The following is a 57,286-nucleotide window of genomic DNA, read 5'->3' on the forward strand; positions in this document are numbered from 1 at the left end:
AACCCGCAATCGCTTGCGGGTTTCGAGTATGGACAGCTACAACATCAACGCTTGCGCGGCGGCGGCAAGTCCGTGCATACGCCTTCGTACACTTCGGCGGCCATACCGATCGACTCGCCCAGGGTCGGGTGAGGATGGATGGTCTTGCCGATGTCGGTGCCGTCGCAGCCCATTTCGATGGCCAGCGCGATTTCGCCGATCATGTCGCCCGCATGCGTGCCGACGATGGTGCCGCCGATGATGCGGTGGGTTTCCGCGTCGAACAGCAGCTTGGTGAAGCCTTCGGCGCGGCCATTGGCCACGGCGCGGCCCGAGGCGGCCCACGGGAAGTGGCCCTTCTCGACCTTGATGCCCTTGGCTTTCGCTTCGTCTTCCGTGATGCCGGCCCATGCCACTTCCGGGTCCGTGTAGGCGACCGACGGGATCACCTTGACGTCGAAGTGCGACTTCTGGCCGGCAGCCGCTTCCGCGGCCACGTGGGCTTCATGCACAGCCTTGTGCGCCAGCATCGGCTGGCCCACCAGGTCGCCGATGGCGAAGATGTTCGGCACGTTGGTGCGCATCTGGCTGTCGACGTTGATGAAGCCGCGGTCCGTCACTTGCACGCCGGCCTTGTCGGCCGCCAGCTTCTTGCCGTTCGGGCTGCGGCCCACGGCGACGAGCACCAGGTCGTAGACTTGCGGCGCCGGTGCCGTGGCGCCCGCTTCGGCCGCCTCGAACGTGACCTTGATGCCTTCCGGCAGCGCCTCGACAGCCACCGTCTTGGTCTTGGTCATGATGTTGTCGAAGCGCTTCTCATTGAACTTCTGCCACACCTTGACGGCGTCGCGGTCCGCGCCCTGCATCAGGCCATCCATCATTTCGACCACGTCGATGCGCGCGCCGAAGGTCGAATAGACGGTCGCCATTTCCAGGCCGATGATGCCGCCGCCGATGACCAGCATGCGTTTCGGGATCTGGCGCAATTCCAGCGCGCCCGTCGAATCGACGATGCGCGGGTCTTCCGGCACGAAGGGCAGCTTCACCACGGACGAACCGGCCGCGATGATGGCTTGCTTGAACTGCACGACTTTTTTCGAACCGTCGCCTGCCGTCACTTCGATGTGGTTCGCGGAGAGGAACTGGCCCACGCCCGTGACGACTTGCGTCTTGCGCGCCTTGGCCATGCCGGCCAGACCGCCCGTCATGTTCGAGATCACGCCTTCCTTGTACTTGCGTACCTGGTCGATGTCGATGGTCGGCTTGGCGAACGTCACGCCCGTGTTGGACATGTGCGCCGTTTCGTCGATCACGGACGCCACGTGCAGCAGCGCCTTCGACGGGATGCAGCCCACGTTCAGGCACACGCCGCCCAGGGTGGCGTAGCGCTCGACGATGACGGTGCTCAGCCCCAGGTCGGCCGCGCGGAACGCTGCCGAATAGCCGCCAGGACCGCCGCCCAATACCATCATGTCGACGTCGATGTCGACCTGGCCGCTGTAATTGCCGGCCGGGATGGCGGCGACAGGTGCTGGGGCAGCAGCGGCTGCCGGAGCGGCTGCCGCCGGCGCAGGAGCGGCCGCCGGTGCAGTTGCTGGAGCAGCGGCCGCGCCTTCAGCCGCTTCCACCACCAGCAGCGCGCTGCCTTCGGCGATCTTGTCGCCGACCTTGACCTTGACTTCCTTGACGACGCCGGCGTGGGTCGATGGAATCTCCATGCTGGCCTTGTCCGATTCGACCGTGATCAGGGACTGGTCCACCTTGATGGTGTCGCCCACCTTGACCATCAGTTCGATGACTTCGACTTCCTTGAAATCGCCGATATTCGGTACTTTTACCTCTACTGTGCTCATCAATCGCTCCTTACAGCAGAATTTTGCGCATGTCGGCCAGGACTTCGCCGAGGTACACGGAGAATCGCGCGCCCATCGCGCCATCGACCACGCGGTGGTCGTAGGACAGCGAAGTGCCCATCATCAGGCGTGGCTGGAAGGCCTTGCCATCCCATACCGGCTTGATCGAAGCTTTCGACAGGCCCAGGATCGCCACTTCCGGCGCATTGACGATAGGCGTGAAGTGCGTGCCGCCGATGCCGCCCAGGGACGAAATCGTGAAGCTGGCGCCCTGCATGTCGGCCGGTTTCAGCTTGCCTTCGCGCGCCTGCAGCGACAGTTCCGTCATTTCGCGGGCGATCTGCGAGACCGACTTCTGGTCCGCGCCCTTGATCACGGGTACCACCAGGCCGTTCGGCGTGTCGGCAGCGAAGCCGATGTTGTAGTACTGCTTGAGGATCAGGTTCTCGCCCTTGGCGTCGAGCGAGGCGTTAAACGCGGGGAATTTCTTCAGCGCGGCGACGGAGGCCTTGATGACAAATGCCAGCATGGTCAGCTTGGCCGCATCCTTGTTCTTCGCATTGGCCGCGTTGGTATCGACGCGGAATGCTTCCAGGTCGGTCACGTCCGCTTCGTCGAACTGCGTGACGTGCGGGATCATGACCCAGTTGCGGTGCAGGTTCGGGCCCGAGATTTTCTTGATGCGCGACAGCGGCAGCAATTCGGTCGTGCCGAATTTGCTGAAGTCCAGCGACGGCCATGGCAGCAGATCCAGGCCCACGCCGGAACCGGCCTTGGCGACCGGTGCGTTCGGCGCGGCGACCGCGCCCGACATCACGCCCTTGACGAAGTTCTGCACGTCTTCCTGGGTGATGCGGCCCTTCGGACCGGAACCGCCCACGCGGGCCAGGTCCACGCCCAGTTCGCGCGCGAACTTGCGGATCGATGGCGACGCGTGCGCCAGCTTGCCGTTGACGGCAGGCGCGGCGGCTGGCGCGGCAGGAGCGGCAGCGGCGACCGGCGCCGAAGCGACGGCGGCGGCAGGTGCGGCGGCAGCTTGCGCGGCCGGTGCAGGCGCGGCGGCAGGAGCGGCAGCGCCACCGGTCGTTTCCACCACCAGCACCAGACTACCCTTGGCGACCTTGTCGCCGACCTTGACCTTCAATTCCTTGACGATACCGGCATGGCTCGATGGGATTTCCATGCTGGCCTTGTCCGATTCGACCGTCAGCAGCGACTGGTCGACCTTGATCGTGTCGCCGACCTTGACCATCAGTTCGATGACTTCGACTTCCTTGAAGTCGCCGATATCGGGCACGGTCACGTCGACCAGGGCCGGCGCGCCGGCAGGGGCGGCAGGTGCGGGCGCGGCCGCAGGAGCGGCAGCGGGGGCGGCTTCAGCGGCAGGTGCCGGGGCGGCAGCGGCGGCTGGCGCCGGCGCCGAGGCGTCGTCCGCCACTTCCAGCAGCAGGACCAGCGAACCTTCAGCGATCTTGTCGCCCACGTTGACTTTCAATTCCTTGACGACACCGGCGTGGCTCGATGGGATTTCCATGCTGGCCTTGTCCGATTCGACGGTGATGAGGGACTGGTCGACCTTGACCGTGTCGCCTGGCTTGACCATCAGTTCAATGATCTCGACTTCCTTGAAATCGCCGATATCCGGGACTTTGACTTCCACAATGCTCATAGCTTGCTCCGTTATTTTATTTGTCAGATGGACCCGCACACACGCCAGGGCGGCGCTTTCGCACCGCCCTGGCATCATCGGGTCCGCACAACGATTACTGGGTCACCGGATTCGGTTTGTTCGCGTCGATGCCGTACTTGGCGATCGCCTGCTCCACCACCGACACGTCGATCTTGCCTTCGTCAGCCAGCGATTTGAGCGCGGCCACGGTGACATAATAACGGTTCACTTCGAAGAACTCGCGCAGCTTGGCGCGGCTGTCCGAGCGGCCAAAGCCATCGGTACCGAGCACTTTGTAGGTGCGGCCCTTCGGCATGAAGGCGCGGATCTGTTCTGCAAATGCGCGCATGTAGTCGGTCGTGGCGACGATCGGGCCGTCCGTGTCCTGCATCAGCGACGTCACGTACGGCACGCGCTGCTGTTTCGACGGGTTGACCATGTTCCAGCGTTCGGCGTCCTGGCCATCGCGGGCCACCAGGGTCAGCGACGGCGCCGACCATACGTCCGCAGCCACGCCCCAGTCGTTTTCCAGCAATTCGGCGGCAAAGATCGATTCGCGCAGGATGGTGCCGCAACCGATCAGCTGTACGCGCAGCTTGGCGTCAGCCTTGCCTTCCTGCAGCTTGTACATGCCTTTCAGGATGCCTTCTTCCTGGCCTGGCTTGATGCCTGGCTGGGCGTAGTTCTCGTTCATGATCGTGATGTAGTAGAACACATCTTCCTGGTTGGCGATCATGCGGCGCAGGCCGTCCTGGATGATGACGGCGACTTCATGGCTGAAGGTCGGGTCGTACGGCATGCAGGTCGGGATGGTCGCGGCGAAGATATGGCTGTGGCCATCTTCGTGCTGCAAACCTTCGCCGTTCAGGGTCGTGCGGCCAGCCGTGCCGCCCATCAGGAAGCCGCGGGCGCGCATGTCCGCCGAAGCCCATACCTGGTCGCCGATGCGCTGGAAGCCGAACATCGAGTAGAAGGTGTAGAACGGGATCATGATGCGGTCGTTGGTCGAGTACGACGTCGCCGCGGCGATCCACGAGCTCATGCCGCCCGCTTCGTTGATGCCCTCTTGCAGGATCTGGCCGGCCTTGTCTTCGCGGTAGTACATGACCTGGTCCTTGTCGACCGGCTCGTACAACTGGCCTTTCGGGTTGTAGATGCCGATCTGGCGGAACAGGCCTTCCATGCCGAAGGTACGCGACTCATCGACCAGGATAGGCACGACGCGCTGGCCCAGGTTCGGGTCTTTCAGCAGGGTCGAAATGACGCGCACGAAGGCTTGCGTGGTCGAGATTTCGCGGCCTTCCGGCGTCGCTTCCAGCACGTTCTTGAACGCGTCGAGGCCAGGCACGGGCAGGGTTTCTTCCGCCTTTTGGCGGCGCTGCGGCAGGTAGCCGCCCAGGGCCTTGCGGCGCTCGTGCAGGTAGACCATTTCCGGCGCGTCGTCGGCAGGCTTGAAGAACGGGATGTCGGCCAGCTTGTCGTCGGGGATAGGCAGCGAGAAGCGGTCGCGCATTTCGCGGATGGCTTCGTCGTCGAGTTTTTTCGTCTGGTGCGCCGTGTTGCGCGCTTCGCCGGACTTGCCCATGCCGTAGCCCTTGATGGTCTTCACCAGCAGGACGGTCGGCTGGCCCTTGTGTTCCTGGGCGATCTTGAAGGCCGCGTAGATCTTGTGCGGATCGTGGCCGCCACGGGTCAGGCGCCAGATGTCGTCGTCCGTCATGTTGGCAACCATTTCCAGCAGCTTCGGATGCTTGCCGAAGAAGTGCTTGCGCACGTAGGCGCCATCCTTGGCCTTGTAGTTCTGGTACTCGCCGTCGACGGTTTCCATCATCACGCGCTGCAGGATGCCTTCCTTGTCTTGCGCCAGCAGGGCGTCCCAGCCCGGGCCCCAGATGACCTTGACGACGTTCCAGCCCGCGCCACGGAATTCGCCTTCCAGTTCCTGGATGATCTTGGTGTTGCCGCGTACCGGGCCGTCCAGGCGCTGCAGGTTGCAGTTGACCACGATGACCAGGTTGTCGAGCATGTCGCGCGCGGCCAGGCCGATCGCGCCCAGGGATTCCGGCTCGTCCATCTCGCCATCGCCGCAGAAGGCCCAGATTTTACGGTTGTCGGTCTTGGCGATGCCGCGTGCGTGCAGGTATTTCAGGAAACGCGCCTGGTAGATCGCCATGTGCGGGCCCAGGCCCATCGACACGGTCGGGAACTGCCAGAAGTCAGGCATCAGCTTTGGATGCGGGTACGAGGACAGGCCCTTGCCGTCGACTTCCTTGCGGAAGTTCAGCATTTGCTCTTCCGTCAAGCGGCCTTCGAGGAAGGCGCGCGCGTAGACGCCGGGCGAGGAGTGGCCCTGGATGTACAGCAGGTCGCCGCCGTGGTCGGCCGTCGGCGCGTGCCAGAAGTGGTTGAAACCGATACCCAGCATGTTCGCCAGCGAAGCGAACGAGGACAAGTGGCCGCCCAGGTCGCCGTCGGCGCGGTTGGCCTTGACGACCATGGCCATGGCGTTCCAGCGCATCCACGAGCGCAGGCGCTCTTCGTATTCCAGGTTGCCGGGGCAGTGTGCTTCTTGCTTGGTGGGGATGGTATTGACGTAGGCGGTGGTGCTGGAGAACGGGATCTGGGCGCCGCGGCGGCGGGCCAGGTCAACCATGCGCTCCATCAGGTAATGCGCGCGTTCCGGACCTTCATTTTCCAGCACCGCTTCGAGCGCGTCCAGCCACTCCTTGGTTTCCTGCATATCCGGGTCGGTGCCGATCTGTGTCGTTACCTGGTTCAGTTGAGCTGACATCTGTTGAGTCTCCTTTGTGAACGCCCCACCCCGATTTTCCGGATCGCTGTCGGACGGTATTTCGCTGATTATTTACTATTAAGTCGGTTTAGTGTGGGGATTCTAACAGCGTATTTAGTATTTTTCAAATTACGATATAGCATTTCATATCATGAAATCGCCCTATGAAATTTATGCTGCACTGCCGCAAATTCTGTCCGGAAATTAGGGTGAGCAGAGTGGCAAAAGGAATGAGCACCCCGGTCGCCCGCACAGGCTCCCCGGGCCAAGCGGGCCTGAAAAATGTCGGGGGCAAGGCGCGGCGACACAGACAGTACGCCAGTACGGCAAGGAGCTGCAACGCCGCCATCGGCATTTTCTCAGGCCCGCGTCTCCGGCCCGCTTTTATGCCGGGCCAAGCGGGCCTGAAAAACGTCGAGGGCAAGGCGCGGCGACGCAGACAGTACGCCAGTACGGCAAGGAGCTGCAACGCCGCCATCGGCATTTTCTCAGGCCCGCGTCTCCGGCCCGCTGCTGCTACGCCTTTGCATAGCCAAAACCGCCCCTTTGCGCCGCCCGGCTTTATAATCTGTCTTTTCCTTCCCACACAGCCTCCCTACCATGCCAGCACAACTGATCGACGGAATCGCCCTCTCCCAAAAACTGCGCAGCGAGATCGCCACGCGCGCCGCCGCCCTCACGGCCAAGGGCACCCAGCCCGGCCTGGCCGTGATCCTCGTCGGCGAAGACCCGGCCAGCCAGGTGTACGTCCGCAACAAGGTCAAGGCGTGCGGCGACGTGGGTTTTCACTCGGTGCTGGAAAAATATGAAGCGGACCTGTCCGAAGCGGACTTGCTGGCACGCATCGCCAGCCTGAACGCGGATCCCGCCATCCACGGCATCCTCGTGCAGATGCCCTTGCCCAAGCACATCAACCCGCACAAGGTCATCGAAGCGATCGCCACGACGAAAGACGTGGACGGCTATTCCGTGCTGAGCGCCGGCGAACTGATGACGGGCTTGCCCGGCTTCCGTCCTTGCACGCCGTACGGCTGCATGAAACTGATCGAAAGCACGGGCGCCGACTTGCGCGGCAAGCACGCCGTCGTCATCGGCCGCAGCAACACGGTCGGCAAGCCGATGGCCCTGCTGCTCTTGCAAGCGAACGCTACCGTCACCATCTGCCATAGTGCGACCCCGGACCTGGGCCTGTACACGCGCCAGGCGGACGTGGTCGTGGCCGCCGTCGGCCGCCGCAACACCCTGACGGCCGACATGGTCAAGCCAGGCGCCATCGTCATCGACGTGGGCATGAACCGCGACGATGACGGCAAGCTGTGCGGCGACGTGGATTTTGCCGGAGTGAAAGAAATCGCCTCCCACATCACCCCAGTACCGGGCGGCGTGGGTCCGATGACGATCACGATGCTGCTGATGAATACAGTGGAAGCCGCCGAGCGCGTGTAAAACACCGGGGGCGGCATGACCGCCTTATTAATATGGAACTGACGATGAACACCAATCCCCTGCTTGATTTTTCCGGCCTGCCACGCTTCGACGCGATTACGCACGAGCATGTCACGCCCGCCATCGATACCCTCCTGGAACAGGCACGCGCCACGGTGGCGCGGCTGGAAGCGCCCATGGAAGAAGTGAGCTGGGACAACTTCGTCGCGCCCCAGGACCAGATCGCCGAAACCCTGGGCCGCGCCTGGAGCATCGTCAACCATTTAAATAGCGTGGTCGATACGCCGGAACTGCGCGCCGCCTACAATGCCAACCTGCCGAAAGTGACGGAATTCTGGACCGAGCTGGGCCAGAACGAAATTCTCTTCGGCAAATACAAGCAATTGCAGGCCAGCGCCGCTTTCGCCAGCCTGTCGCCGGCGCGCCGGCGCATCGTCGAGAATGCCGTGCGCGACTTCCGCCTGGGCGGCGCCGAGTTGCCCGAGGACAAGAAAGAGCGCTTTGGCGCCATCCAGGAAGAACATGCGGCCGTCGGTACGCGTTTTTCCGAAAACGTGCTCGACGCCACCAATGACTATAAATTGCTGGTCGACAATGAAGCCGATCTCGCCGGCCTGCCCGACGACGTGAAGGCCGCCGCGCGCGCCGCCGCCGAAAAGGCGGGCAAGCAAGGCTATGAATTCTCGCTGCACTTCCCGTCCTATTACCCGATCCTGCAATTTGCCGACAAGCGCGCGCTGCGCGAAACCATCTACCGCGCCAACGCCACCAAGGCGTCGGACCAGGGCGAGGTCTTCAGCAAGAAAGAGGACTGGGACAACACGCAAAACATCGTCACCTTGTTGCGGCTGCGCAACGAAGAGGCACAACTGCTCGGCTACGCCAATTTCGCCGAAGTGTCGCTGGTGTCCAAGATGGCCACCTCGCCCGCGCAAGTCGTCACCTTCCTGGAAGACCTGGCCAAGCGCGCGCGCCCGTTCGCCGAGAAGGACCTGGCTGAACTGAAGCAATTCGCCCGCGAAGAGCTGGGCCTGGACGAACTGCAGGCATGGGACGTGCCGTACGCCTCCGAAAAACTGCAGGAACGCCGCTACGCGTTCTCAGCCCAGGAAGTCAAACAATATTTCCCTGAACACAAGGTGATCGACGGCCTGTTCCGCCAGATCCAGAACCTGTTCGCGGTCGAGATCAAGCCTGATACAGCGCCCGTCTGGCACCCGGACGTGCGCTTTTACCGCATCGAGCGCGACGGCCAGCTGGTCGGCCAGTTCTACCTGGACCTGTATGCGCGCGCGGGCAAGAGCGACGGCGCCTGGATGGACGATGCGCGCGGCCGCCGTGCCGATGCACAGCACGTGCAAACGCCGATCGCCTACCTGACCTGCAATTTCACGCAGCCGGCCGTGGTCGACGGCAAGGCACAGCCTGCCCTGTTCACCCACGATGAAGTGATCACCCTGTTCCACGAGTTCGGCCACGGCCTGCACCATATGCTGACCGTCGTCGACGAGCTGGGCGTGTCGGGCATCGCCGGCGTCGAATGGGATGCCGTGGAACTGCCGTCGCAATTCATGGAAAATTTCTGCTGGGAATGGGAAGTGCTCGAACACATGACGGCGCATGCCGTCACGGGCGAGCCGCTGCCGCGCGTGCTGTACGACAAGATGCTGGCGGCCAAGAATTTCCAGTCCGGCTTGCAAACCCTGCGCCAGGTGGAATTTTCCCTGCTCGACATGCATCTGCACTATGACTACGATGCCGGCACGGGCCAGACCGTGCAGCAGCTGATCGACGGCGTGCGCGCCAAGTTCGCGCTGCTCATCCCGCCCCCGTTCAACCGCTTCCAGAATGCCTTCGGGCATATCTTCTCCGGCGGCTACGCGGCTGGCTACTACAGCTACAAATGGGCCGAGGTGCTGTCCGCCGACGCCTATGCGGCCTTCGAGGAAGCCCGAGCGCTGGGACCGGCCGCCACCACGGCGGCGGGCAAGCGCTACCTGCAGGAAATCCTGTCCGTCGGCGGCTCGCGCCCCGCACTGGAATCGTTCACGGCCTTCCGCGGCCGCGAACCGAGCATCGACGCCCTGCTGCGCCACAGCGGCATGGCAGCGTGAAGGGCGACATGACGCGCGTCGACTTTCATACCAACGTGCCGGACAAGCTGGCCTACGCCTGCCGCCTGGCGCGCAAGGCGTATATGGCCGGCAACAAGGTCGTCGTGCTGGCGCAAGATGGCGCCCAGCTCGACGCCTTGAACAGCGCCATGTGGAGCATTTCCGCCACGGATTTCCTGCCGCACGTGCTGGCCGGCGACCCGCTGGCCCCGCAAACGCCCATCATCCTGACCGATGACGCGGCGGCCGAGCTGCCGCACCACGACATCCTCGTCAACCTGTCGCAGTTGCCGCCCGCCAATTACGCCGATTTCCAGCGCGTCTTCGAGATCGTTTCCATGGATGAACAGGATGCGCAGGCTGGCCGCCAGCGCTTCCTGCACTACCGCCAGCAGGACGTGCAGCCGACGCATTTCGTGGCGGGTAACTCAGTGGACAAACCATGAGCCAGCAACCATTCGACCAGGGCATCCCCCTGTTGACGGAGGTGCTGCTGGGGCCGGAGGTGCCGCAGGTGGTTCCCGTCGCACCTGCTGCGCCTGCTTTCGAGGAAGCGCCGGCGTTGCCGCCAGCGGTGGCGCAACCCGACTGGGACGCCATCGAACAGCGGCTGACGCAGCGCATCCTGCATCAGGTGCAGGGCAAGATCGACCATCTGCTGGAAGAGCGCATCGCCCACGTCCTGCAGACGGCCCTGCAAAACGCCCTGATCGGCATGCGCGGCGCCCTGCGCGAAGACTTGCAGCAATCGCTGGAGCAGATCGTCGCGCATGCGGTGAGCCATGAACTGGGACATCTGCATCCACCCGCTCAGCCCTGAGCATGCTGCGCAATGTCGGGTTACGCGCTGCGCGCTAACCCGACCTACCCCGACCTGCCCGACCTACCCTATTCTTTCCTCCAACGCCATTCTTTGGTGCGCTCGCGCCTGCGAAATCGGTGCATCGCGCCTCACTTTGGTGATTGTTGCGACAAAATGTAAAAAGCCCGAAATGCGGCTTTGCGCCGCCTGTTTTTTGTTGTACCTTTCTTCACACGTACCGCCATTCGAAGCGGTTTTCACGAGACGCCGCCGTATCTTTATCCATTGGAGAATGTTTATGCTGCTCAAGACCAAAGTCCTTCCTCTCGCCCTCGCCCTCGCCTTTGCCGGCCATGCGGGCGCGCAGGAAATCATCAAGATCGGCCACGTCGCCCCGGTCTCTGGCGCCAGCTCCCACCTGGGCAAGGATAACGAGAACGCGGCCAAGATGGCGATCGAGGATTTGAATGCCAAAGGCTTCAAGATCGACGGTAAAGCCGTCAAATTCGTGCTGGTGCCCGAAGATGACGCGGCCGATCCCAAGCAGGGCACGGCCGTGGCGCAAAAGCTGGTCGACGCCAAGGTCAACGGCGTCGTCGGCCACCTGAACTCGGGCACGACGATTCCCGCCTCGCGCATCTACTTCAATGCCGGCATCCCGCAGATTTCGCCGGCCGCCACTAACCCGACCTACACCCAGCAGAAATTCAACACGGCCTTCCGGGTCGTGGCCAATGACAACAAGCTGGGGGGCACTTTGGGCGCGTATGCCGTGGGCAAGCTGCAGGCGAAGAAAATCGCCGTCATCGATGACCGCACGGCCTACGGCCAGGGCGTGGCGGAACAGTTCGTCAAGGGCGCCAAGAAGGCGGCACCAGGCGTGCAAATCGTCGGCAAGGAATTTACCAATGCCAACGCGACGGACTTCAATGCGATTTTGACCAGCATCAAGTCGAAAAATCCCGACCTGATCTTCTTTGGCGGCATGGATTCCGTGGGCGGCCCCATGCTGCGCCAGATGAAGGCGCTGGGCATCAAGGCCAAGTTCATGGGCGGCGACGGCCTGTGCACGGAACCGCTGGGCAAGCTGGCGGGCGACGCCGTGGGCGAAGACATGGTCACCTGCGCGGAAGCGGGTGGCGTGACGGGCGCGCAGCAAAAAGGCATGGACGATTTCCGCGCCCGCTACAAGCAGAAATACAATATGGAAGTGCAGCTGTACGCGCCATATGTCTACGATGCCGTGATGACCATGGCCACCGCCATGCAGGATGCGAAGTCGTCGAAACCGTCCGTCTACCTGCCCTTCCTGGCCAAGGTGCACTACCAGGGCGTGACGGGGCCGATCTCGTTCGACGCCAACGGCGACATCAAGGATGGCGCGCTGACTTTATTTACATATCGCGATGGCAAGAAAACCAAGATGGAAGTCGTCAAGTAAGCGGCTGCTCAGCCACGTAATCGCGTAAACCTTCGGCCAGCGCGTCGAAGGTGGCGCGGCAGCGCAGGCTGCCGCGCAAGTCTTCATGCATGGTGACCCAGGTTTCCATCGGCAGCGAAAACGCTTGCGGCAGCACGCGCCGCAGGGCCGGATCGCGCGCCGCCAGCCCTGCCTGGCACACGCCGATGCCGGCACCCGCCCGTATCAGGGCCAGTTGCGCCAGGTCGCTGTCGCTGCGCCAGGCAAAGTTTTCCCGCGAAAATCCCTGAAAGGCCGCGCCCGCGTTGCGCACGAAGGGGCTCGCCTCATCGTAGCCGATGACGGCGTGTTGCGCCAGATCCAGCAATCCCGCCGGCATGCCATGGCGCGCCAGGTAATCGGCGTGCGCATGCAGGCCCAGTTCGATCTCGCCCACCTTGCGCGCCACCAGCTGCTCCTGGCGCGGACGCAGCATGCGCACGGCGATGTCCGCCTCGCGGCGCAACAAATCCTGCACCTTGTTGCTTAATACCAATTCAATTGTCAGGCCCGGATGGCGCGCGCGCAGGCGGACCAGGATGGGCGGCAGCACTTCCACGCCCACGACTTCGCTGGCCGCGATGCGCACGACGCCGGCCACGCCCTGCCCCTGGCTGCTGGCCGCGCGTTCCATCAGGGCCGCCGTGTGCTCCATGGTTTCCGCATGGGGACGCAGCGCCAGGGCCACTTCCGTGGGCAGCAAGCCCAGCTGGGAACGCGTGAACAGGGTCGCGCCCAGCGCCTGTTCCAGCGCGGCGATATGCCGGCCGGCGGTGGGCTGCGTGATGCCCAGCGCGCGGGCGGCGGCGGACAGGGAGCCGTGCTTCAGCACGGCCAGCAAGGAGCGGTAGTATTCCCAGGCGATCGGAGTAGTCATACATAAATGTATAGCCTATGCTCGATGTTCGTCAATTCCCAACCAGCCTTGCGGGGCAGATACTGGCACCATCAACCACACGGAGGTCATGATGGAGAACACGAAAACAGTATTGGTACTGGGCGCGACAGGCGGCATCGGCGGCGAGATGGTGCGCCAGCTGCTGGCGGCGGGCTGGCAGGTACGCGCCCTGAAGCGGGGAGAAACGCCATCGCCACGCGGCGACGGCATTGAGTGGCTTCGCGGCGATGCGCTGTCGCGCGCGGACGTGCTGGCGGCCGCCAAAGGCTGCGCCGTCATCGTGCACGCCGTCAACCCGCCCGGCTACCGCCACTGGGGCCGGCTGGTGCTGCCCATGCTCGACAACACGATCGCCGCGGCGATGGCCGAAGGCGCCACCATCGTGCTGCCCGGCACCGTCTACAACTTCGGCCCGGACGCCTTTCCCGTGCTGTCGGAAGACGCGCCGCAGCACCCGCAGACGCGCAAGGGCGCCATCCGCGTGGAACTGGAAGCACGGCTGGAACGGGCCAGCACGCAAGGCGCGCGCGTGCTGATCGTGCGCGCGGGCGACTTCTTCGGTCCCCGCGCCGGCAATAACTGGTTTTCGCAGGGGCTCGTGAAACCGGGGCAGCCCGTGCGCAGCGTGCTGTATCCGGGCGCGCCCGGCGTGGGCCACCAGTGGTCCTACCTGCCAGACGTGGCGCGCACGATGCTGCAATTGCTGGCCCTGCGCGCCACCTTGCCCCCGTTTGCGCGCTTTCACATGGCGGGCCACTGGGACCACGACGGCCGGCAAATGACGGGCGCGATCGCCCGCGTGGTGGAACAGGCGGCAGGAACCGCGCCCGCCATCCGGCGTTTTCCGTGGTGGCTGGTGGCGCTGGCGTCGCCTTTCGTGGCGACCCTGCGCGAAATGCGCGAGATGCGCTATCTGTGGCAAACGCCCCTGTCCATGGACAATGCGCGGCTGCTGGCTGTGCTGGGGCAGGAGCCGCATACGCCGCTCGACGAGGCCGTGCGGGCGACCTTGGCGGGCATGGGAAACCTGCATAAGGCAGCGGGCAAAAAAAACGCGCCGGGATTGCCGGCGCGCTAATTGCTGGTACTGCGGCACAGATTATTTCTGTGCCAGTACCCATTTAACCAGGGTGTGGGCTTCCGCATCGCTCACTTGCGGATTGGCTGGCATCGGGATCGCGCCCCAGGTGCCGGAACCGCCCTTCATGACTTTCGCCACGAGCTTGTTTTCCGCGTCTTTCTGACCGGCGTACTTGGCAGCCACGTCCTTGAACGCAGGGCCCACCAGTTTCGTGCTCACCGCGTGGCAAGCCATGCAGTTCTTTGCTTTCGCCAGGTCCGGATTGGCCAACGCTGCTTGCGATGCCAGAGCCGATACGGCCAATACACTCACCAACATAAAACGTTTCATTGTCTTTTCTCCAAAGTTACTTCCTGCGGCATTTTACTGTGTTTCCGCAGATGCACCACGAGCCCAGATCAAGCGTTTCAATGTAGTAACGCAATGTAGACGGGAGGCATGCCTATTCTGCCCCATCCGCGCGCCCATCGCCATGTTGTTTGTAAGGCGATGTAACGACGAACGGCCCCGCATCGTCAAACGGGGCCGGCCGTCGCACTTATGCAACAAATCAGCGTTTCTGCTTCTTCAACTGCGACAGATCGCGCACGGCGCCCCGGTCGGCCGACGTCGTCAGCGCGGCATACGCCTGCAGCGCCTGCGACACGTAGCGCTCGCGGTCGACGGGCAGCCAGGCCACGTCGCCCTTCGCTTCCATGGCGGCGCGGCGCGCGGCCAGCTCGGCATCCGTGATGCGCAGGTTGATGCGGCGCTCGGGGATGTCGATGTCGATGAAGTCGCCCTCTTCCACCAGGCCGATGGCGCCCCCTTCGGCCGCTTCCGGCGAGGCGTGGCCGATCACCAGACCCGAGGAGCCGCCCGAGAAGCGCCCGTCCGTGAACAGCGCGCACGCCTTGCCCAGGCCCTTCGACTTGATGTACGAGGTCGGGTACAGCATTTCCTGCATGCCGGGGCCGCCTTTCGGGCCTTCGTAGCGGATGATGACGACGTCGCCTTCATGCACGGTATCGGCCAAAATCGCTTCAACGGCGGAATCCTGGCTTTCGAACACGCGCGCCTTGCCCGAGAATTTCAGGATGCTTTCGTCGACGCCCGCCGTCTTGACGATGCAGCCCTTTTCCGCCAGGTTGCCGTACAAGACGGCCAGGCCGCCATCCTGCGAATACGCATGGGCCTTGTCGCGGATGCAGCCCGTGCTGCGGTCCGTATCGACGGCGGCGAAGCGCTCCGACTGCGAAAACGCCGTCTGCGTCGGCACGCCGCCCGGTGCGGCGCGGAACAGTTCGTGCACGGCCGGATCGTCGGTGCACATGATGTCGTTCTGCGCGATGGCGTCGGCCAGGGTCGGCGCGTGGATCGTCGGTAAAGTGGTGTTGAGCAGGCCGGCGCGCGCCAGTTCGCCGAGGATGCCCACGATGCCGCCCGCGCGGTGCACGTCTTCGATATGGTATTTGTCCGTCATCGGCGCCACCTTGCACAGGCAAGGCACCTTGCGCGAGATGCGGTCGATGTCGGCCATCGTGAATTCCACTTCCGCCTCGTGCGCGGCGGCCAGCAGGTGCAGCACGGTATTCGTCGAGCCGCCCATGGAGACGTCGAGCGCCATGGCGTTTTCAAACGCGGCCTTGGTGGCGATGGAGCGGGGCAGCACCGAATAATCATCCTGCTCGTAGTGGCGCTTGGCCAGTTCCACGATCAGACGGCCCGCGCGCAGGAACAGCTGCTGGCGGTCCGAGTGCGTGGCCAGAATCGTGCCGTTGCCGGGCAGGGCCAGGCCCAGCGCTTCGGTCAGGCAGTTCATCGAGTTGGCCGTAAACATGCCGGAGCAGGAACCGCAGGTGGGGCAGGCCGAACGTTCGATCTCGGCCACGTCGGCGTCGGAGACGGTGCTGTCGCCCGCCTTGATCATGGCGTCGACCAGGTCCAGCTTGATGATCTTCTGCGTGCCGTTGACGACCTTGACGACCTTGCCCGCTTCCATCGGCCCGCCGGAAATAAACACGACGGGGATGTTGATGCGCATGGCGGCCATCAGCATGCCCGGCGTGATCTTGTCGCAGTTCGAGATGCAGACCATGGCGTCGGCGCAATGGGCATTGACCATGTATTCGACGGAGTCGGCGATCAGGTCGCGCGAGGGCAGCGAATACAGCATGCCGCCGTGGCCCATGGCGATGCCGTCATCGACGGCGATGGTGTTGAATTCCTTGGCCACGCCGCCGGCCGCCTCGATCTCGCGCGCCACCATCTGTCCCAGGTCCTTCAGATGCACGTGACCGGGCACGAACTGGGTAAACGAGTTGACGACGGCGATGATCGGCTTGTCGAAGTCGCCATCCTTCATGCCGGTGGCGCGCCACAGGGCGCGGGCGCCAGCCATGTTGCGGCCGTGGGTGGTGGTGCGGGAGCGGTATTGCGGCATGATGGGGTCCTTCCAAGGATGATTGATGCCTGACTGCGCGGATTTCCAGCAAAACCCTGCATGCAGTGGGGGTACGTCAGATTGCCTTGCGCGCGCCCCACTGTCAAATATATGATGCACGTGTCTGTGAGTCGTTTTGCATATCACAGCAATCAATCCGCATGGAAACGCATATGAACCTCGAACTGCGCCAGCTGCGCTACTTTGTCACCGTCGCCGAGGAATTGCACTTTGGCCACGCCGCCGCGCGCCTGCACATGACGCAGCCGCCCCTGTCGCAAACCATCATGGCCCTGGAAGAATTGCTGGGCGCCCCCCTGTTCGTGCGCACGCGCCGCGAAGTGCAGCTGACGCCGGCCGGCACGGCCCTGCTGCCCGAGGCGCGCCGGCTGCTGGCGCAGGCGCAAGACTTGCCCGCCTTGGTGCGGCGCGCCGCGCAGGGCGAGGCGGGACGATTGAGCCTGGCGTTCGTCTCCTCGGCCGACTACAGCGTGCTGCCGCCCCTGCTGCGCGCCTACCGGACGGCCTATCCGCAGGTGCAGATCCAGTTGCAGGAAGCCACCTCGGACCTGCAGTTGGACGAACTGCTGGCCGGGCGCACGGATGCGGGCCTGTTGATCCCGCCCCTGCCCGAGAAGGCGAAGGGGGAGCTCGATTACCTGCCCGTGCTGGCCGAGCCGCTGGTGCTGGCCGCGCCGTCCGGCCTCGCCATCCTGAACACGCCGGGCCCCGTGCGCCTGCGCGACCTGCCGCCCCTGCCCCTGATCATTTTTCCGCGCGCGATCTCGCCCGCCCTGCACGACGCCATCCTCGGCGTCTTCCGCGCGGCCGGCGTGACGCCCATGATCGGCCAGGAAGCGATCCAGATGCAAACCATCGTCAGCCTCGTCTCGGCTGGCATGGGCATCGCGCTTGTGCCACAATCGGTATCGAATCTGATGCGCCCGGGCGTAGAATACAGGCCGCTGCAGGACGCCACGCCGCTGGTGGAAACGGGCCTGGCCTGGCGCCGCGACAATCCGTCCGCCGTGCTGCAGGGTTTCCTGGCGCTGCTGCGCAAGCAGATCCGCGCGGCCGCCGATTAGATTAAGTGGCCGCTAAGGCAAAAAACGGCCAGCGCCCCCATACTACGCAACCTTGGCTTTAAACAAAGAAAGAAAACCCATGCTGATACACCCGATGCCCGACCCGATAGCCATCCAGATCGGCCCGCTCGCCGTGCACTGGTACGGCCTGATGTATGTGCTCGCTTTCGCCCTGTTCATTATCCTGGGCCGCGTGCGCATCAAGCAGCCGCATATCGCCGTGCTGGGCTGGAAGAAGGAAGACCTCGACGACATGCTGTTCTACGGCATGCTGGGCGTGGTGATCGGCGGGCGCCTGGGCGAAGTGCTGTTCTACCGTCCCGAATACTTCCTGCACAATCCGCTCGAGATCTTCATGGTCTGGCATGGCGGCATGTCCTTCCATGGCGGCTTCCTCGGCGTCATCCTGGCCATGTACCTGTGGAGCCGCAAGGCGGGCCGCAACCTGTTCGACGTGCTCGACTTCATCGCGCCGCTGGTGCCGCTCGGCTATGCGGCCGGCCGCCTGGGCAACTTCATCAATGCCGAACTGCCGGGCCGCATCGCACCGGACACCCTGCCGTGGGCCATGCAGTGGCCGGGCATCCCGTATCCCGTGCACCCGTCGCCGATATACCAGATGCTGGTCGACGGCATTTTGGTGTTCATCATCCTGTGGCTGTATGCGCGCAAGCAGCGCCCGCGCATGGCCGTGGGCGCCATGTTCACCCTGTTGTACGGCTGCGCGCGCTTCTTCACGGAATACTTCCGCACGCCGGACTGGGAAGTCGTGTGGCTGGGCGTGCCGATCACCTCGGGCCAGATGCTGTCCCTGCCGATGATCGTCGGCGCCATCGCGCTGCTCGTGTGGGCATATAAAAGCCAGGTGATGGGCACGCCGCCCACCAAGGCCCGCCCGGCCAACACGTAACACTGCAGCTCCCCCCGATGGCGCGCCAGGCAGGCGCGCCATCCCCTCCTCCGGCAACACTTCCCTCGAAGCAACAAAATTTCCTTGTGGAATGGACTTGCTGTTGGCATCTGGGTATCATGTTTTCACGTGCAACAGGGGAGTGCCTTGCCATGCCGCCTGCCGGGCGAAAACTGACATGCTCGATGGCGCTGGGCGCCTGCTATGTGCTGGCACAGCTGGCCTTGACGGCCTGGGCGGGCACGCGCGCGCCCTGGGTGAGCTATACGTTCAGCATTGTCGCGCCCCTGCTGGCGCTAGCCGCCTGTTGCCGCTGCGCCTGCGTCAGTGCGGCGGGCGCAGCCAGGACAGGCTGGGCCTTGTTCGCCGTGGCCATGCTGTTCTGGAGCACGGGCATGATATTGTCGGCCTGGCAAGACCTGAGCGGCCAGGTGGCATCAGACGCCACGTATTTTTCCGATTTTGCCTATTTCATGTATGGCGCGCCCCTGCTGCTGGCCATGTCGTCCGTGACGCACGAGCATCCCTCGCGCACCCTGCAATGGCTGGACGCCGTGCAGGTGCTGCTGGCGGCCTACCTGGCCTATACGGCCATCTTTTCCGTGTCGCCATTCGACCAGCGTTCCATCGCGCCGATTCCCGCCAGCCTGCTGGTGCTGACCTACAACGTGGAAAACCTGGCCCTGGCCTGCTGCGCCTCGCTGCGTCTGCTGGCGCACCGCCGCGATGGCGAGCAGGGCCGCTTTTACCTGCTGCTGACGGTGTTTTTATGGTGCTACGGGGGCTGCGCGGCGGCCTATAACTATCTGACCTTGCACGGCGTGACGACAGCATGGAGCGAGGTGCTGCCGGGCCTGCCGTTCCTGCTGCTGGCGATGCTGGCCGCGCGAGTCCGGATGGACGGGGCCGAAGCGCCGCCAGGCCAGCCGCCGCCGCGGCTGACCCTGCTGATCGACAATTTCAGTCCCATCTTCTTTACGGCCGCCCTGCTGGGCCTGGGCTTTGCCGTCATGCGCACGCATTTCTACCTGGCGGCGGCGTCGCTGTTCGTCGCGCTGCTGGTCCACGCGCTGCGCTCGGCCACCTTGCAAAGCCGCTACATGCAAAGCGAACTGGCCTTGCGCGCGGCGCTGGACAAGCTGGAAAAGCTGTCGCTGACGGATGGCTTGACGGGCATCGCCAACCGGCGCAGCTTCGACCAGACCTTGCAGCTCGAGTGGCAGCGCGCCGCGCGCAACGGGCAGCCGCTGGCGCTGCTGATCATCGATATCGATTTCTTCAAAAGCCTCAACGATACCTTCGGCCACCCGTATGGCGACGCCTGCCTGGTCAGCATCGCGGCGGCCCTGCATTGCGCGCTGCCGCGCGCCAGCGACCTGGCGGCCCGCTTCGGCGGCGAGGAATTTGCCGCCATCCTGCCCGCCACCGACCGCGCGGGGGCGCTGGCGGTGGCGCACAAGATGCAGGCAGCGATCGCCGCGGCCGCCATCGCCCAGGCGCCGTCGCGCGGCGGCCTGGTGACGGCCAGCATCGGCCTGGCGCTGCATGACGGAAATCAAACGCCGGAGCAGCTGCTGGCCGCCGCTGACCAGGCCCTGTACCGCGCCAAGCAGAATGGCCGCGACCGGGTCGAGGAGCGGGCCTAGGCCTTCAGCTTGCCGGTAATGACCTTCCATTGCGCCGGCGTCACGGGCGTGATCGACAGCCGGCTGCCCTTCTTGAGCAGCAGCATGTCTTCCAGCTCCGGCATCTGGCGCATTTCGGACAGGGGCAGCAGCGCCGTCTTCTTCACGCCGCGCACGTCGACGCTGATCCAGCGCGGCTGCTCCGGCGTGGCCTTGGCATCGAAATACTTGCCGCCCTCTTCAAACTGGCTGTGATCGGGATACGCGCCGCTGGCCACTTCGGCCACGCCCGCCACGCCCGGCTGCGGGCAGCTGGAGTGATAAAACAGCACGCCGTCGCCCGGCCGCATGCCGTCGCGCATGAAGTTGCGCGCCTGGTAGTTGCGCACACCAAACCACGGCATGGTGTGCCCGGGCGCCGCCATCAGGTCGTCGATGCTCACTTCATCGGGTTCGGATTTCATCAGCCAGTATTGTTTCATGCAGACTCCGTGTGAAAGCGACAGACGTAAAAAAACGGTTGCGCAGGATGCGGCAACCGTTTTCGGTGGTGATGCAAATTGGGCCCCGCCTGTGCCGCTATGCCGGCATCCCGAACCAAACGGTTCAAGGTGGTCACGTTAGTTCAATTTCGGGTTCGTCGAACGAGCGACGCTCACTCCCATCAAACAAAATTCGCAACCGATGCGCATAAATGGTTCAAGGAATATATGGCAATCGCGAACACCGCAGGGTAGACCCAAGTTTACTCCTTTGATCGCGCATCGCAAAGACAAATCGTAGCGTGTCCGCTTAAAATCCAATTAATAACACTGAACAAAACCGTAGCGAGCGGCGATGAATTGTGGCCAAGAAGCGCAGCTGTGCTTGCACGGGGCCGCCGAGGCAGCGAGCATCGCAGGCCGCAAGTCGCGACGCGCGGTAGGTTTGGTTCGGTGTTTAAAAAAGGTTTTCCTGGGGCGTCAGTGCGCTGTCCAGTACCGTGTGCATGGCCGAGATCTTTTGCTTCACTTCCAGGATCGTCAGTTCCGACAGCGGACCTTGCGGCGATTTCACGGAAAGGAATTCCGCGGCCACGCCCAGGGCGGCCAGCACGGCGATGCGGTCGTTGCCCTTGACCTTGCCCGCGTCGCGGATGGCTTTCATTTTGCTATCGAGATAGATCGCCGCTTCGCGCAGCGCGCGCTCTTCGCCGTCGCGGCACACCATGCTGTAGGACTGGCCCATGATATTGACATCGACACGCGGCATTACGCTTCCTTCTCGTTCTCGGCAATATAGGCGCCCGCCTCCGAAGCGGCCTGCTCCAGGCCGGCTTGCACCAGTTCGGGAATTTTTTCCAGCAACGCCTCGACCCGCTCCTGCGCCTCGCGCATGCGTTGCACATACAGGGCGTTCTCGGCGGCCAGCGCGGCATTGTCCTTGCGCAATTGCGCGTTTTCACGGCGCAGCGCATGGGTCATTTCGGCCAGCAGGCCTATTTTGTCGGATAATTCGTTGAATTCGGAAATCATCCCGCCACTATAGGGCGGACGCTCCATGGGCGTCAATCGAATCACGCCGCTGTCACACATATTTACATCAATGCAGGTCAGTTGCCGTGAAATACACGCTTTTTCCGGTGCTTTTCGCCATCTGCACGCATCCGCCGGCGCCGCGATGGCAGCGTTTTACTCGTCGACGTAATCGGGTTCGATATCGAGACCGCCATAGCGGTTTTCGCAAGAGCGGCGCACCAGCGTCTGTTGTCCGCCCTTGCCGTCAAGCACCATCGTCAAGTCGCGGCAAGTACGGTGGTAGCTGCCAGGTTTGGCGTCCGTCCGCGAGGGCGTCAAGCGCACTGCCAGCGGCGCCGCATTACCCAAGCCTTTGTTGCTCCACTGGCGCGTCTTGCCATCCTCTTCATCTTTCAAGGTACGCACGGCGGCCGTCAGCAAGGCTTGTTTTTCCTTGGCATTCAGCTTGGCGATGGTCACGTCGGACAGGAAGGGCGGATACACGACGGGTGCCGGATCCTTGCCCTGCACATCCCAACGGCCGCTGTTCTGCGAACAGGTGCGGCGGCTCAGGTCCTGCGACTTGTCGCCCGCCGTGACGACGAATTTCAGGTCGCGGCAGATGTGCGCCTTCAGGCTGTGTTCCGTCATGCCGGAGTTGCTGAAGTTATACGTGACCTTCACCCGCACACCGCTGTCGCCGCCGTTGTCCCACACATGGGCTTGCTGGTCGTCGTCGTCCTTGTTGAGGTCATTGAACAGCTCGTTGAGCAGCATTTCCTTTTCCAGCGGCGTCAAGGTGGCCACGGTGATCTCGTCGAGCATGGTGGGTGTTTGCGCGGCGGCATTGCTCAGGCAGGCGAGGCCGACGAGGGCGGCACCGAGCAGGCGCCGGGCGGGACGGGAAAGAGTCGATGGCATGGTGTGCTTTCTGGTACAGGGGGAATATTGATATGCAATTGCAATCATCTTATCAAAGTCCATAGCAAAACTCTGTTTCCCGTGCGTACAGGAACGCCCTTCGCCTGACGGGCATGCTAGAGTCGCGCCTGTTGCTGACGCCCGGGAACGAGGCTTGCGTTTGCGCAAACCCTGCGTAGATGCAGGCTGCGCAGAACGTCTAAGCTTATCTTCCCGGAGAATAAGCCCTTGAATAAGCCCCCTACCGTCCCTATAATTAGCACTCGTTAGTAGAGAGTGCTAACAAACTCTTTCGTAGCAATCCTCAGGACATGATGGTGCATGCCGGGCAACAGCAGGGAACGCTACGCGGCGGGCGACGCCGCGATGCCACCCCTGCCTAGCGCCGGCATGCACCCGATGCCATGGGGTTTGCTTGACCGTTGCGGGCTGCTTTCAACGGCGGTCACTGACTGCACGCCTGGCGCTGTGCCAGGCATGTATTCATTTAGCAACACCTATCCATTGAACTTTAAGGAGTTTTGTATGAATCTGCGCCCATTGAACGATCGCGTCATCGTCAAACGCCTCGACCAGGAAACCAAGACTGCGTCCGGCCTCATCATTCCTGATGCAGCTGCTGAAAAACCGGATCAAGGCGAAGTCCTTGCCGTAGGCAATGGCAAGATTCTCGACGACGGCAAAGTCCGTCCTCTGGATGTCAAGGTAGGCGACCGCGTCCTGTTCGGCAAGTACGCCGGCCAAACCGTCAAAGTTGACGGCGATGAGCTGCTGGTCATGCGCGAAGAAGACATCATGGCGATCGTCGTCAAGTAATTGTTTCCACGTTGTAGACAGATACATCCCGAAACTCAGGAGAATTGAACATGGCAGCTAAAGAAGTAGTATTCGGCGACGCAGCGCGCGCCAAGATGGTCGAAGGCGTCAACATCCTCGCCAACGCAGTCAAAGTCACCTTGGGCCCGAAAGGCCGCAACGTCGTGCTGGAGCGCTCGTTCGGCGCCCCTACCGTCACCAAGGATGGTGTGTCGGTAGCGAAAGAAGTTGAACTCAAAGACAAGCTCATGAACATGGGCGCGCAAATGGTCAAGGAAGTTGCTTCCCGCACCAGCGACAACGCCGGCGACGGCACCACCACCGCGACCGTGCTGGCCCAAGCCATCGTGCGCGAAGGCATGAAGTTCGTTGCCGCCGGCATGAACCCGATGGACCTGAAGCGCGGTATCGACAAAGCTGTTGCAGCGACCGTCGAAGAACTGGCGAAAATCGCCCGTCCTTGCACCACGACCAAGGAAATCGCCCAAGTCGGTTCGATCTCGGCCAACTCGGATGCATCGATCGGCGAGCGTATCGCTGAAGCGATGGAAAAAGTCGGCAAAGAAGGCGTGATCACGGTTGAAGACGGCAAGTCGCTGAACGACGAGCTGGACATCGTTGAAGGCATGCAGTTCGACCGCGGCTACCTGTCGCCATACTTCATCAACAACCCAGAGAAGCAAGTTGCCGTCCTGGACAGCCCATTCGTCCTGCTGTGCGACAAGAAAATCTCGAACATCCGTGACCTGCTGCCGGTACTGGAACAAGTCGCCAAGGCTGGCCGTCCACTGCTGATCATCGCGGAAGACATCGAAGGCGAAGCGCTGGCCACCCTGGTGGTGAACAACATCCGCGGCATCCTGAAAACCTGCGCAGTGAAAGCACCTGGCTTCGGCGACCGCCGCAAAGCCATGCTGGAAGACATCGCTGTCCTGACGGGCGGCCAGGTGATCGCTGAAGAAGTCGGCCTGACCCTGGAAAAAGTGACCCTGGCCGAACTGGGCCAGGCGAAACGCATCGAAGTGGGCAAGGAAAACACCATCGTCATCGATGGCGCCGGCGAAGCCGCATCGATCGAAGCACGCGTGAAACAAGTGCGTGTACAGATCGAAGAAGCGAGCTCGGACTACGACCGTGAAAAACTGCAAGAGCGCGTCGCCAAACTGGCTGGCGGCGTTGCCGTGATCAAGGTTGGCGCAGCCACCGAAGTCGAAATGAAAGAGAAGAAAGCCCGCGTTGAAGATGCACTGCACGCCACGCGCGCTGCCGTGGAAGAAGGCATCGTGCCAGGCGGCGGCGTAGCCCTGCTGCGCGCACGCGCCAACATCACGGTCAAGGGCGACAATGCTGACCAGGACGCCGGTATCAAGATCGTCCTGCGCGCAATGGAAGAGCCGCTGCGCATGATCGTGCAAAACGCCGGCGAAGAAGCTTCGGTCGTCGTGGCAGCCGTACTGGCTGGCACGGGCAACTACGGCTACAACGCTGCCAACGGCACGTATGGCGACATGGTGGAAATGGGCGTTCTGGACCCAGCCAAAGTGACCCGTTCGGCGCTGCAAAACGCCGCTTCGATCGCTTCGCTGATGCTGACGACCGACTGCATGGTCTGCGAAATCGCTGACGACAAGGCAGCCGGCGGCATGGGCGGCGGCATGGGTGGTATGGGCGGCATGGGCGGCATGGACGGCATGATGTAATGTCCGGCGGCCTGTCGCGCAGGCGACGGCGCGACAGACCGCATACGCCGGGACAGGACAGGCAGACCAAAAGCTGCCAGCGCCTGCCCGGCAGCCCCGAGAGCCATCTTCTACGGAAGGTGGCTTTTTTTCGCCTGGCTTTTTAGAAATTTCAACGATTGCCCACCTGCACGTTTTGCTTTAGCATGGCCGCCATCGTCCCTCATTCTCACGCCACCATCATGCCGCCACGCGCCTCTTCTTCCAAAACCACCATCATCGCCGGCATCCTGGCCGGCTTGCTGGCCGCCGGGCTCGGCGCTTTCTACCTGCACCAGCAGGCCGCACCGCACGGCACCAATACCCCGGCCGCCAGCAGCCCGGCGCCGGAGCAGAGCGCGCGCGCCGTCGATGCGCTGATGGCATTGCCGGAGATCAAGGCCTGGTCGGCGCATATCGAAAAGGCGTCCGGCGGCCGCGCCCACGGCGCCGTGATGGAAACGTCGCCCGATGCGCGCCTCATCGATGGCAAGCCCTACTATGACCTGAACTTCGTGGAAAACACGCCGGACGCGGCGCACCGCTGGGAGAGTTTCGTCGTTTCCCAGGATGGCAAGCGCATCCTCGTCGACGACGTCGTCAGCGGTGAGCTGATCAGCCTGGAACAATGGCGCAAGGACAATGCGCCCATGCAGCGCATCGCCACCCAATAACTACCTGCGCGGGGCCCCCTGCGGCGCCGCGCCGCGCACGCGCGCCACCCACCACACCGTCCACAGCGACAAGCCCGCCGCCAGCCAGCCATTGATGCCATAGCCGCTGATGTGGCCGGCCGCATCCGCCTGCAGTGTCAGGCCGCCCAGCCAGGCGCCCAGGCCGCTGCCAAAACTTTGCAGGGCTGAATTGGCGCTGAGAAACGCGCCCCGCTTGTGCGGTTCCGGTATCGTCGTCAGCAGCGCCTGCAGCGGTACCATGCGGCCCGAGACGAGGGCCATAAAGAAGGGAAACGCCAGCATCAGCGCCAGCAGCGGCAGCTGGGGCAAGTGCGTCATGAACAGCAGCGGCGCGATCGACAGCAAGGACACCCAGCGGAACACCTGCTGCTTGCCGGCCCGGTCCGCCCAGCGGCCGATCAGGCGCGCCGTGAAGGTCGTGGCGCAGCCGCCCGCCAGGTAGACCCAGGTGACGTCGGCCGGCGCCAGCCCCATATTGCCCACCAGCACGGGCGAAATGAAGGGAATGACCAGCATGCCGGCCGTCATATTGACAATGGACAAGGAAAACGCTTGCAGGTGGCGCCGGTCCCGGAACAGCGCCAGCAGGTTCGGCAGCACCTGGCGCAGCGGCGTGGGAGCGGCGCCCATGTGCGCCGTCAGCGATGGCAGCACGCGCGCCGCGCCCAGCCAGACCAGCAGCGACAGCGCGACCAGCAGGAAAAACGGCGAAGCCCAGCCAAAGTGCGCGGCCAGCACCACGCCGATGGGCACGCCGCCCACGGCCGCCATGGCAAACGAAGTCATGACGACGCCCGTGGCCGCGCCGCGCCGCTCGGCGGGAATCACGTCGCCGATGATGGCCATGACGATGGCGCCCAGCACGCCGCCCGTCAGCCCGGCAAAGGCGCGCGACCACAGCAGCACATGGAAGTTCGGCGCCAGCGCGCAAGCGAGGTTCGACACGGTGAACAGGCAAAACATGGTCAACAGCAGCTTCTTGCGGTCGAAGCGGTCGATATACGTGGCCGCCAGCAAGCCGGACAGTCCCGCGCACCAGGCGTAGGCCGAGACGGCGCCCGAGACGGCAGCCGGGCCGATGTGGAAGGCCTGCATCAGCTGGGGCGCCAGCGGCATCATCACCATGAAATCCATGATGACGGTAAATTGCGTCAGCGCAAGTAGCCACAGCATCGCGCGCTCGCGCGCCGGCGTCAGAACCGCGCCAGCGGACATATCAGGGGAAGGGCTCGGTACAGGTTTCATGCGGCAGATCTTAAGGATGGCGGCGGTGGACGGCAAGGTTTACTTTCTGGTATCAAAGCCCGATACTCGCCCACATGCCCGCCATCACCATCCGCCCCCTCGCGCCAGACGACGCGCCCGCCTACCGCGCGCTGCGTCTGGCCGGCATCGCCGAACTGCCCGCCGCCTTCTGCACCACGTACGCGGCGGAAAGCGGCTTGCCGCTGGCACGGATAGCCGAGCGCTTGCACGCCACTCCATACCAAATAATATTTGGCGCTTTCGACAAGGAACAATTGATCGCCATGGCCGGCCTGCGCCGCGAACCGATCGCCGTCGTGCATGACAAGGCCAGCCTGTGGGGCGTGTATGTGGCGCCGCAGGCGCGCGGGCGCGGCGCGGGACGGCAGCTGGTGCAGGCCGCCATCGACCATGCCTGCGCCATTCCCGAACTGGGCCGCGTGCGCCTGGCCGTGGCGCAGGACAACCACGCGGCGTTGACCCTGTACCTGGGCTGCGGCTTTACCCTGGCGGACAGTCCCGCACCGGATGGCATGCTGCAAATGCAGCTGCTGCTGCCCCGCCCGGCCCGCGCAAGTGCCGAAAGTAATGTCTTTATGAAAATCAATACCTTACAAATCCCTGCGAAATAGCGGGCAGGCCGTTTTTTCTGTTGCAAGCAAACGCGGCAGGCCTTAGCATCGCGGCTTACAAAAAAAACTTGGGGGAGAGCCAATGTCATCGGCCGAGACACAAACCGCCACGGGCAAAATGCCGCGGCAAATACCGTACATCATCGCCAACGAAGGCTGCGAACGCTTCAGCTTTTACGGCATGCGCAACATCCTGACGCCATTCCTCATCAGCACCCTGCTGCTGATGATCCCGATCGACCAGCGCACGGGCGAAGCCAAGCACGTGTTCCATACCTTCGTCATCGGCGTGTATTTCTTCCCGCTGCTGGGCGGCTGGCTGGCCGACCGCTTCTTCGGCAAGTACAACACCATCTTCTGGCTCAGCCTCGTGTATTGCGCCGGCCATGCCTGCCTGGCCCTGTTTGAAAACAGCGTCAACGGCTTCTATTTCGGCCTGTTCCTGATCGCCTTCGGTTCCGGCGGCATCAAGCCCCTGGTCGCCTCGTTCGTCGGCGACCAGTTCGACCAGACCAACAAGCACAAGGCCAAGCTGGTCTTCGACCTGTTCTACTGGATCATCAACTTCGGTTCCTTCTTCGCCTCGCTGCTGATGCCGCTGTTCCTGAAGAAGTATGGTCCGTCGATCGCCTTCGGCATCCCCGGCCTGATGATGCTGGCCGCCACCATCGTCTTCTGGATGGGCGCCAAGAAATACGTGCACGTGCCGCCGGCGCCGCCGAATCCCGATTCGTTCACCCGCGTGGCCCGCACGGCCCTGCTGGCCCGTGTCGACGGCGGATCGCGTCCCGGCCTGTACGTGGCCTACGTCGGCGTGATCGGCGCCCTGTATGCGTTCTACAGCATTCCCGAATGGGGCTTCGTGATTTCCGCGTGTACCGCGCTGGTCCTGCTGCTGGCCTTCGGCAGCATCGGCACGGCCATGCAGCTGGAACGCGCGCGCGGCATCCACCCTGACGAAGCCGTCGAAGGCGTGCGCGCCGTGCTGCGCATCCTCGTCATCTTCGCCCTCGTCACGCCGTTCTTCTCGCTGTTCGACCAGAAGGCCTCGACGTGGATCGTGCAGGCAAACACCATGGAAAAACCGAGCTGGTTCCTGCCGGCGCAGATGCAGGCGCTGAACCCGATGCTGGTGATGCTGCTGATCCCGTTCAACAACCTGGTGCTGTACCCGATGCTCAACCGCTTCGGCCTGGAAGCGACGGCCCTGCGCCGCATGACGGCCGGTATCGGCTTTTCCTCGCTGGCGTGGATCGTCATCGGCTTGCTGCAGCTGGCGCTCGACAGCGGCAACGCCGTCTCCATCATGTGGCAGATCCTGCCGTACGCCCTGCTGACGTTCGGCGAAGTGCTGGTCTCGGCCACGGGCCTGGAGTTTGCCTACAGCCAGGCGCCCGTGTCGATGAAGGGCGCCATCATGAGCTTCTGGAACCTGTCGACCACGGTGGGCAACCTGTGGGTGCTGATCGTCAACCGCAGCGTCATGAACGAAGGCGTGATCGGCAAGATCGCCGAAAGCGGCATCAGCGTGACGGCTTTCCAGATGTTCTTCTTCGCCGCCTTTGCCGCCGTCGCCATGCTGGCCTTCGGCCTGTATGCGAAGCGCTACAAGATGGTCGACAACTACCGCCAGGCGGCCATCCCGGGCAAGGCGTAATCATACAAGTAGGTCGGATTAGCCCAAAGGGCGTAATCCGACAACGCTGCTGACAATGTCGTCGGATTACGCGTGGCGATGCCACGCTAATCCGACCTATGCACCTTTTTTTATGTCGTCACCGTGGGCGCGTCGCGCCCCGTGCGTGCGCGTATCTGCGCCACTTGCTCCGCCACGGCGATCAGCCCCGCCAGCGCCTCCTGGGTCGGGATGGCGTGCTGCGCGGGGTCGGCTTCGTAGCGCTCCAGGTACAGGCGCAGGGTGGCGCCCTCGGTACCCGTGCCGGACAGGCGCAGCACGATGCGCGCGCCGTCCGTCATGACGATGCGGATGCCCTGCTGTGTCGCCACGGAGCCGTCGACGGGGTCCGTGTAGCTGAAATCGTCGGCCAGCGCCACCGTGCAGCCACCCAGCACCTGGCCCGGCAAGGCGGCCAGCCGGCCGCGCACGGCTTCCATCAGCTGCTGCGCGCCGGCGCTGTCGATGTCTTCGTAGTCGTGGCGCGAATAGTAATTGCGGCCATACGTGGCCCAGTGCGCGCGCACGATGTCTTCCACCGATTGCTTTTTTTCCGCCAGCAGGTTGAGCCAGAACAGCACGGCCCACAGGCCATCTTTTTCGCGCACGTGGTTCGAGCCCGTGCCGTAGCTTTCCTCGCCGCACAGGGTGGCCATGCCGGCGTCGAGCAGGGTGCCGAAGAATTTCCAGCCCGTCGGCGCCTCGTGGCAGGGAATGCCCAGCGCGCTGGCGACCCGGTCGGCCGCGCCCGAGGTGGGCATGGAGCGGGCGATGCCCTTCAAGCCCCCACGGTAGCCGGGCGCCACGGCGGCGTTGGCGGCCAGGATGGCCAGGCTGTCCGAGGGCGTGACGTCGAAGCGCCGGCCGACGATCATGTTGCGGTCGCCGTCGCCGTCCGAGGCGGCGCCGAAGTCGGGAGCATCGTCGCCGGCCATGCGCGCGATCAATTCCCGCGCGTTGACGGGATTCGGGTCCGGGTGGCCGCCGCCGAAGTCTTCCAGCGGCACGCCGTTGATGACGCTGCCCTTGGCCGCGCCCAGCATGCCTTCCAGGATGGCCGTCGCATACGGGCCGGAGACGGCGTGCATGCCGTCAAAGCAGATGCGCAGGCCGCCCGCGAACAGGGCGCGGATGGCGTCGAAGTCGAACAGCTGCTGCATCAGTTCCGCGTAGTCGAGCACCGGATCGATCACTTCGACCGTCATCTGCTCGATGCGCACGGTGCCCAAGGCGTCGAGGTCGATGTCGGCCGCGTCGCTGATGCGGTATGCGGCGATGGCTTGCGTGCAGGCGTAGATGGCTTCCGTGACCTTTTCGGGCGCCGGGCCGCCATTGGCGATGTTGTACTTGATGCCGAAATCGCCATCGGGACCGCCCGGATTATGGCTGGCCGACAGGATGATGCCGCCGCTGGCGCCATGCTTGCGGATCACGCAGCTGACGGCCGGCGTCGACAAAATGCCGCCCTGCCCCAGCAGCACGCGCGCGTAGCCGTGCGCGGCCGCCATGCGCAGCACCGTCTGGATGGCTGCCCGGTTGTGGTAACGCCCGTCGCCGCCCAGCACCAGGGTCTGGCCGCGGCAGTCGCCCACGCTATCGAACACGCTCTGCACGAAGTTTTCCAGGTATTGCGGGGCGCTGAAGGTCGCCACCTTCTTGCGCAAGCCCGAAGTGCCGGGCCGCTGGCCAGCTATCGGCGCCGTATTGATGATTTGAATAGCCATGTTATCTCCCTATTAACTTCGCATGTTAACCGATGCAGGGCGCGGGGCAAAGCGTTGTACACCTGCCACGGTGCGCCAAGCCGCTTAGCGCGACATCCCGGCATGCCATATAATGAGAATCATTCTCATATGCGGCATTCCTTGGCTGCGGACTCATACATCGGACGCCGTGGTCGCACGCTATTACCAAGAACTGTTGAACTTTTGCTGGCGCAGCTTGCGCAACCGCGAAGCTGCCGCCGACATGGTGCAGGAAAGCTATGCGCGCGTGCTGGGCGAAACAGCCGTGCGCGAACCGCGCGCGCTGCTGTACCACACGGCGCGCAATCTGCTGATCGACAATCACCGCCGCGCCGCCTTGCGCCAGCACGAGGAGCTCGACGCCTTGCCCGAGGCCGCGCATCCGGCCGCGCCGCGCCATTTGCAGCCGGAACAGGCGTTGCAGGGCAGCCAGGACTGGCAAGCCTGCGTGGCCGCCATCGACGCGCTGCCGCCCCGCTGCCGCGACGCCTTCGTGCTGCACGTCTTCGAGGAATTGCCGCACGCGCAGATCGCCGCGCGCATGGGCATTTCCGTGAGCATGGTGGAAAAACATATCGCACGCGGCATGCTCAGTTGCCAGGCGCAGTTGCATTCTTTGCGGGAAGCCACATAATGGCGCCCATGACCGCCCTCCCGCCCCGCCACGCGTTCGGCCCCTCTGCCCAGGAGCAGGCGGACTTGCGCGAGTACGCCGACTTTGCCGCCACGCAAGATGGCGTGGCGCTGGCGGCCGCTACCTGGTTCAGCCGGCGCGGCAAGCTGGATGCACAGCAACAGGCCGAGTTTGCCGCCTGGCTGGCGGCCGACGCGCTGCACGCGCACGCGTATGCGCAACTGCAACACACGCACCGCGCAGCGCGCAAGATTCCTGCGCAGCTCGCCGCGCGCTGGGCACTGCCCCAGGCTGCGCCATCGTCCCGCTCCCGCCGCCACTGGCTGCGCGCCCTGCCGTATGCGACCGCCGCCATGCTGCTGCTGAGCGTGGGCGCGGGCGGCTACCAGTGGTGGCAGCAGCAAGCCGTTTTCAGCCAGTCGTATGCCACCATGCGCGGCCAGCGCATGGCCGTCGCGCTGCCCGACGGCAGCAACATGCAGCTCGATACGGCCACGCGGCTGCACGTCACCCTGTACCGCCAGCGCCGCGAAGTGCGCCTGGCGCAGGGCGAAGCGCTGTTCCAGGTGCAATCGAAGCAGGGCCAGCCTTTCGACGTGGTGAGCGGCCCCTTGAAAGTGACGGTGGTGGGCACGCAGTTTTCCGTGCGCAATACCCTCGAGCACGACGGCAAGCTGCGCGTGGCCGTACAGCATGGTCACGTGCGCGTGGCGGGCGCAGGACAAGCCCTGGCCGACCTGCGGGCCGGCCAGGGCGTCAGCGCCGACGCCGGCGGCCGTCTGTCCGCCGTCGCCAGCCTGGCCCCCGGCAGCGTGGCGCCGTGGCGCGACGGCAGGATCACTTTCGACAACGTGCCGCTGGGCGCGGCACTGGCCGAATTCGAGCGCTATGGCGACACGGGCTTCGTCGTGCGCGATCCCGCCGTGGCCAGGCTGCGCATCGGCGGCAGCTTCAGCCTGACCCAGCTCGACCGCTTCGCCGCCGCCCTGCCGCAGCTGCTGCCCGTACACGTCGTACGCGATGGTGCCGTCAGCGAGATCCGCATGGCGGCAAAAATGCCGGCGCAAGCCCCTGCGATGCGGCAGCCTGAAAAATAAATGCAAATAGTTCGCATTCGCAGGTGAGGGTTTTGCCCGCTGCCTCGTCTACCAAGTTAATCGACAACAAATTAACCTGGAGAAATGCAACATGTGGTCCCCCCGCCTCACTCTGACACCCGCCCCCCTCGCCTTGGCCGCCATGCTGGCCCTGGGCAGCATCTCCCTGGCACAGGCGCAAACGGCGCGCACCGTCACCCTGTCCATCGCCGCCCAGCCGCTGGGGCAAGCCCTGAATGAACTGGCGCGGCAAGCCAATTTGCAACTGCTGTTCGCGCCCGAACTCGTGGCCGGCAAGACGGCGCCCGCCGTCAGCGGCACGCTCGGCGTGGCCGACAGCCTGGAGCGCCTGCTGGCCGGCAGCGGCCTGGCCGCCAGCATCGACGGCAACAGCGTCATCATCCGTCCGGCGCCCCCCGCCACGGGCAAGGTGGCGACCCTGGCGGAAATTACCGTCAGCGCGCGCCAGGAGGCGACGCCAGACAGCGAGCTGACCAAGTCGTATGCGGCGCAGGCGGTGAGCATCGGCAAGGGCCGGCAAAGCCTGCGCGAGATTCCCCAGTCCATCTCCGTGCTGACGCGCCAGCAACTGAACGACCAGAATTTGCTGAGCCTGGACGACGCCATGCGCGGCGTGACGGGCATCACCGTCGAGGCCAGCAGCACGGGCGGCAACCACGGTAACTTTTATTCGCGCGGCTATGCGCTCGATGCGGTGCAGGTCGATGGCGTGATGACGCCCGCCAGCACGGGCAACGATCTGTCGGCCGGCTTCGGCCTGGCCATCTATGACCGCGTGGAAGTGCTGCGCGGACCGGCCGGCCTGTTCCAGGGCGCGGGCGACCCGGGCGGCACCATCAACCTGGTGCGCAAGCGCGCGCGCGACACTTTTGCCGCCAGCGGCGTGCTCAGCGCAGGTTCCTGGGACCGCTACTCTGCGGAAGCGGACGTCACGGGCCCCCTGAGCGCGGACGGCACGGTGCGCGGCCGCCTGGTGGCCGCCTACGAACACCGGCGCTCCTTCGTCGACCATGTGTATGCGGAAAAACCGCTGCTGTACGGCACCATCGCCATCGATGTGGCGCCGGGCACCGTGCTGACGGGCGGCATCACCCACCAGCAATACAAGGGCCGCCCCGCCTTCGGCTTGCCCGCGTATGAAGACGGGCGTTTGCTCGACGTGCCCCGCTCCACCTACCTGGACCCGGCCTGGAACCACATCACGGAAAAGGTCACGGAATATTTTGCCGAACTCGAGCACAAGCTGGACAACGGCGGCCAGGTCAAGGTCACCGCCCTGCACCGCGAGCAAGATGAGCCGTCGCGCAATTTCGGCTGGTCCGACTGTTCCGCCGATCCCGTCACGGGCGACAGCTGCCTGGTCAGCTGGAACTACCGCAGCCACTGGAAGACGCAGGGCCTGGACGCTTACCTGGCCACGCCGTTCCAGGCCTTTGGCCGCAGCCACGACCTGATCGTGGGCGCCGACTACCGCCAGGTGCACAAGAATTTCCGGTATGGCGGCGGAGACAATGCGCCGGTCAATATTTTTCATCCTGACAACAATATCGCGCAGCCCAGCTACACTTTTTCCAACGGCAATGACAACCGCACCAAGCAGTTCGGCCTGTACGCGCGCACCCGCCTGCAAGCGACGGACCGGCTGGCCGTCAACCTGGGCGGGCGCCTGACGCACTGGGACAACCACACCGTCAACCGCAACGCCTATTTCAACCAGTTCACCGATGTCAGCAACACGATCAAGGCCAAGTTCACGCCGTATGCGGGCCTGGTCTACGAGCTCGACAGGCAGCTGTCGGCCTATGGCAGCTACACGCGCATCTTCACGCCCCAGTCCACCACGGACGCTGCCGGCCAGACCCTGAAGCCGCGCACGGGCCAGCAGTTCGAGCTGGGACTGAAGGCGGAGCTGTTCGACAAAAACGTCAACGCGCACGCGGCCCTGTTCCGCATGGAAGATGAAAACCGCGTCATGTCCGACCCGGCCAACCCGCTGTTTTCCATCGGCGCGGGCAAGATGCGCAGCCAGGGCGTGGAAGCCGAACTGAGCGGCAGCCCTCTGCCGGGCTGGAACATCACGAGCGGCTATTCCTACACCAGCACGCGCACCCTGGAAGGCAGCGACGACCAGAAGGCGCAGCTGTACACCTTCATCGCTCCGCGCCACAACGTCAACCTGTGGACCAATTACCGGCTGGCCGGCGCGCTCGATAAAGTCAGCGTGGGCGGCGGCTTGCGCAGCGTCAGCAGCATGTATCGCCTGAACGGGCCCGTGAAATTCGAGCAGGGTCCCGTCACCACGGTGGGCTTGCAGGCAGGCTACCGCCTCAGTCCCAAACTGGAGCTGTCGCTGACGGTGAACAACCTGTTCGACAAAAAATACTACGCGCGCGTGTGGGCCGCCTATGGCTCCAACTTCTATGGCGAACCGCGCAACGCCATGCTGACCCTGCGCGGCCAGCTGTAAACGCCCCCGCTCCTGCACATACACGGCCGCCGCCAGCAATGGGGCGGCCGTGCGCGTTTACAACATCACACTCTTGCATGTCTCGCAACCCCGCACTATAATAAGAATAGTTCTCATTCACATTTAGACTCGCCGGAGTCCGCACGCAGTCGCCTGACTGCCGTAAGGCTGGATGACACGCTGCGCCAGCCAGGCTACACCGCCAAGCAAGCCTCCCATACCAAAAACGCCAGCCGCCCGACGGCGGGCATACGAGAAGAAGGATGTTTCATGGCGCGAGCACGTTCGCTGGCCGGCATGGTTGCCGGCCCGTTTTCCCCAACCGTTGGCAATACCGCCCTGCGTCCGCTGGCCGCCGCCGTGCAGACGGCATTGCTGGCGGCGGCGCTGGGCGCTGGCACGGCGCTGGCCGCCGATACGAGCGCCAAGCCGGAGGAAGCCACCCTGAGCGAGATCAAGGTGCAGGCCCAGCAAGACAAGGCGTCGACGGAGCACACGGGCTCCTACACCACCAGACAGATGGCCACGGGCACGCGCATGGGCCTGTCGATGCGCGAAACGCCGCAATCGATTTCCGTGGTGACGCGCCAGCGCATGGACGACATGGGATTGAACAGCCTGGCCGAGGTACTGGTGCAGTCGACGGGCGTGACGGTGCAGGAAAACGATAGCGAACGCACGAGTTTTTCCGCGCGCGGCTTTTCCATCGGCAATTATCAGATCGACGGCGTGGCCGTCAATTCCGGGTCGAATGCGCTGTTCGACACGGCCATCTATGACCGCATCGAAATCGTGCGCGGCGCCACGGGCCTGGTCAGCGGCAATGGCGACCCGTCGGCCACCATCAACATGCTGCACAAGCGCCCCGGCAAGGAATTTTCCGCCTCGGCCGGCCTGACCGTCGGTTCCTGGAGCAAGGTGCGGCTCGAAGGCGACATCAGCGCGCCCTTGAATGCGGACGGCAGCATCCGCGGGCGCGTCGTCGTGGCCGGCCAGAACCGCCATTCCTACATGGACCTGTACAAGGAACGCAAGCTGGCGGGCGCCGTCATCGTCGAGGCGGACCTGACGCCTGCAACGTTGCTCACGGCCGGCATCGACTACCAAAAGAACACGCCGAAAGGCACGAGCTGGGGCACCACGCCATTGTTCTTCGCGGACGGCACGCCGGCCAACATGCCCCGCTCGTTCAACATGGCGGCCAAGTGGAGCAGCTGGGAGCGCGAGTTCCAGAACAGCTACATCTATCTCGAACACCGCTTCGCCAGCGACTGGAAGCTCAAGGCCGCCTACGGGCGCCTGGACAGCTCCTCGAACGGCAAGCTGTTCTACGGCGGCAGCGGCTATCCGAAACGCGACGGCAGCGGCCTGGAAGTCTGGAGCGGCGCCTTCCCCTACGAGGAAAAGCAGGACAACTTCGACCTGGCGGCCAATGGCAGCTTCCCCCTGTTCGGCCGCCGGCACGACCTGGTGCTGGGCGTGAACGGCTGGAAGCGAAAGGGCACGACGAATGAAACCTTGCTGCCCGATCCGCTGCCATTCGCCACGACCATCCCCGACTTCCGCAACTGGACGGGCGACGTGCCCGAGCCGGCGCTCACGCGCACGGGCGCGCGCGACGTCGCCACCACGAAACAGTCGGGCGCCTTCATCGCCACGCGCATCAACGTCATGGACAGCTTCAAGGTACTGGCCGGCGCGCGCGTGTCGAAGTGGGAGACGTATAACGACCGTTACGACACCCAGGGCCGTTTCGTCAAGCGCAGCTCCGCGTATAAAACGGACGATGTCGTCACGCCATACGCGGGCGTGGTGCTGGACGTGAGCAAGAGCACGTCGCTGTACGCCAGCTATACGGACCTGTTCAAGCCGCAAAACCTGAAGGACAAGCACAACGCCTTCCTCGACCCGATCACGGGCAGCAACGTGGAAGCGGGCGTGAAGAGCGAATTCCTCGACGGCGCCGTGAATGCCTCGTTCGCCGTGTATGAAGCGAAGCAGGACAACCTGGGCGAAGAAGACAAGTCGGTGCCGCCCACCTTCGTGCTGCCGGACGGCGGCCGTCCGTATATCTCGACGGGCAAGGGCACGAAAAGCCGCGGCTACGAGGCGGAGGTGTCGGGCAGCCCCTTGCGCGGCTGGCAGCTGTTCGCCGGCTACACGCACAGCAAATCGAAGACGGGCAAGGGCGTGGTGACCAACACCATCCAGCCGACCAACATGCTGCGCCTCTCGACCACCTACCGCCTGCCGGGCGAGCTGCAAAATCTCACCATCGGCGGCGGCTTGAACTGGCAGAACGAGATCTGGACGACGGCCACCCTGCCGAACAAAAGCAAGATCCGCGTCAGCCAGGGCAGCTACGTGCTGGCCAACCTGATGGCGCGCTACCAGATCAGCCCGAAACTGTCGGCCAGCCTGAACGTCAACAACCTGTTCGACAAGACGTATTTCCGCCGCGTGGGGTTCTATAACGGCGGCTATTACGGCGAGCCGCGCAACGTGGCGCTGAACCTGCGCTACCAGTACTGATGCACCGCCGGCCGCTTTTTCCACTCACATAACAAGATAAGGGTTACACCATGCACATCGCTTCCATCGCGCGCCCCGGCGCCCTCGCCACCGCCCTGCTGGGCGCGGCCATCGCCTGCGGCAGCGCCAGCGCGCACCAGATCTGGCTGCAGCAGGACGGCAAGGCGGCCAGCGTGTATTTCGGCGAATTCGGCGACAACCTGCGCGAAGCGTCGCCCGGCCTGCTGGACAAGTTCAGCATCCAGCGCGTGACGTGGATTTCGCCCGCCGGCAGCAAGCCGCTGCAGGCAAGCAAGACGGCCGGCGCCTTCCTCCTGAATGGCAAGGTGGCGGCCGGCGAAAGCATCATCGTCGAGGAAGACAACTACCCGTCGTGGGAAGAGAAAAAGGATGGCAAGGCCACGCGCACCGTGTGGATTCCTGCCGCGCGCCTGGTCGCCGACGGCAAGGCGCAAGCACAAGCGCTGACCCTGGACCTGGTGCCGACCGGCAAAGCTGGCCAGTTCCAGGTCAGCTACCAGGGCAAGCCGCTGGCGCAGGCCAAGGTCAACGCCGTGGTGCAATCTGGCTGGGGCAAGGAAGCGTGGAGCGATGCGCAAGGCCTGGTCAGTTTCCCGCTGCCGTGGCAGGGCACGTATGTGCTGGAAGTGCAGCACACGGACAAGACGCCCGGCCAGCGCGGCGCGCAAGCGTATGACAAGGCCATGTTCGTGACCACCCTGAGCCTGGTGCAGCCGCAAGGCGTGACGCCGCTGCCGGCCGGCCCGGCCCTGCCGCCCAGCAAGGAACACGACTGACCATGCAAGCGCCAGCCATCATTAAAATGCCGCGCCTGCGCCTGCCCGCCGGGGTCATGTACCGCCTCGGCGTGGCGTCGCGCAGCGTGGCGGCCATCGCTGGCGGCTACGTGCTGGCCGCGCTGGTCACCATGCTGCTGTCGGTAAGCCTGCCCATGGCCCGTTCCGAAGCCGTCATGACGGCCACCCTGCTGTCGTTTGCCATCTACACCTGCGCCGTGATGTGGGTCTTCGCCACGCGCAGCGCCCTGCGCGCGTGGCTCGGGCTCGCAATCCCCGCCGCCGTCATCGCCGCCATCCTGCAATCGATGGGCGCACTATCCTGGAGTCTCGCATGAAAGAAGGTTTCCGCCAATCGATGGCATGGCTGCACACCTGGTCCGGCCTGCTCGTCTGCTGGATCTTGCTGCTGGTGTTTTGCGCCGGCACGGCCAGCTACTACCGCAATGAAATCACCCTGTGGATGCAGCCCGAACTGCACGGCGCCGCCGCCAGCGAGGTGACGACGGAAGTAGCGGCCACCGTCGCGCAACAGGCGATGGAAGAGCGGGCAGAAGGCGCCACGCGCTGGTTCATCAGCCTGCCCGGCGAGCGCAGCCCCGCCACGCAGCTGGGCTGGAGCAAACCGTCCAAGCCCGGCGAAAAGAAACGCGGCAGGCGCGGCAATTTTCATAGCGAAAAAGCCGATCCGGCCACGGGCGAGGTGCTGTCCAAGCCGCGCGAGACGCGGGGCGGCGAATTCCTCTACCGCCTGCATTTCGACCTGCACTACATGTCGGCCATCTGGGGCCGCTGGATCGTGGGTTTCTGCGCCATGTTCATGTTCGTCTCCATCATCAGCGGCATCGTCACGCACAAGCGCATCTTCAAGGATTTGTTTACCTTCCGGCCGAAAAAGGGCCAGCGCTCGTGGCTCGACGCGCACAATGTGACGGCCGTGCTGGCCCTGCCCTACCACATCATGATCACCTACACGGGCCTGGTCACGTTGATGTTCCTGTACATGCCGTCCGGCGTCACGGCCGCCTACAAGGGCGACCAGGACGCCTTCTTCGCCGAAGCCTTCCCGGGCCGCTCGGGCGACAGCAAGCCGGCCGGCGTGACCGCGCCGCTGACGCCGCTCGCGCCGCTCGTGCGCCAGGCGGAACAGCAGTGGGGCGGCAAGGTCGAGCGCATCTCCGTCAACCATCCGGGCGACGCCAACGCCACCATCACCCTGACGCGCGCCGGCGGACGCGACATGTCGTCGAAGCAGCCGTCGATGGAATTCGATGGCGTATCCGGCAAGCTGCTGTCATCGGACGGCGAGGCGCAGCCCGGCGCCGCCGCCACGCAAGGCGTGATGGTCGGCCTGCACGTCGCGCATTTCGGCGGACCGCTGCTGCGCGCCCTGTTCTTCCTCTCCGGCCTGGCCGGCTGCGCCATGGTCGCCACGGGCGCCCTGCTGTGGGCCGTCAAGACGCGCCAGAAGCAGGCCAAGGCGCTGGCCGCCGGCAAGCGCGCCAGCTTCGGCCTGCGCCTGGTGGAAGCGCTCAACATCGGCGCCATCGCCGGCATCCCGATCGCCTTCGGCGCCTACTTCTGGGCCAACCGCCTGCTGCCGGTGGCGATGGAGGAACGCCCGAAAGAGGAAATCGCCTGCTTCTTCGGCGCCTGGGCCCTGGCCGCCATCATCGCCCAGCTGCGCCCGTCGCGCGCCATGTGGCGCCTGCAGCTGGCCGCCGGCGCCTTCCTGCTCGCGGCGCTGCCCGTGCTGAACGTCTTCACGACCCATTCGCACCTGGGCGTGACCCTGTTCCTGGGACGCGGCCCCGTGCCGGTGGCCGCCTTCGACCTGGTGGTGCTGGTGCTGGGCCTGGGCCTCGCGTACGCGGCGTTCAAATTGAAACCGCTGCCCGTGAAAGCCTCCAAACCAGCACCGGCCAAGCCGGCGCCGACGACGATGGAGGCCGCGTGATGGAACTATTAGCCAATTTCCTCGTCTTCGCGCTGTGCTACGCGGGCCTGTCCTCGCTGTGCCTGGCCATGGACCGCCACTACGCCGACCTGCACGGGCGCGGCGCCGAACCGCCCGCGCCGCTGCGCCGCCGCCTGCAGTGGACGGGCTGGCTGGCGCTGGCGGCGGCCCTGGCCTGGTCCATGCACATCACCGGCGGCGGCTATGGCCTCGTCTACTGGGTCGGCAGCCTGACGGGCTGCGGTTTGCTGCTGATCTGGCTGCTGCCGTATGCGCCGCACCAGGCCATGCGCCTGGCGCGCATCATCGGCGGCGCGGCCGTGCTGACCGCCGCGCTGCTGGCGGCGCTGTCCGTCATGCCGGGCTAGGCGACTTGAGCAGCGCCTCGATACCCTCGGGCGCCATCGCGCGGCCGAGGAAATAGCCAAACGCCTCGTCGCAGCCCATCTCGGCCAGCAGTTCCAGCTGCTCGCCGCTTTCCACGCCGCCGGCGATGCTGCGCAGCCCCAAGGTGCGCGCCATCGCCACGATGGCGCGCACCATGGCGCCGTCGCCGCCCGGCTTGCCCAGGTCGTCGACGAAGCACTTTTCGATCTTCACGGCATCCGTGGGAAAGCGTTTCAGGTAAGTGAGCGACGCGTCGCCCGTGCCGAAATCGCTGATGGCGATCGCCATGCCCAGCTGGCGGAACTGGCGCAGTATCAATTCGCAGTTCTGGTTGCTGTCGATCAGGATGCCGGCGGCGATTTCCAGCTCGATGCAATGGCCCGGCACGCCGGCAGCCTCCAGCGCGGCGGCGAAATTGCGCGCGATATCGCGCTGGTAGAACTGGCGCGCCGACAGGCTGACGGACACCGTCAGCATCTGCCCCTGCGCGATCCACCTGCGCGCCTGTTCCACCGCCGTGGCCATCACCCACGCCCCCACCGGCAGGATCAGGGCGCTTTCCTCCAGCACCGGTAAAAAGTCGAGCGGCATCATCAAGCCCAGTTCCGGGTGCTTCCAGCGCAGCAGCGCCTTCACGCCCGTGATCCTGCGCGTTTTCAAATCCATGCGCGGCTGGTAGAACAGGGCGAATTCATCGCGTTCGAGCGCGTGGCGCAGGGCCGTCTCGAGGATGGTGCGCGAATACGACTGCGTCTGCATGCGCGCGGCGTAACGCAGGCAGGTGCCGGGCGCGTGGCGCTTGGCCGCATACATGGCCAGGTCCGCCTTTTCGATCAGCGCATTGACGTCGTCGTCGTCGTCCGGATACAGGGCCACGCCCACGCTGGCCGCCACCGCCAGGCTGTACTCGCCGATGACGAAGGGCGCGGCGATGGCGGCGACGATCTTTTCGGCCACCCGCTCGGCATCGTGCGCCGTGCGCAGCTCCGTCAGCAGGATGATGAATTCGTCGCCGCCCTGGCGCGCCACCGTATCGACCTTGCGCACGCACTGCTGCACCCGGCGCGCGAACTCCGTCAGCACCTGGTCGCCCACGTCGTGCCCCAGGCTGTCGTTGATGGATTTGAAGCGGTCGATGTCCACGAACAGCACGGCCAGCAAACCCTGGTGGCGGCGCGCGTAGGCGATGCCGTGCTCGAAGCGGATCTGGAAATGCAGGCGGTTCGGCAGCCCCGTCAGACCGTCGTGGTGGGCGATGAATTCCAGCTGCTGCTCGGCGCGCCGGCGGGCCGACACATCGTGCAGCAGCAGCACCGCGCCGCCCTGCGCCAGCGGCGCGCAGCTGTACTGCACGTCGATGCGCTTGCCGTCGAGATGGCGCAGCAGCACGGCGCCGCGCGCCACCTCCAGCACTTCCTGGCGCGCCACGCAGTCGCGCACCTGGCGCGCCGCATCGATGGGCGTGCCGTCATGGAACAGCGGCAGCAGCCCGGTCACGGGCTGGCCCAGGCCATCGTCGCCCAGCAAGCCGCCCATGGCGCTGGCGCGGGGATTCAGATACCGCACCACGCCGTCGTGGTCGGTGCCGATGACGGCCGCCGGCAGCGCATGCAGCAGCGCCAGCGCCTCTGCCATGCGCTGCGCCTGCGCCGCCTGCAGCACCGCGCCGGTCGCATGGCGCATGCGCCACATGCGCGCCGCCTGCCACTGGCAGGCCAGCAGCACGCTCAGCACCACGGCCAGGGCCATGCACAGCGCCAGCAGCAGCGCCGTCATGCGTCACCCGGCAGGCGGAAAGTACGGGACATGGTTTTCCTTTGCAACGCGCGCCAGGCATCCGGGCGCAGATACATGCGGAAAGGAAATAGTATAAGAATTTCGGGGCGATATTTGCCTGATCGGGTGCCGCTTGACTGGCATCAAGCGGCGCGGGACACGCCGGCTTCAGGCCAGCGACAGCGTGCGGGCCAGGGCGGCGCCAGCCGGTGCGCCCACGCCGGGCGTGCCGTGCAGTTTGAAGATGCTGACGGCGTCGGCCAGGCTGGCAGCCTGCTGCTGCAGCGCGTCCGCGGCGGCGGCGGCCTGCTCCACCAGGGCCGCGTTTTGCTGCGTCACGCCATCCATCTGGCTGATGGCGATGCTGATCTGCTCGATGCCGTCGCGCTGCTCCACGCTGGCCACGGCGATCTCGCCGATGATGGCGTTGACGCGCTGCACGCTGCTGACCACCTCATCCATCGTGCGCCCCGCCTGGCCGGCCAGCACGCTGCCCTCTTCCACCGTGCGCACGGATTCGCCGATCAACTGCTTGATTTCCATGGCCGCCGCGGCCGAGCGGTGCGCCAGGCTGCGCACCTCGGTCGCCACGACGGCGAAACCGCGTCCCTGCTCGCCCGCGCGCGCCGCTTCCACGGCCGCATTCAGGGCCAGGATATTCGTCTGGAAAGCGATGCCGTCGATGACGGCGATGATGTCGACGATGCGCTTCGAGGAGGCATTGATATGGTTCATGGTCTGCACCACCTGCGCCACGGCCGCGCCGCCCCGCTGCGCCACGTCGGACGCGCCGCCGGCCAGCTGGCGCGCCTGGTCGGCGTTGTCGTTATTCTGCCGCACGGTGGACGTCAGCTCGATCATCGAGGCGGCCGTCTCTTCCAGCGAACTGGCCTGCTCCTCCGTGCGCGAGGACAGGTCCATATTGCCGCTGGCGATTTCGCCGGACGCCATGGCGATGGCGTCCGTGCCGGCCCGCACCCTGCCCACGATGTCGGCCAGGTTGCCGCTCATCACTTTTAAAGCCCGCAGCAGGTCGCCGATTTCATCGCGGCTGCCGCCGGCCACCACGGCGCGCAAGTCGCCGGCCGCCACTTGCTGGGCGATGCCGACGGCCACGCCCAGCGGCACCGTGATGCTGCGGATCAGCCACCACACGGTGACGCTGCCGACGACCAGGGTCACCAGCACCGTGGCCAGCATGACGATGCTGGCACTGCGGTGCGCGGCCGCGTCTTCCTCCTTCATCTGCGCCATCAGGCCGTGCGACTGCTTGCCGATGGCCGCGACGATGGCGTCGATCTGGCGCGTCGGTTCGCGGTCCATGCCCTTGACCAGCGCATCGACCGTGTGGGCGCTGTCGGCGCGCGCGCCGTCATACTGTTGCAGCGCCGCCAGGTAGCTCACGCCGAGCGCATCGTGCGCCTGCAGCGCACGCTCCACGGGCGCCGTATCGAGTTGCAACGCGTGCATCATCGCCTGCAGGCTTTTCAATTCCTTGCGCGTCTGCGCGCCGCTGGCGACGAACGCTTCGCGGTAGCGCTGGAAGGCGGCCGCGTCGCCGCCGCGCAGCAGGATGTTTTTCCATTCCTGCACCTGGATCTTGAATTCCACCTGCGCGCTGCGCGCCGCGTCGACGGCTTCCGTCAGGGCCACGGAGCGCTGCATGGCGTCCGCGCCGCGCGCGCTGGCCGCGTCGAGCGCGCTCCAGCCGCGCGCGCCGACGAACACCAGCGCAAGAAAGAAGAAGGCGCCCAACAAACCCAGGCGGACGGAGATTTTCAGATTCGCAAGTTGCATGTGTTTCTCCCGGCGGCAAGAACAGGATGGCAACAAAGACGCCGCCAAATCTATCCAATTCTCACCAAACGAGGAAATCATGCGGCGCGCCCCGTGAAAAACCAAGCGGCGCTTTCGCTAAAGAAACACTTTCAACATAGAAACAACAAATTACACGGGAAGATTGACTGTCTGGCCATATCCCGCGCCTACAGCATGGCCGGGCAGGCAATCTTGCCGCCCCCTTCAGCGCGCCGCCGCCGCGCCCGCGAACTCTTCGCGCAGCAGCGGATACAAACGCCGGTAGCGCGCCAGGCGCTCATCGAGCACGCTGGACGCCTGCGGCGCCACCGTTTCCTGCACGGCCGGGCGCGTGCACACCTGCGCGGGCGGCAAGCCCGTCACCGCCATCTGCGCCAGGCGCGCCGCGCCCAGGGTGCCGCCTGCCACGCCATGGTCGTGGCGCAGCACGTGCAAGCCCGAGGCATTCGCGCACAGCTGGGCCCAGAAACGGCTGCGCGAGCCGCCGCCCACGAACGACGCTTCTTTCAGATGCGTGCCGGCGCTGCGCAGGGCCGCATTGCCGTCGGCCATGGCAAAGGCCACGCCTTCCATCACGCTGTAGGCCAGTTCCGCGCGCCCGTGCTCCGTCGACAAACCGAAAAACACGCCGCGCGCCGTGGCGTCGTTGTGCGGCGTGCGCTCGCCGCTCAGGTAGGGCAGGAAGACGGGCGCCGTGCGCGCCTCGACGTTTTCCGCCAGTGTCACCAATTCGCCGATGTCGTTCGATTGCGTCAGGCGCGCCACCCAACTGAGGCTGGACGCGGCGCTGAGGATCACGCTCATCTGGTGCCAGCGCTCGGGCAGGCAATGGCAGAACGCGTGCACGCCCTGGCCCGGATTGGGCGCGAAACCGTCGCTGCCGGCGAACAGCACGCCCGAGGTTCCCAGCGACAGCAGGCCGGCACCCGGCTCCACCACGCCCAGGCCCACGGCCGCCGCCGCGTTGTCGCCCGCGCCGCCGGCCAGCAGCACCGCATGCGCGATGCCCCATTCCTGGCACAGCGAGGGCCGCACCTGCGCGGCGGCGGCGCTGCCTTCGACCAGGCGCGGCATGTGTTCACGCGAGAGGCCGGTGGCTGCCAGCATGCGCTCGGACCAGTCGCGTTTGGCCACGTCCAGCCACAGGGTGCCGGAAGCGTCGGACATGTCGGACACGTACTCGCCCGTCAGGCGCAGGGCCACGTAATCCTTGGGCAGCAGGACCTTGGCCGTGGCGCGGAACAGCGACGGTTCGTATTTTTGCAGCCACAGCAGCTTGGGCGCCGTGAAACCGGGCATGGCCTGGTTGCCCGTGATGGCGCGCGACTCGGGCACCAGCGCCTCGAGCTCCACGCATTCGGCAAAGGCGCGCGTGTCGTTCCACAGGATGGCCGCGCGCAGCACGTGCTGCTGCTTGTCGAGCAGTGTGGCGCCATGCATCTGGCCCGACAGGGCGATGCCGCGCAAGCCGGAAAACGCCACCGGCTGCGCGGCGCGGATGGCGGCGATCACGTCCAGCGTGGCGTGCCACCAGTCTTCGGGATTCTGTTCCGACCAGCCGGGATGGGGACTGGAGACGCGCAGGGTCACGCCGCTGCTGGCGAGAATGGTCTGCGCGTCATCGGTGAGGATGGCCTTGACTTCGGAAGTGCCGATATCGATACCGAGATAAGTCACGATGGTTCCATAAAAAAAGTGAAAACGGACCGTCAGGAAAACGACGCTGGCATGTTCATTTGCCCGCAGGAGCGGAATTTCGACGGCGACATCTGCTTGTGGACCAAAAACTGGCGGTTGAAATTGGAGAGGTTGTTGAAACCCGTGCGGTAGCAGATATCGGTGACCTTCATGTCCGTGTTCCTCAGCAGCTCGCACGCGAGCGCGATGCGTTCCTGGTTGACGTATTGAATGAACGAGGTACCCGTATGCTTGCGGAAGAAACGCGTGAATTTCAAGGTGTTCATCTCCGCCACGTCGGCCACGTCCTGCTCGCAAAAATCCAGAGTGATGTTCTGCTTGATGTAGGTCAGCACCAGGTTGATGGTCGAGGACATATAGCGCCCCGCCTGCGCCAGGTAAGTCACGCTGGCCAGGGGCCGCCGCTCGCGGCACTCGCACAGCTCGCCGAACAGGCGCGTAAACAGCTCGACCCGGCGCAAGCCCTGCGCCGTCGTCAATTCCTTCATCAGCGGCACCAGGCGCAAGCCCAGCGCATCGGGAAATTGCAAGCCCCTGCCTGCCTCGCTCAGCAGGACTTTCAGGGGCGCCATTTCCGGGAACAGCAGCATGCAACGTTCGATGAAGTCGCTGGAAAACTGCAGCACCAGGTCGCGCTCGGGCAGGACCACGCCTTCCGGCAATTCGCTGACCCAGTTATGCGGCAGGTTTGGTCCTGTCAGGATCAGATTGCCCGCCCCGTAACTGCCGATATGGTCGCCGATAAAAAATTTGCCGTTTGAGGTGATGATGAAGTGCAGTTCGTACTCGGGATGAAAATGCCATTTCACCCCGGTATGCGGAAAGCCGTGCGCCCACGCGCGAAATGATTCGTGGATCGGTTTGTGGATCAGTTCCAGGTCAGGCGTCACGGAAGTTCCCCTTGCGCGGTCTCGTTGCCAGCTATTCTAACCACTTAGCTGAGCACTGAGCGCCAAGGCCAGTCCGCTGTCGGCGTCGAACAGGTGCATGTGCTCTTCATCGAAGGCCAGCGCCAGGCTCTGCCCCACCTGCGCCGCGCTGTTGGCCGCATTCGCCGGCAGCAGGGCGGACAAGGTCAAGGCGCCGCACTGAAAGCTGATCAGCGCTTCGGCGCCCAGCAGTTCGACCAGGTCGATGGCGCATGCCAGGCCATGCGTACCCGCCGGCTCGTCCGGCCGCGCCGCGCGCAAGTGGTTCGGACGCAGGCCGAAGACCACGCGCGTGCCGGCCGGCAAGGCCGCGAAGCGGGGGGAAATCAGCGGCCAGCGGTAGCCGGCGCACACGAGCAGCGTTTGCCCGCCCTCCTTCTCGATGACGCCGTCGATGAAGTTCATGGCAGGGGTGCCAATGAACCCTGCCGCGAACAGGGTGCGCGGATGGTTGTACAGTTCCGCCGGCGTGCCGATCTGCTCGATATGCCCGCCCTTCATCAGCACCACCCGGTCGGCCAGGGTCATGGCCTCGAGCTGGTCGTGCGTGACGTACAGGGTGGTGGTGCGCAGGCGGCGGTGCAATCGCTTGATGTCGGCGCGCAGCTGCGCGCGCAGCTTGGCATCCAGGTTCGACAACGGTTCATCGAACAGGAATACCTGCGGCGTCTTGATCATGGCGCGCGCAATGGCCGTGCGTTGCTGCTGGCCACCCGACATGGCGCGCGGCTTGCGCTCGAGCAGGCTGTCCAGACTGAGGATGGCGGCCACCTCGCGCACGCGGCGCTCGATCTCGTCGTTCGGCACCTTCAGGCGGCGCAAGCCGAAGGCGATATTGTCGTACACCGTCATGTGCGGATACAGCGCATAGTTCTGGAACACCATCGCCACATTGCGCGCGCGGGGCGGCAAATCGTTGACGACGGCGCCGCCGATCAACAGCTCGCCGCCGCTGATGTCTTCCAGGCCCGCGATCATGCGCAGCAGGGTCGACTTGCCGCAGCCCGAAGGCCCCAGCAGGACGATGAATTCGCCGTCATCGATTTCCAGGTCGAACGGCTGCAGCACTGCCGTCTTCTGGTCATAAGTCTTGTGCAGCTGCCTGCAAGCGATATTTGCCATGCTTACGCTCCTGCCAGTTCGATCTGGATCTTGACGTCGCGCGGGTGGCCCTTGGCCGCTTCCTCGAACGCCTGCACGCCATCGGCAAAGCCGAAGGTGCGCGAAATGAAAGGCTTCACGTCGATCTTGCCGGAAGCGAGCAAGGCGATCGCGCGCGGGAAGATGTTCGCGTAGCGGAACACCGACTCGATACGCACTTCCTTGGCCTGGATGGCGACGATATCGAAGGGAACGTTGTCGGGCGGTATGCCGACCAGCACCAGGCAGCCGTTCGGGCACAGCAGGTCGACGATGTTGTCGTAGGCGCGCATGCCGCCGCTGGCTTCGAAGACGATGTCGGCGCCCCAGCCATCGGTGGCCTCTCGCACCGTGTCCGCCAGGCTGGCCTGGCGCACGTCGACCGTGGTCACGGCCGGGTTATCGGCGAACAGGGCCAGTTTTTCCGGCACCAGGTCGGCCAGGATCACGCGCGAGCAGCCGCCCGCCAGCGCCGCCAGCGCATTCATGGCGCCGATGGTGCCGGCGCCGATCACCACGGCCACGTCGCCTGGCTTGATGGCCGCCTTCGTGGCCGCCTGCAGTCCGATGGACAGCGGTTCGACGATGGCGCCTTCACCGAAGCTGACGTTGTCGGGCAGCTTGAAGGTAAAGGCAGCCGGATGCACGACATATGGCGTGAGACAACCGTGGATGGGTGGCGTGGCCCAAAAGCGCACTGCAGGATCGAGGTTGTACAGGCCGCGCATGGTGGCCGGCGAATCGAACTGCGGCACGCCCGGCTCCATGCAGACCCGGTCGCCCACCTTCAGGTGCGTCACTTCATCGCCCACTTCGGCCACCACGCCGGACGCTTCGTGACCGAGCACCATCGGCGCGTCGACGGCGTAGGGGCCGATCTTGCCATGCTTGAAGTAATGCACGTCGCTGCCGCAGATGCCCACGGTATGAATCTTGATTTTCACGTCGCGCGGGCCGACGACGAGTGGCACGTCGATGTCGCGCAGGGTGATTTTTTCCGCCTGTTCCAGTACGAGTGCTTGCATGATGATGTCCTTTTATTTGTGTTTGAGCATGGAGTTGAGCAGCCGTCCCAGGATGCCGACGAACAGCAGCGGCGGCAGCGCCAGCAGCACGGTGGAAGCGTTCACCACGCCCCACGGCACCTCCTGGCCCATCGAGGTAAATGCCGACGCCACGACGGGCAAGGTAATGCTTTTCGAGGAGGTGAGCGCCAGCGCGATCATCAGTTCATTCCAGACCAGCACGAAGCTGAAGACGATGCCGCCCATCAGTGTCTTCGAGGCCACCGGCAGGGCCACGTGCCAGAACACCTGGTAGGGGCCGTAGCCGTCCAGCGCCGCCGCTTCCTCGATCTCTTTCGGGATGCGGGCAAAGGCGGGAATCGACAGCCAGATGATGGTCGACAGGGTCACCAGCAGATACGTCACCACCATCGACAGGCGCGAGTCGTACAGGCCCAGGTCGATCCAGATCGAGATCAATGGAATGGCGACAGCCACGGGCGGCAAAAAACGCAGCGACAGCAGGAAGAACTGGATATCCTTCTTGGCAGGTATCGGATAGCGGGCGATCGCATACGCGGCCGGCACGCCCAGCACGGCGCCCAGCAGCACGGCCACGCCGACGATGACCACGCTGTTGCCCAGCCCCGTGAGCACTTCCGGGCTGGCCAGCACCTGCTGGTAGTTGGCCAGGGTCGGGCTGAAGAAAAAGCGCGGCACGGGCGTGACGATGTCCATCAGCTCCTTGAAGGAATTGAGCACGGCCCACAGGATGGGGAACAGCGCCACCAGGATAATCACGGTGGTGATGGCGGTGGTGGCGACGGCACCAATGCCGCGAGAGAGCGTCAGTTTTCCCATTTGGCGACCCGCTTCCAGAGTAAGGTGAAGATGACGGTGGTGGCCAGCATCATCAGCACGGCCATGCTGGACGCGTACGACACCTTGCCCATCAGGCCGATGCCTTGCGCATATGCGTACATGTCCAGCGTTTCGGTGGAGATGCCGGGGCCGCCCTTGGTCATCACGTAGATCAGGTCGAACGAGCGCAGCGACTCGACCATCTTGATGAACACGAGGCTCATGATGGGCACCTTCAGCATCGGCAGCGCGATGTAGGCATACACCTGCAGCGTGCTGGCGTAGTCGAGGCGCGCCGCTTCCAGCGGTTCGGCGGGCAGGGTTTCCAGCAGCTTCAGGATGACGGCGCCGAAGAACAGGCCCCACTGCCAGATATCGACCAGCGCCACCGCGTACAGGGCCGTGGCGGGGTCCGACAGCAGCGCCGTGCCGCCCAGGCCCACGCATTCGAGCAGCCAGTTCAAAATGCCCATCAGCGGCGAATACATGAACTTCCAGATGAAGGCGGCCGAGACGCGCGGCAGCAGCACCGGTACGATCAGCAGCAGCGCGATGACGTCACGCGTGCGGCCCTTGACTTTCTCGAACAGGAACACGGCCAGCAGCACGCCGAGGAGCAGCGATCCGGCCACGGTGACCACTTCCCAGATGGCCGACACCTGCACGGCATTGAGGAAGCGGCGGTCGCCGAACAGGCGGAGAAAATTGGCAAAGCCGACGTAGTCGCTGTCGCTGTAGCGCAGCACGCGGTTTTGCAGAGCCAGGTTGATGGCGGCGATACTGGGCACCAGGCCCAGTATCAGCAGGACCAGCAGCGGCAGCGTCAGAAAGACGGCCGGCAGCCAGGTGTGGCGTTTCTTGCGGATCGAGTGCGGCATAGGCGTCGGCTTTCAAGCGTCATGTTTACCCCAAAGGCGAGTACCGGGGTCGGACCCTGAGGGGCCGACCGCAGCCTTTCGCCGTTGGGGGTTGGAACGGTACTACCGGCTTATTTGCGTTTACTAGCCCGCTGCATCACTTCCGTCGCATACTCATTGGCTTCATCGAGCGCGCTTTGCACGTCGCCGCGCGTGCCCGTAAACACCTCCTCCAAAACTACGCCCAGGTTGTCGCCGATGTCCGGCCACTCGGGGCTGGGCCAGATGGTGACGCGCGAGACGGGCGTGGTGTCCGTCAGGCCGGCCTGGATCTGCGGCTTGACGTGCTTGCGGAAGTACTCGCTGGCGATGGTGCTGCTGCGGTTGTAGTCGCTGAAGACCTTGTCCTTTAGGCGCGCCTGTTCCTGCTCCTTGCCCGTGGCCCAGGCGATGAACTTGCCGGCCGCCAGGCGCGTGCATTCATCCTTCGCGCCAGTGGCGGAGATGGCCAGGCCGTGGCCAAACGCGGCCGATGGCAATGGCGATGGCGGGCGCACATAGCCCACCTTGTCGACCACCGAGGATTTTTTAGGGTCTTCCATCCAGTCGGCGAACGGCGTCGACTCGATCATGAAGGCCACCTTGCCCGACCTGAATGCTTCGAGCGCGTTGCTCCAGTCGTAGGTGGCACCGCCCGGCGGCGAGTACTTGAACAGCTCGCGGTACAGGGTGGTGGCCTTGACGGCCTGCGGCGAATTGAAGGCCGGCACGCCATTGTTTTCCCACTTGCCGCCGGCGGCCAGCATGAACGGCGCCCAGCGCCACACATTCATGCCCGAGCCGCGCTGGCCCCGCGCCGCCCAGCCATACACGTTCGGCGGGCTGTTGAGTTTTTTCACGGCGGCGACCAGTTCGTCGAGCGTCTTCGGCACGGCGATGCCGGCCTTTTCCAGCAGGTCGCGGCGGTAGAGCAGGAAGTCGCTGCCGCCGATCAGGGGCGCGAAATACGCCACGCCCTTGTACGCGGCGACGGCGCGGCGGCCCGGCAGGAAGTCGTCGTAGTCGGCATCCTTGGGCAGGTATTTGAGCAGGGGGACGACCCAGCCGGCCGTGGCGAATTCGGCCACGTTGGCTTCGTCGATGTAATAGATCTGGTAGGAGCCGGCCTTGGTGGAAGCGTCGAGCCTAGCCTTGGAGCGGCGGTCGTTTTCGCCGAAATAGCTGATCTGCACCTTGGTGCCGTTTTTCTTTTCATACTCGGCCAGGGTCTTTTCCATCACGGTCAGGCCCAGGCTCTTTTGCGCCAGCACCTTGAGGACGGGCACCGAGCAGCTTTGCGCCGATGCCGCCGGCATTGACGCGCAGGCGGCGGACATGACGCCGCCCCATGCAATAGCAGTAACGATCTTCATCACGAGTCTCCAGTTTTTATAGTCCGGCGGTCTTCCACCGGTATGCCAACTATAAAAACAAAGACTGCGCGCCACCACTACAAAAGCGGCCGGATTTTAAATACTATTTTTCAGTCTTTCGATATGCATTGTCCATTCAATCCAGACGAAAATCGCGGCGGTAGACGTTCGTATCCTTGCCGTCCGGCTGGCGGCGCGTAAAGCGCTCGAAGCGCAGTCCCAGCTTGTTGAGCAGATTGATCGACGCCTGGTTCTGCAGCGAGGTGATGCCGTACAGGGTGGGCATGCGCAGCACGTGCTGCGCATGCCGCACGATGGCCGCCGTCGCTTCCCAGGCATAGCCCTGGCCCCAGTAGGCGGGACGCATGGCATAGCCGATATCGGGGCCGGGCAGGCTGTCGCGCCGCACCAGGCCGGCCATGCCCACGGGGGTGCCATCGCTGCGCCGCTCGACGATGTACAGCGAATAGCCATGCTCGCCGAACTGCGCCATCGGTCCCGACTCCAGCGCGGCGCGGGCCGCTTCCAGGGTGTGGATGTTGCGCTGGCCGATGTTGGCGATCCACGACGGGTCGTTGACCAGCTCCATGTAGAAGGCCGCATCGTCCAGCGTGGCCGTGCGCAGGCGCAGACGGGGCGTCTCCATCACAGTGACGGCGCCGCTCATGCCGGCCACTGCATCGGATCGGTCAGCAGCTGGTACATCACGTAGGCGTCGACATAGCCCAGCTGCGCGTGGCGGTAGGCCAGCGGCAGGGTGGCGACCACCGTGAAGCCCAGTTTTTTCCACAGCGTGACGGCGGCCAGGTTGGTGCTGACGACGAAGTTGAACTGCATCGCCAGGTAGCCCGCGCGGCGCGCTTCTTCCATGCAGTGCACGCCCATCAGGCGGCCCACGCCCACGCCTTGCGCGGCCGGGTCGACCATGAACGAGGCATTGGCCACGTGCGATCCATGGCCCGGCTGGTTCGCCACCAGCTTGTACATGCCCAGCAGGCGCTCGCTGCCCATCACGGCGACGAAGCTTTGCACGCCGGGACCGAACCAGTAGGCGTGACACTCTTCGCGCGTGGTCTCGGCGGGGAAGGTATAGGTGTCGCCAGCGGCCACCAGGACCTGGAAGATGGCCCACATGGCGTCGAAATCGGCTTCGTTGGCCGGACGGATATCAATTTCTTTCAAGGCGGTGCTCCCAATGACAAATGATGGCCGATTGTATCAGCGCCCCAGGCGGAAGTTCACACTCTCGGGCCGCCCCGGCAGGTGCAGGCGCGATTGCGCGCGCGGTGCCTCGCTGACGACTTTCCCGCGCCGCAGCACCAGGCGCCGCGCGGCGCGCAGGCGCAGCGCTTCCACGGTGCTGCCGCAATCGAGTATCAGCAAGTCCGCGTGGCAGCCGGGCGCGATGCCGTAGCCGTCCAGGCCCAGGATGCGCGCCGGCGTCTCCGTCACGGCCAAAAAACACTCGTGCATCGCCTGCTGACCCGTCATCTGCGCCACGTGCAGTCCCATGTGCGCCACTTCCAGCATGTCGCCGGAACCGAGGCTGTACCACGGGTCCATCACGCAATCGTGGCCGAAGGCGACGGGAATGCCGGCGGCCAGCATCTCGGGCACGCGCGTCATGCCGCGCCGCTTCGGATATGTGTCGTGGCGCGCCTGCAGGGTGATGTTGATGAGGGGGTTGGCGATGGCCGCCACGCCCGCCTCGCGGATCAGGGGCAGCAGTTTGCTCACATAGTAATTGTCCATCGAATGCATGGAGGTCAGGTGCGAGCCCGTCACCCTGCCCTGCATGCCAAGGCGCTGGCTGTGGAAGGCCAGGGTTTCGATGTGGCGCGACAGCGGATCGTCCGATTCATCGCAATGCATGTCGACCATCAGGCCACGCTCGCAGGCAAATTCGCACAGCAGGCGCACGGATTCCGCGCCATCGGCCATGGTGCGCTCGAAATGCGGGATGCCGCCCACCACGTCGACGCCCATGGCGATCGCGCGTTTTAGATTATCGAAGGCGCCGGGACTGCGCAGGATGCCGTCCTGCGGAAAGGCCACCAGCTGCAGGTCGAGATACGGCGCCACTTGCCGCTTGACGTCGAGCAGCGCTTCGACGGCCAGCAGGCGCGGGTCGCAGATGTCCACGTGCGAGCGGATGGCCAGCAAGCCGCGCGCCACGGCCCAGTCGCAATACTGCAGGGCGCGTTCGACCAGCGCGTCCTGCGTCAGTTGCGGCTTCAGCTCGCCCCACAGGGCGATGCCTTCGAGCAGGGTGCCGGAGGCATTCACGCGCGGCAGGCCGTAGCTGAGCGTGGCGTCCATGTGGAAGTGGGCGTCGACGAAGGGCGGCGTGACGAGGTCGCCGGCGGCGTCGATCTCTTGCGCGCCCGTCACGGGCAAGGCGGGGCCGACGGCGGCGATGCGGCCGCCCTCGATGGCGATATCGATGGCGCGGCGCCCGTCGGGCAGGCTGGCATTGCGGATGACTAGGTCCATGCGGACACTCCTTCGGTTGACGACTGTGTCTGGTGTTTCAGTTAATTGTTACTTTATATATTTCCCATGGATGCTGCAGTGCAAGAAACCAGCCACTGGCAAAAGCGTAGCCATAGATTCCCTGGCAACGCTTTGCGCGCGCGCAAACTTTCCGCAAATGCCGCCAGGCGCATGAATAGGGCAAACCCATGGCGCACGCCCTTGAGAAAATAACTTTCAACTAACCCGAATCACCGCTAGAATATTCATATTGCGTTGCATCATAAAAAGTCCATGATCAGCTATTTAGCACGCTACCCACTTTACAAAACGCGGCCAACTCTGGTTTTCGGGATTTTGCAGAGCGTTTTGCCAGCATTTTAATCCGTACAAAGGAGTAAATATGTTTCCGCTTCCAGAACACATTTCCAGCGCCACCAAGTCGCAACTGGAAAACCAGCTGCAAATCTTCAGCCTCCTGACCAGCAAAGTCTTTGAAAGCGCCGAGAAAATCATCGCCCTGAACCTGAAGGCCGGCAAGGCCGCCCTGTCGCAGACGGCGGAAACGGCGCAGCACCTGCTGGTCACGCAAGACCCGCGCGACTTCTTCAGCTACAGCACCAGCCAGGCGCAGCCGAGCATCGAGAGCGTGCTGGCCTACAGCCGCCAGCTGTTCGGCATCGCCTCGGGCACCCAGGCGGAATTGCTGGCCTCGGCCAAGGCCCGCCTCGATGCGGCCGCCCCGGCCGTCGCAACGGCGCCTGCTCCTGCCGCAGCCAAGCCCGCGCTGGCCGTCGTCGCGCCTGCGCCTGCGCCTGCACCTGCACCCGCACCCGCACCGGCAGCGGCGCCCGCCCCCGTTGCCGCCAAGCCGGCCGACATAGCCAAGCCGGCCGCCAAGGTGGCGCCAGCCGCCGTTGCCGCGCCGGCAGCCAAGCCGGCGGCGGCACCTGCCAAGGTGGCCGAGCAAGCCGCCGAGAAGCCCGCCGTGAAAGCGGTGGAAGCCAAACCGGCAGCCAAGCCTGAAGCGGCCAAGCCCGTACCTGCCGCCGCCGCGCCAGCGAAAGCCGCCGCGCCAGCCCCCGCCAAGCCGGCCGCGAAACCAATTCCTTCGAGCAAACCGGCGGCCAAGCCAGCCAGCACCGCCGGCAAGACCGTGGCCAAGGCCGCCGTGAAGCACGCCCCTGCGCCAGCCGCCAAGGCAGCGCCCAAGGGCGCGCCATCGAAACAGCTCGACATGCTGGGCGGCGGCAAAGGCAGCGGCCGCAAGTAAGCTTCGCGCACGGCACTGACGCGGCAAAACAACGGGCTACGGCCCGTTTTTTGCGTGCCCGTCCACAGCGCGCTTTTCCGCCTTGTTGTATCCTACGCGTACTTTCCGTCCGCGTGCCCGTCCTTCCGCCCCGCGACACCCCATTACTCAAAACAAAAGGTAACCATGAGTTTATCGAGGCTCATCGCCGGCTTCGTGCGTCAGCATTGGCCGGCGTATGCCGCCGCCGCCGTCATGCTGACCGGCGTGGCAACACTGACCGTCTGGATCCCGCGCCGCGTGGGCGCCATCATCGACGCGCTGGCCGCGCACCGCATGACGGCCGCCGAACTGTGGCTTGAGCTGCTGACCCTGCTCGCCGTCGGCGTCGTCATCTATTTCCTGCGCGTGGGCTGGCGCATCACCCTGTTCAAGGCCGCCTACCAGCTGGGCGTGATGCTGCGCACGCGCTTCTACACGCGCATGTCGCAGCAGGGCGCGTCGTTCTACCAGAACCAGCGCACGGGCGACCTGATGGCGCTGGCGACGAACGACATCGACGCCATCGAAATGGCCGCCGGCGAAGCCATGCTGGCCGGCTTCGACGGCACCTTGACCTTGCTGATGGTGCTCGGCATCATGCTGCTGGGCGTGGACTGGCGCCTGGCCTGCATCGCCCTCCTGCCCTTCCCCCTGATGGGACTGGCCTTCTGGCGCATCTCGAGCCATATCCACACGGCGTCGACGGATTCCTTGAAACGCTTTTCCGCGCTGAACGACCATGTGCAGGAATCGCTGTCGGGCGTGCGCACCCTGCGCGCGCTGGGCCTGGAAGAGCGCAGCAGCCAGCAGTTCTCCACCCTGGCCGGCCACGCGGCCAACGCCAGCCTGACGGCGCAGCGCTGGGAAGCGGCGTACGAGCCGGCCGTCGGCCTGACCCTGACGGCGGCCACGGCGCTGACCCTGGGCCTGGGCGGCTACCTCGTGTGGCAAGAGCAGCTGACCATCGGCGCGCTGACGAGCTTTTCCATGTACCTGGGCCAACTGATCTGGCCCATGTTCGCCGCCGGCTGGGTGCTGTCATTGATCGAACGGGGC

The 57,286-nt window shown here is 64.6% G+C and carries 48 protein-coding genes and 1 other RNA gene (1 of these 49 cut by a window edge); 24 read left to right on the forward strand and 25 right to left on the reverse strand.

Annotation, left to right across the window (positions count from 1 at the left end; translation table 11 throughout):
- Window positions 1–44: 44 nt before the first annotated feature.
- The 3 genes from lpdA to aceE form a co-directional block, all read right to left on the reverse strand.
- Window positions 45–1,832, reverse strand: a complete 1,788-nt coding sequence (gene lpdA, locus AC07VH_RS20090; RefSeq protein WP_494787770.1) for a dihydrolipoyl dehydrogenase — start codon at window positions 1,830–1,832, stop codon at window positions 45–47.
- Window positions 1,833–1,842: 10 nt separating this feature from the next.
- Entirely contained in the window at window positions 1,843–3,501 is a 1,659-nt protein-coding gene (aceF, locus tag AC07VH_RS20095; RefSeq protein ID WP_494787771.1) for a dihydrolipoyllysine-residue acetyltransferase, read from the reverse strand.
- A gap of 94 nt (window positions 3,502–3,595) precedes the next feature.
- Window positions 3,596–6,292 carry a pyruvate dehydrogenase (acetyl-transferring), homodimeric type gene (aceE, locus tag AC07VH_RS20100; RefSeq protein ID WP_099408847.1) on the reverse strand — a complete coding sequence of 899 codons (2,697 nt, stop codon included), beginning with the start codon at window positions 6,290–6,292 and terminating at the stop codon, window positions 3,596–3,598.
- Between the two features lie 600 nt (window positions 6,293–6,892).
- On the opposite strand from aceE, the gene folD reads away from it, so the two are divergent.
- The 5 genes from folD to AC07VH_RS20125 all read left to right on the forward strand — a co-directional run bounded on the left by folD (window position 6,893) and on the right by AC07VH_RS20125 (window position 12,095).
- Complete coding sequence (folD, locus tag AC07VH_RS20105; RefSeq protein WP_494787772.1) at window positions 6,893–7,738, forward strand: bifunctional methylenetetrahydrofolate dehydrogenase/methenyltetrahydrofolate cyclohydrolase FolD; 846 nt, start codon at window positions 6,893–6,895, stop codon at window positions 7,736–7,738.
- Between the two features lie 44 nt (window positions 7,739–7,782).
- A complete protein-coding gene (locus tag AC07VH_RS20110) occupies window positions 7,783–9,852 on the forward strand; it encodes a M3 family metallopeptidase (RefSeq protein ID WP_494787773.1) in 2,070 nt (689 codons plus the stop codon).
- 8 nt (window positions 9,853–9,860) lie between these two features.
- Window positions 9,861–10,298, forward strand: a complete 438-nt coding sequence (locus AC07VH_RS20115) for a DNA polymerase III subunit chi (protein ID WP_494787774.1) — start codon at window positions 9,861–9,863, stop codon at window positions 10,296–10,298.
- On the forward strand, window positions 10,295–10,672 hold the full coding sequence (locus tag AC07VH_RS20120) for a DUF2486 family protein (RefSeq protein ID WP_494787775.1): 378 nt from the start codon (window positions 10,295–10,297) through the stop codon (window positions 10,670–10,672). Before AC07VH_RS20115 ends, AC07VH_RS20120 begins: the two co-directional genes overlap by 4 nt.
- Before the next feature lie 280 nt (window positions 10,673–10,952).
- Window positions 10,953–12,095, forward strand: a complete 1,143-nt coding sequence (locus tag AC07VH_RS20125) for a branched-chain amino acid ABC transporter substrate-binding protein (protein ID WP_046686027.1) — start codon at window positions 10,953–10,955, stop codon at window positions 12,093–12,095.
- Here the strand turns inward: AC07VH_RS20125 and AC07VH_RS20130 are convergent.
- Complete coding sequence (locus AC07VH_RS20130; RefSeq protein WP_494787776.1) at window positions 12,088–12,990, reverse strand: LysR family transcriptional regulator; 903 nt, start codon at window positions 12,988–12,990, stop codon at window positions 12,088–12,090. The two genes, AC07VH_RS20125 and AC07VH_RS20130, sit on opposite strands and share 8 nt — an antisense overlap.
- 91 nt (window positions 12,991–13,081) lie before the next feature.
- Here AC07VH_RS20130 and AC07VH_RS20135 point away from each other — a divergent pair, with 91 nt between their 5' ends.
- Window positions 13,082–14,089, forward strand: coding sequence for an NAD-dependent epimerase/dehydratase family protein (locus tag AC07VH_RS20135; RefSeq protein ID WP_494787908.1), 1,008 nt, complete (start codon window positions 13,082–13,084; stop codon window positions 14,087–14,089).
- A 21-nt stretch (window positions 14,090–14,110) separates the two neighbouring features.
- Here the strand turns inward: AC07VH_RS20135 and AC07VH_RS20140 are convergent, their stop codons facing one another.
- Together AC07VH_RS20140 and ilvD are read right to left on the reverse strand one after the other, a co-directional pair.
- Window positions 14,111–14,422, reverse strand: a complete 312-nt coding sequence (locus AC07VH_RS20140; RefSeq protein ID WP_436478689.1) for a c-type cytochrome — start codon at window positions 14,420–14,422, stop codon at window positions 14,111–14,113.
- 220 nt (window positions 14,423–14,642) lie between these two features.
- Window positions 14,643–16,514, reverse strand: coding sequence for a dihydroxy-acid dehydratase (gene ilvD / locus AC07VH_RS20145; RefSeq protein WP_494787777.1), 1,872 nt, complete (start codon window positions 16,512–16,514; stop codon window positions 14,643–14,645).
- Between the two features lie 173 nt (window positions 16,515–16,687).
- Here ilvD and AC07VH_RS20150 point away from each other — a divergent pair, with 173 nt between their 5' ends.
- The 3 genes from AC07VH_RS20150 to AC07VH_RS20160 all read left to right on the forward strand — a co-directional run bounded on the left by AC07VH_RS20150 (window position 16,688) and on the right by AC07VH_RS20160 (window position 20,155).
- On the forward strand, window positions 16,688–17,599 hold the full coding sequence (locus AC07VH_RS20150; RefSeq protein ID WP_494787778.1) for a LysR family transcriptional regulator: 912 nt from the start codon (window positions 16,688–16,690) through the stop codon (window positions 17,597–17,599).
- A gap of 79 nt (window positions 17,600–17,678) precedes the next feature.
- On the forward strand, window positions 17,679–18,509 hold the full coding sequence (gene lgt / locus AC07VH_RS20155; protein WP_077408057.1) for a prolipoprotein diacylglyceryl transferase: 831 nt from the start codon (window positions 17,679–17,681) through the stop codon (window positions 18,507–18,509).
- A gap of 152 nt (window positions 18,510–18,661) precedes the next feature.
- On the forward strand, window positions 18,662–20,155 hold the full coding sequence (locus AC07VH_RS20160; RefSeq protein ID WP_494787779.1) for a GGDEF domain-containing protein: 1,494 nt from the start codon (window positions 18,662–18,664) through the stop codon (window positions 20,153–20,155).
- Here AC07VH_RS20160 and AC07VH_RS20165 read toward each other — a convergent pair.
- The 5 genes from AC07VH_RS20165 to AC07VH_RS20185 form a co-directional block, all read right to left on the reverse strand.
- The gene (locus AC07VH_RS20165; RefSeq protein ID WP_475414753.1) at window positions 20,152–20,616 is read right to left on the reverse strand and encodes an EVE domain-containing protein; all 465 of its coding nucleotides are present in this window, start codon (window positions 20,614–20,616) and stop codon (window positions 20,152–20,154) included. The two genes, AC07VH_RS20160 and AC07VH_RS20165, sit on opposite strands and share 4 nt — an antisense overlap.
- Window positions 20,617–20,694: 78 nt before the next feature.
- A non-coding RNA gene (gene ssrS, locus AC07VH_RS20170) (6S RNA) lies at window positions 20,695–20,872 on the reverse strand.
- Window positions 20,873–21,073: 201 nt separating this feature from the next.
- Entirely contained in the window at window positions 21,074–21,385 is a 312-nt protein-coding gene (locus AC07VH_RS20175) for a cell division protein ZapA (protein ID WP_034747344.1), read from the reverse strand.
- Entirely contained in the window at window positions 21,385–21,675 is a 291-nt protein-coding gene (locus AC07VH_RS20180) for a DUF904 domain-containing protein (RefSeq protein WP_306594795.1), read from the reverse strand. The genes AC07VH_RS20175 and AC07VH_RS20180 overlap by 1 nt, the downstream gene beginning before the upstream one ends.
- Before the next feature lie 129 nt (window positions 21,676–21,804).
- Window positions 21,805–22,551: a hypothetical protein gene (locus AC07VH_RS20185; RefSeq protein ID WP_494787780.1), complete on the reverse strand. Its 747-nt coding sequence runs from the start codon at window positions 22,549–22,551 to the stop codon at window positions 21,805–21,807.
- 525 nt (window positions 22,552–23,076) lie between these two features.
- Between AC07VH_RS20185 and groES the strand changes: the two genes are divergently transcribed.
- The 3 genes from groES (at window position 23,077) to AC07VH_RS20200 (ending at window position 25,759) form a co-directional block, all read left to right on the forward strand.
- Window positions 23,077–23,367 (forward strand): co-chaperone GroES, encoded by a 291-nt coding sequence (gene groES / locus AC07VH_RS20190; RefSeq protein ID WP_010400979.1) that lies wholly within the window; start codon window positions 23,077–23,079, stop codon window positions 23,365–23,367.
- 50 nt (window positions 23,368–23,417) lie between these two features.
- On the forward strand, window positions 23,418–25,067 hold the full coding sequence (gene groL / locus AC07VH_RS20195; RefSeq protein ID WP_475414755.1) for a chaperonin GroEL: 1,650 nt from the start codon (window positions 23,418–23,420) through the stop codon (window positions 25,065–25,067).
- Window positions 25,068–25,288: 221 nt separating this feature from the next.
- Entirely contained in the window at window positions 25,289–25,759 is a 471-nt protein-coding gene (locus AC07VH_RS20200) for a hypothetical protein (RefSeq protein ID WP_475414756.1), read from the forward strand.
- Here AC07VH_RS20200 and AC07VH_RS20205 read toward each other — a convergent pair whose 3' ends face one another.
- Window positions 25,760–27,025: an MFS transporter gene (locus tag AC07VH_RS20205; protein WP_494787781.1), complete on the reverse strand. Its 1,266-nt coding sequence runs from the start codon at window positions 27,023–27,025 to the stop codon at window positions 25,760–25,762.
- A gap of 74 nt (window positions 27,026–27,099) precedes the next feature.
- On the opposite strand from AC07VH_RS20205, the gene AC07VH_RS20210 reads away from it, so the two are divergent.
- Entirely contained in the window at window positions 27,100–27,657 is a 558-nt protein-coding gene (locus AC07VH_RS20210) for a GNAT family N-acetyltransferase (RefSeq protein WP_489629977.1), read from the forward strand.
- Window positions 27,658–27,775: 118 nt separating this feature from the next.
- Window positions 27,776–29,314, forward strand: a complete 1,539-nt coding sequence (locus AC07VH_RS20215; RefSeq protein ID WP_475414759.1) for a POT-type proton-dependent oligopeptide transporter — start codon at window positions 27,776–27,778, stop codon at window positions 29,312–29,314.
- A gap of 110 nt (window positions 29,315–29,424) precedes the next feature.
- On the opposite strand, the gene AC07VH_RS20220 is transcribed toward AC07VH_RS20215, so the two are convergent.
- Window positions 29,425–31,056, reverse strand: a complete 1,632-nt coding sequence (locus AC07VH_RS20220; RefSeq protein WP_494787782.1) for an alpha-D-glucose phosphate-specific phosphoglucomutase — start codon at window positions 31,054–31,056, stop codon at window positions 29,425–29,427.
- A gap of 112 nt (window positions 31,057–31,168) precedes the next feature.
- On the opposite strand from AC07VH_RS20220, the gene AC07VH_RS20225 reads away from it, so the two are divergent.
- The 8 genes from AC07VH_RS20225 (at window position 31,169) to AC07VH_RS20260 (ending at window position 40,950) form a co-directional block, all read left to right on the forward strand.
- Window positions 31,169–31,711, forward strand: a complete 543-nt coding sequence (locus AC07VH_RS20225; RefSeq protein WP_494804031.1) for a sigma-70 family RNA polymerase sigma factor — start codon at window positions 31,169–31,171, stop codon at window positions 31,709–31,711.
- A gap of 8 nt (window positions 31,712–31,719) precedes the next feature.
- Window positions 31,720–32,808 carry a FecR family protein gene (locus AC07VH_RS20230; RefSeq protein ID WP_494787783.1) on the forward strand — a complete coding sequence of 363 codons (1,089 nt, stop codon included), beginning with the start codon at window positions 31,720–31,722 and terminating at the stop codon, window positions 32,806–32,808.
- Window positions 32,809–32,899: 91 nt separating this feature from the next.
- Window positions 32,900–35,296: a TonB-dependent siderophore receptor gene (locus AC07VH_RS20235; protein ID WP_494787784.1), complete on the forward strand. Its 2,397-nt coding sequence runs from the start codon at window positions 32,900–32,902 to the stop codon at window positions 35,294–35,296.
- Window positions 35,297–35,566: 270 nt separating this feature from the next.
- Window positions 35,567–37,828, forward strand: a complete 2,262-nt coding sequence (locus tag AC07VH_RS20240) for a TonB-dependent siderophore receptor (RefSeq protein WP_494787785.1) — start codon at window positions 35,567–35,569, stop codon at window positions 37,826–37,828.
- Window positions 37,829–37,878: 50 nt separating this feature from the next.
- Window positions 37,879–38,625: a DUF4198 domain-containing protein gene (locus AC07VH_RS20245; RefSeq protein WP_475414765.1), complete on the forward strand. Its 747-nt coding sequence runs from the start codon at window positions 37,879–37,881 to the stop codon at window positions 38,623–38,625.
- Between the two features lie 2 nt (window positions 38,626–38,627).
- Window positions 38,628–38,963 (forward strand): DUF3649 domain-containing protein, encoded by a 336-nt coding sequence (locus tag AC07VH_RS20250; protein WP_494787786.1) that lies wholly within the window; start codon window positions 38,628–38,630, stop codon window positions 38,961–38,963.
- Window positions 38,960–40,582 (forward strand): PepSY-associated TM helix domain-containing protein, encoded by a 1,623-nt coding sequence (locus AC07VH_RS20255; protein ID WP_494787787.1) that lies wholly within the window; start codon window positions 38,960–38,962, stop codon window positions 40,580–40,582. Before AC07VH_RS20250 ends, AC07VH_RS20255 begins: the two co-directional genes overlap by 4 nt.
- A complete protein-coding gene (locus AC07VH_RS20260; protein WP_494787909.1) occupies window positions 40,582–40,950 on the forward strand; it encodes a DUF3325 domain-containing protein in 369 nt (122 codons plus the stop codon). Before AC07VH_RS20255 ends, AC07VH_RS20260 begins: the two co-directional genes overlap by 1 nt.
- On the opposite strand, the gene AC07VH_RS20265 is transcribed toward AC07VH_RS20260, so the two are convergent.
- The 12 genes from AC07VH_RS20265 to AC07VH_RS20320 form a co-directional block, all read right to left on the reverse strand.
- Window positions 40,937–42,745, reverse strand: a complete 1,809-nt coding sequence (locus AC07VH_RS20265; RefSeq protein WP_475414768.1) for a putative bifunctional diguanylate cyclase/phosphodiesterase — start codon at window positions 42,743–42,745, stop codon at window positions 40,937–40,939. The two genes, AC07VH_RS20260 and AC07VH_RS20265, sit on opposite strands and share 14 nt — an antisense overlap.
- A 168-nt stretch (window positions 42,746–42,913) precedes the next feature.
- Window positions 42,914–44,542, reverse strand: coding sequence for a methyl-accepting chemotaxis protein (locus AC07VH_RS20270; RefSeq protein ID WP_494787788.1), 1,629 nt, complete (start codon window positions 44,540–44,542; stop codon window positions 42,914–42,916).
- Window positions 44,543–44,767: 225 nt separating this feature from the next.
- Complete coding sequence (gene xylB / locus AC07VH_RS20275; RefSeq protein ID WP_494787789.1) at window positions 44,768–46,240, reverse strand: xylulokinase; 1,473 nt, start codon at window positions 46,238–46,240, stop codon at window positions 44,768–44,770.
- Window positions 46,241–46,272: 32 nt separating this feature from the next.
- On the reverse strand, window positions 46,273–47,151 hold the full coding sequence (locus AC07VH_RS20280; RefSeq protein ID WP_475414770.1) for an AraC family transcriptional regulator: 879 nt from the start codon (window positions 47,149–47,151) through the stop codon (window positions 46,273–46,275).
- Window positions 47,152–47,187: 36 nt separating this feature from the next.
- Window positions 47,188–48,312, reverse strand: coding sequence for an ABC transporter ATP-binding protein (locus AC07VH_RS20285; protein WP_475414771.1), 1,125 nt, complete (start codon window positions 48,310–48,312; stop codon window positions 47,188–47,190).
- Window positions 48,313–48,314: 2 nt separating this feature from the next.
- Window positions 48,315–49,355 carry an NAD(P)-dependent alcohol dehydrogenase gene (locus tag AC07VH_RS20290; protein ID WP_475414772.1) on the reverse strand — a complete coding sequence of 347 codons (1,041 nt, stop codon included), beginning with the start codon at window positions 49,353–49,355 and terminating at the stop codon, window positions 48,315–48,317.
- A 12-nt stretch (window positions 49,356–49,367) separates the two neighbouring features.
- Window positions 49,368–50,195, reverse strand: coding sequence for a carbohydrate ABC transporter permease (locus tag AC07VH_RS20295; RefSeq protein ID WP_494787790.1), 828 nt, complete (start codon window positions 50,193–50,195; stop codon window positions 49,368–49,370).
- Window positions 50,183–51,073 (reverse strand): carbohydrate ABC transporter permease, encoded by an 891-nt coding sequence (locus AC07VH_RS20300; RefSeq protein ID WP_494787791.1) that lies wholly within the window; start codon window positions 51,071–51,073, stop codon window positions 50,183–50,185. The genes AC07VH_RS20295 and AC07VH_RS20300 overlap by 13 nt, the downstream gene beginning before the upstream one ends.
- Window positions 51,074–51,183: 110 nt before the next feature.
- On the reverse strand, window positions 51,184–52,428 hold the full coding sequence (locus tag AC07VH_RS20305; RefSeq protein WP_494787910.1) for an ABC transporter substrate-binding protein: 1,245 nt from the start codon (window positions 52,426–52,428) through the stop codon (window positions 51,184–51,186).
- 172 nt (window positions 52,429–52,600) lie between these two features.
- Window positions 52,601–53,131: a GNAT family N-acetyltransferase gene (locus tag AC07VH_RS20310; protein WP_494787792.1), complete on the reverse strand. Its 531-nt coding sequence runs from the start codon at window positions 53,129–53,131 to the stop codon at window positions 52,601–52,603.
- The gene (locus AC07VH_RS20315) at window positions 53,128–53,646 is read right to left on the reverse strand and encodes a GNAT family N-acetyltransferase (RefSeq protein ID WP_494787793.1); all 519 of its coding nucleotides are present in this window, start codon (window positions 53,644–53,646) and stop codon (window positions 53,128–53,130) included. The genes AC07VH_RS20310 and AC07VH_RS20315 overlap by 4 nt, the downstream gene beginning before the upstream one ends.
- A gap of 36 nt (window positions 53,647–53,682) precedes the next feature.
- A complete protein-coding gene (locus AC07VH_RS20320) occupies window positions 53,683–54,957 on the reverse strand; it encodes an amidohydrolase family protein (RefSeq protein WP_494787794.1) in 1,275 nt (424 codons plus the stop codon).
- 382 nt (window positions 54,958–55,339) lie between these two features.
- On the opposite strand from AC07VH_RS20320, the gene phaP reads away from it, so the two are divergent.
- Complete coding sequence (gene phaP / locus AC07VH_RS20325) at window positions 55,340–56,209, forward strand: TIGR01841 family phasin (protein ID WP_494787795.1); 870 nt, start codon at window positions 55,340–55,342, stop codon at window positions 56,207–56,209.
- Between the two features lie 165 nt (window positions 56,210–56,374).
- Window positions 56,375–57,286: the 5' portion of an ABC transporter ATP-binding protein gene (locus tag AC07VH_RS20330; RefSeq protein ID WP_494787796.1), read on the forward strand. 840 nt of this gene lie beyond the right edge of the window; 912 of the gene's 1,752 nt are visible here — the first part of the coding sequence; it begins with the start codon at window positions 56,375–56,377; the stop codon falls past the right edge of the window.

Source organism: Janthinobacterium sp. GW821-FHT03C10 (assembly GCF_059420865.1).

Excerpts from the sequence above, each read along its gene's own strand:
- lpdA (WP_494787770.1), bottom strand. The coding sequence starts at position 1,832 with ATGAGCACAGTAGAGGTAAAAGTACCGAATATCGGCGATTTCAAGGAA.
- aceF (WP_494787771.1), bottom strand. The coding sequence starts at position 3,501 with ATGAGCATTGTGGAAGTCAAAGTCCCGGATATCGGCGATTTCAAGGAA.
- aceE (WP_099408847.1), bottom strand. The coding sequence starts at position 6,292 with ATGTCAGCTCAACTGAACCAGGTAACGACACAGATCGGCACCGACCCG.
- folD (WP_494787772.1), top strand. The coding sequence starts at position 6,893 with ATGCCAGCACAACTGATCGACGGAATCGCCCTCTCCCAAAAACTGCGC.
- AC07VH_RS20110 (WP_494787773.1), top strand. The coding sequence starts at position 7,783 with ATGAACACCAATCCCCTGCTTGATTTTTCCGGCCTGCCACGCTTCGAC.
- AC07VH_RS20115 (WP_494787774.1), top strand. The coding sequence starts at position 9,861 with ATGACGCGCGTCGACTTTCATACCAACGTGCCGGACAAGCTGGCCTAC.
- AC07VH_RS20120 (WP_494787775.1), top strand. The coding sequence starts at position 10,295 with ATGAGCCAGCAACCATTCGACCAGGGCATCCCCCTGTTGACGGAGGTG.
- AC07VH_RS20125 (WP_046686027.1), top strand. The coding sequence starts at position 10,953 with ATGCTGCTCAAGACCAAAGTCCTTCCTCTCGCCCTCGCCCTCGCCTTT.
- AC07VH_RS20130 (WP_494787776.1), bottom strand. The coding sequence starts at position 12,990 with ATGACTACTCCGATCGCCTGGGAATACTACCGCTCCTTGCTGGCCGTG.
- AC07VH_RS20135 (WP_494787908.1), top strand. The coding sequence starts at position 13,082 with ATGGAGAACACGAAAACAGTATTGGTACTGGGCGCGACAGGCGGCATC.
- AC07VH_RS20140 (WP_436478689.1), bottom strand. The coding sequence starts at position 14,422 with ATGAAACGTTTTATGTTGGTGAGTGTATTGGCCGTATCGGCTCTGGCA.
- ilvD (WP_494787777.1), bottom strand. The coding sequence starts at position 16,514 with ATGCCGCAATACCGCTCCCGCACCACCACCCACGGCCGCAACATGGCT.
- AC07VH_RS20150 (WP_494787778.1), top strand. The coding sequence starts at position 16,688 with ATGAACCTCGAACTGCGCCAGCTGCGCTACTTTGTCACCGTCGCCGAG.
- lgt (WP_077408057.1), top strand. The coding sequence starts at position 17,679 with ATGCTGATACACCCGATGCCCGACCCGATAGCCATCCAGATCGGCCCG.
- AC07VH_RS20160 (WP_494787779.1), top strand. The coding sequence starts at position 18,662 with ATGCCGCCTGCCGGGCGAAAACTGACATGCTCGATGGCGCTGGGCGCC.
- AC07VH_RS20165 (WP_475414753.1), bottom strand. The coding sequence starts at position 20,616 with ATGAAACAATACTGGCTGATGAAATCCGAACCCGATGAAGTGAGCATC.
- AC07VH_RS20175 (WP_034747344.1), bottom strand. The coding sequence starts at position 21,385 with ATGCCGCGTGTCGATGTCAATATCATGGGCCAGTCCTACAGCATGGTG.
- AC07VH_RS20180 (WP_306594795.1), bottom strand. The coding sequence starts at position 21,675 with ATGGAGCGTCCGCCCTATAGTGGCGGGATGATTTCCGAATTCAACGAA.
- AC07VH_RS20185 (WP_494787780.1), bottom strand. The coding sequence starts at position 22,551 with ATGCCATCGACTCTTTCCCGTCCCGCCCGGCGCCTGCTCGGTGCCGCC.
- groES (WP_010400979.1), top strand. The coding sequence starts at position 23,077 with ATGAATCTGCGCCCATTGAACGATCGCGTCATCGTCAAACGCCTCGAC.
- groL (WP_475414755.1), top strand. The coding sequence starts at position 23,418 with ATGGCAGCTAAAGAAGTAGTATTCGGCGACGCAGCGCGCGCCAAGATG.
- AC07VH_RS20200 (WP_475414756.1), top strand. The coding sequence starts at position 25,289 with ATGCCGCCACGCGCCTCTTCTTCCAAAACCACCATCATCGCCGGCATC.
- AC07VH_RS20205 (WP_494787781.1), bottom strand. The coding sequence starts at position 27,025 with ATGAAACCTGTACCGAGCCCTTCCCCTGATATGTCCGCTGGCGCGGTT.
- AC07VH_RS20210 (WP_489629977.1), top strand. The coding sequence starts at position 27,100 with ATGCCCGCCATCACCATCCGCCCCCTCGCGCCAGACGACGCGCCCGCC.
- AC07VH_RS20215 (WP_475414759.1), top strand. The coding sequence starts at position 27,776 with ATGCCGCGGCAAATACCGTACATCATCGCCAACGAAGGCTGCGAACGC.
- AC07VH_RS20220 (WP_494787782.1), bottom strand. The coding sequence starts at position 31,056 with ATGGCTATTCAAATCATCAATACGGCGCCGATAGCTGGCCAGCGGCCC.
- AC07VH_RS20225 (WP_494804031.1), top strand. The coding sequence starts at position 31,169 with ATGAGAATCATTCTCATATGCGGCATTCCTTGGCTGCGGACTCATACA.
- AC07VH_RS20230 (WP_494787783.1), top strand. The coding sequence starts at position 31,720 with ATGACCGCCCTCCCGCCCCGCCACGCGTTCGGCCCCTCTGCCCAGGAG.
- AC07VH_RS20235 (WP_494787784.1), top strand. The coding sequence starts at position 32,900 with ATGTGGTCCCCCCGCCTCACTCTGACACCCGCCCCCCTCGCCTTGGCC.
- AC07VH_RS20240 (WP_494787785.1), top strand. The coding sequence starts at position 35,567 with ATGGCGCGAGCACGTTCGCTGGCCGGCATGGTTGCCGGCCCGTTTTCC.
- AC07VH_RS20245 (WP_475414765.1), top strand. The coding sequence starts at position 37,879 with ATGCACATCGCTTCCATCGCGCGCCCCGGCGCCCTCGCCACCGCCCTG.
- AC07VH_RS20250 (WP_494787786.1), top strand. The coding sequence starts at position 38,628 with ATGCAAGCGCCAGCCATCATTAAAATGCCGCGCCTGCGCCTGCCCGCC.
- AC07VH_RS20255 (WP_494787787.1), top strand. The coding sequence starts at position 38,960 with ATGAAAGAAGGTTTCCGCCAATCGATGGCATGGCTGCACACCTGGTCC.
- AC07VH_RS20260 (WP_494787909.1), top strand. The coding sequence starts at position 40,582 with ATGGAACTATTAGCCAATTTCCTCGTCTTCGCGCTGTGCTACGCGGGC.
- AC07VH_RS20265 (WP_475414768.1), bottom strand. The coding sequence starts at position 42,745 with ATGACGGCGCTGCTGCTGGCGCTGTGCATGGCCCTGGCCGTGGTGCTG.
- AC07VH_RS20270 (WP_494787788.1), bottom strand. The coding sequence starts at position 44,542 with ATGCAACTTGCGAATCTGAAAATCTCCGTCCGCCTGGGTTTGTTGGGC.
- AC07VH_RS20285 (WP_475414771.1), bottom strand. The coding sequence starts at position 48,312 with ATGGCAAATATCGCTTGCAGGCAGCTGCACAAGACTTATGACCAGAAG.
- AC07VH_RS20290 (WP_475414772.1), bottom strand. The coding sequence starts at position 49,355 with ATGCAAGCACTCGTACTGGAACAGGCGGAAAAAATCACCCTGCGCGAC.
- AC07VH_RS20295 (WP_494787790.1), bottom strand. The coding sequence starts at position 50,195 with ATGGGAAAACTGACGCTCTCTCGCGGCATTGGTGCCGTCGCCACCACC.
- AC07VH_RS20300 (WP_494787791.1), bottom strand. The coding sequence starts at position 51,073 with ATGCCGCACTCGATCCGCAAGAAACGCCACACCTGGCTGCCGGCCGTC.
- AC07VH_RS20305 (WP_494787910.1), bottom strand. The coding sequence starts at position 52,428 with ATGTCCGCCGCCTGCGCGTCAATGCCGGCGGCATCGGCGCAAAGCTGC.
- AC07VH_RS20310 (WP_494787792.1), bottom strand. The coding sequence starts at position 53,131 with ATGAGCGGCGCCGTCACTGTGATGGAGACGCCCCGTCTGCGCCTGCGC.
- AC07VH_RS20320 (WP_494787794.1), bottom strand. The coding sequence starts at position 54,957 with ATGGACCTAGTCATCCGCAATGCCAGCCTGCCCGACGGGCGCCGCGCC.
- phaP (WP_494787795.1), top strand. The coding sequence starts at position 55,340 with ATGTTTCCGCTTCCAGAACACATTTCCAGCGCCACCAAGTCGCAACTG.